Origin of the sequence: Rhodococcus sp. 06-470-2, assembly GCF_002258235.1 — a bacterium.
Classification (GTDB): domain Bacteria; phylum Actinomycetota; class Actinomycetes; order Mycobacteriales; family Mycobacteriaceae; genus Rhodococcoides.
In genome coordinates, this window is sequence record NZ_NOYB01000032.1 from 519044 (window position 1) to 576714 (window position 57671).

Sequence of the window (57671 nt, forward strand, 5' to 3'; positions counted from 1 at the left end):
TCGACCTTGCCGCGAACCGGTGCTGCTCCAGCGCCGCCCTTACGGGTGCGGCGGCCGGAAATCTTCTCGGCATGCTCGATCCAGAATGCCAACTGTTCGTGCAATTCGTTCGCATGCTTGAGATTCAAATCGATGCGGTACTGGTTTCCACCGATGCCGAATTCGATGGATTCACCTTGGCCTTCTTTGATGACCGAACCGTCTACATCGTCGATCATCTGCACAAGTGTCTTGCGTGCCATCTCGTACCTCTTACACGTCTGGGGGATGTGATATTCAAGTTCTACCACCCATTCTCGTTTTCACGCAAAGAACTGCAAGCGTTTCGCGACGTGTCGAATCGACGAATATCGGTGCAGAAATTCGACGGCTTTTCGAGTGAGTAATCGCTGATATCGAATAACCCTGTTGCGCAATCGTTTTCACCTGCACTACCCACCTGCACCGTTCGACGCAGAACAAATCTTCGGGACATCGAACACAGAAACAGAACATGCGGACCGATTTGGCCGGGTGTCCAGCTTTTCGTCCGGCAATACGATCGGAACTTCGACGACCGATTCGAATCAGGCGGTTCGCAGCCCGTCCCTCCGAGCCGGATGTGCGGCACGTCCACTCGAGCCCGATGTTCGGGCGGCTCGGCCACGCCGCACCGTCGGACGAGGAGAACTATTCCGGCAGGCGAAGATCTGGTTTGTCCAACTCTTCGATGTTGACGTCCTTGAAGGTGATCACGCGGACATGCTTGACGAATCGGGCGGGGCGATACATGTCCCACACCCACGAGTCGGACATTCGCAATTCGAAGTAGATTTCACCGTCGGCGTTGTGCGGAATGAGTTCGACGGAGTTCGCCAGATAGAACCGACGCTCGGTTTCGACGACGTAGTTGAACTGACCCACGATGTCCCGGTACTCGCGATACAGCGAGAGCTCCATCTCGGTTTCGTACTTTTCGAGATCTTCGGCACTCATCGGTTTCTTTCATCCTCCAGTCGGGCGTGAACTGCAATCATCGCGTACCGGCGTCGCCGCAGTCCATTCGCCCCAGGGCGTCGACGGCGTCACGAGAGAGCCCTGCGGCCGCCGCTGCGACATTCGCGTAGGACATTCGATGTTCGCAGCTCGGGCCGAGGGCGATCATCGCGGCGGAATGTGCGCGCGTGCTGTACCCCTTGTGCACGGCGAATCCGTAGCCGGGAATCGACTCGTCCATCTTCACCATCGATCGATCCCGAGAGACTTTCGCCAGCACGCTCGCCGCGGCGATGCACGCCGCGGTGGCGTCGCCGCCGATCACCGGTAACGACGGTACCGGAAGACCGGGTACTCGAAAGCCGTCGGTGAGTACGTAGCCCGGGGTCATGCCGAGCCCGGCAACCGCGCGTCGCATTCCCTCGATGTTCGCCACGTGGACTCCGATGCGGTCGATCTCGGCCGCATCGATCGACACCACGCTCCATGCCAGTGCCAGCCTCTGGATCTTGGGAAAAAGTTCCTCGCGTCGTCGCTCGGTCAGCTTCTTCGAATCGTCTAGGTCCGCGAGAGCGGCATGAGCCCGCGCACCGAGAACACACGCCGCAACGGTCAGTGGACCGGCGCATGCTCCTCGTCCCGCTTCGTCCACTCCAGCGACCGGTCCGAGACCGTTGCGCTCGAGCGCCGATTCCATCGTCCGTAGGCCTGCCGCTCGTCGGATGACCGGACGCGGCGGCCACGACGACCGAGTCAGAGTTGCGCGCGCACGCGGCGCACGCCTGGGGGTCGAAGTCATCGACCCTGGATGTCGGGAGAATCAAGGATGCCGGTTCGTGACGGCGGCAGCGCGATGAACACGGCCTTACCGATCACGTTGTCGAGGGGAACGGTGCCGGTGAGCTCGTCGGTGACGTGATACCGCGAATCCCGCGAGTTGCTCCGGTTGTCACCCATGACCCAGATGTTGCCCTCCGGCACGGTGACGGGGTCGAAGCACCGTCCGGACTTCAACTCGGTGTCGCACGTCATCGTCCCCGGGGTGAACGGGAAATCCATCTGGATGTACGGCTCGTCCAACGGCTGTCCGTCGACGAGGACTCGGCCCTGGTCGTCGCAGCATTCGACGGTCTGACCGCCGGTGGCGATGACGCGCTTGACCAGATCGTTCTCGTCGGGAGCGACGACGCCGATCAGCGAGCCGACTTCCTGTGCTCCCCGAATCACCGCGTTGTCGGACCGTTGTGACACGAATTCGTCGTTCCACGAATCCGGGCCGCGGAAGACGACGATGTCGCCGGGCTTCGGGTCGCCGAACCGGTATCCGATCTTCTCCACCACGATGCGGTCACCGGTGCAGCCGGTGCAGCCATGCAGCGTCGGCTCCATCGATTCGGACGGGATCAGATAGACCCGGGCAACGAATGTCTGGAGCAGGAAACTCAGTACCAGCGCTACCAGAATGAGGATGGGAAGCTCACGCCAGAACGATCGGGGCTTGCGTTCCCGACGCTTCTTCCGTGAAGACTCGTCGTCGGGCTCGTCGGTTGGATCCTGTGGGGACTGCGTCACGTGATCAGGTTAGCCGGAACCGTCGCCCGCACGGCCGGACGGTGTGCGCATGGGCGGTTCGCGGCTGTCGATCCGCTCGCCGGCCGGGAGAAACGTGGGACGGCAGCGGGTGGAAAGCACCATGCCGCGTCGCCCTGACGGGCAACGCGGCATGGTGTGAACTGATGTGTCCGGGCGGAACCGGTCAGCGCTTTTCCTTGATCTTGGCGGCCTTGCCACGCAGATCGCGGAGGTAGTAGAGCTTGGCGCGACGGACGTCACCACGGGTGAGGACCTCGAACTGCGCGATGTTGGGGCTGTGCACCGGGAAGGTGCGCTCGACGCCGACGCCGAACGAGACCTTGCGGACCGTGAACGTTTCGCGAACGCCACCGCCCTGACGTCGGATGACGACGCCCTTGAAGATCTGAATGCGCTCCTTCGAGCCTTCGATGACCTTGACGTGCACGTTCAGCGTGTCGCCGGGGCGGAAATCGGGGATGTCGCTACGCAGCGACTGATTGTCGAGAAAGTCCAGAGTGTTCATCGGTTGTGCCATCCTTGCGTTCTGCGCATGAGTAGAGGAACCGAGCGGCTCGCTGATGCAACGGCTCGACTGGTTCGTACTCCGAGTGAGGTCCGTGCCTGCTAGAGGCAACCCGACCATTGTGCCAGACCATCAGGCGTTCGACGAAATCGGCGCTTCTCGGCTCGACGCCGTCTCGCTCGCCATCGGCGCAGGTAGGACCGTCCGCGCCAATTCGTCCTCGGTGGCCTCGCGTGCGTGCACGATGCTCGGCTTCCCGGCGATCGCGTCCTGGAGATAGATCTTGGCCCGGATGATCGGCCGTCGCCACCGCTTCTCTCGGCGCAGAGCGCGTTCCATCTTCTTCGGCCTGGTGGTGTAGCGCCACCTCGCCCACGGTGCGCTCGGCCTGCTCAACCGCACTGCGGCCAGAACGAGGATCGGCAGGACGAACAGCCCGAGCAGTCCGGTCCAGATCTTGCCCTTGAGCAGAACGATGACACCGAGCGCGAGATTGGCCAGGGCCAACACCGCCAGGGTGCCGCGCACCCACGGGTCGGGATCGGCCCGGAAGTCGGCCGGGCTGAGCAACTCCAGGGGGTGGTAGCCGAGCAGCAGCAGGCCGGTGAACGCCACTGCCGCGAACACGGCGTCCACCGACGTGCGGCCCTGTTCGGACCAGTAGACATCACGGAGATAGAAGATCAACGCGAACTCGTCGAGGACGAGAGCGGCGCCGATGCCGAAGATCGCCGCCAACGCCGCGCCGACCGGCTCGGAACCGTCGACGTACACCGCGATCAAGCCGATCCCCGCCAGCAGCATCAGCACGATTCCGAACACGACGTGGTGGATGTGCTGACCCCCGGGCGTGATGTTTCCCGGCCACCATTTCACGTCTGCGCGAATCATCCTGACGCTGAGGCGGATCAGGAGGAACCCCGCCAACAGCCCCAGCAGGAAACACAGCAGCGGCAGGCGGCCGTGATCGATGACCCCGTGTTGCAACCACCTCACGTGTGCCTCACGTCCTTCCTGCCGAACGACCGGTGATCGCGTTTCACCCTATTCGCGTCCGGGACCACCCAGGGCAGCATCGACCGAGGAACCGTTCGCTATTTTCCGAATCCCGCCTTCCGCAACGCGTCGGCCATGGAACCGGCAGCCGGTGTCGCCGTACCAGCGCCCCCGGCCGTACGACGATCCCGTTGCGGGCGTGCGTCTCGTCCGCGGCCGGCCTGATGTGCGCCCGCGCCCCGTCCCTGGCCTCGCGGACGGTCACCCTGCTGTCCGCGTCCGGCGTCCTTGCCGCCGGACGCGCCGGGTTCGTCGTCCAGCCGCAGGCTCAGACCGATGCGCTGACGGGGGATGTCGACCTCCATCACCTTGACGCGAACGACGTCACCGGACTTGACGACCTCACGCGGGTCCTTGACGAAGTTGTGCGACATCGCCGAGACGTGCACGAGCCCGTCCTGATGCACACCGACGTCGACGAACGCCCCGAACGCCGCCACGTTGGTCACGACTCCCTCGAGCGTCATGCCGGGCACCAGGTCGGCGACCTTCTCGATACCGGCGGCGAAGGTCGCGGTCTTGAACTCCGGACGTGGATCGCGGCCCGGCTTCTCGAGTTCGGAGATGATGTCGGTGACGGTGGGCAGACCGAATCGGTCGTCGGCGAATTCGGCGGGGTCGAGCCCGCGCAGCAGTGCTGTGTTGCCGATGACCTCGCGCACCCCGACGCCGGCCTTGCCGACGATGCGCCGCACGACGGGATATGCCTCCGGGTGAACACTCGACCGGTCCAGTGGATCCTCTCCCCCGGAGATGCGGAGGAATCCGGCGCACTGCTCGAAAGCTTTGGGCCCCAAGCGCGGAACGTCTTTGAGTGTGCTGCGGCTGGAGAACGGACCGTTCTGGTCACGGTGTGCCACGATGCTCTCGGCAAGAGAGCCGGCGATACCGGAGACCCGCGAGAGCAACGGTACCGACGCGGTGTTGACGTCGACGCCGACGGCGTTCACCGCGTCCTCGACGACGGCACCGAGAGAACGGGCCAGCAGAGTTTCGGAGATGTCGTGCTGGTACTGCCCGACGCCGATGGACTTCGGATCGATCTTGACCAGCTCGGCCAGCGGATCCTGCAACCTGCGGGCGATCGAGACGGCACCGCGGATCGACACATCCAGTTCGGGCAGCTCGCTCGAGGCGTACGCGGAGGCGGAGTACACCGACGCTCCGGCCTCGGACACCACCACCTTGGTCAGGTTGGCGGCAGGGAACTTGGCGATCAATTCTGCTGCCAGCGAGTCGGTTTCACGCGATGCGGTGCCGTTGCCGATGGCGATCAGTTCGACCTTGTGCTTGGCGGCGAGTCCAGCGAGGGTGGCCACCGCCTGATCCCACTTGCCCTGCGGTTTGTGCGGGTAGATGGTGTCGTGGTCGACGACCTTTCCGGTGGCGTCGACGATCGCGACCTTGGTGCCGGTACGGAAGCCCGGGTCCAGGCCCATCGTGGTGCGGTTGCCCGCGGGCGCGGCGAGCAGCAGGTCCTTGAGGTTGCTCGCGAACACGTCGACGGCGTCCTTCTCGGCCGATTGGCGCAGTCGCATGCGGGTATCGAGGGAGACGGTCACCAGCATCTTGGTACGCCACGCCCATCGGACGGTATCGAGCAGCCACTTGTCGGCGGGCCGTCCCCGATTCGCGATCCCGAACTTGGTAGCGATCCGACCCTCGTAGACGCTCGGGACGCCGGGGGTCGGTTCGTCTCGCTCGGGCTCGAAGCCGAGCGAGAGTACTTCTTCCTTCTCGCCTCTGAGCGTGGCGAGGATGCGGTGCGAGGGCAGGCTGGTGAACGGTTCCGAGAACTCGAAGTAATCGGAGAACTTGGCACCCTCTTCCTCTTTGCCCTTGCGAACGGACGCGACGAGCTTGCCGGACGTCCACATCAGTTCGCGCAGTTCACCCACCAGATCCGCGTCCTCGGCGAAACGCTCGACGAGAATCGCCCGCGCGCCGTCGAGTTGCTCCTGATCGAACTGGGCCGGGTCGGTGGTGGGGTCGGAGAACAGGGCGTCGGCGACGGGCTCGTGCCCGGCCTCCCGTGCGATCTGAGCCTTGGTTCGGCGCTTGGGCTTGAACGGCAGATAGATGTCCTCGACGCGAGCCTTGGTGTCGGCCAGCATCAACGACTGCTCGAGCGCTTCGTCGAGCTTGCCCTGCGAGCGGATGGACTCGATGACGGCGTCTCTGCGCTCGTCGAGCTCGCGCAGGTACCGCAGCCGCTCGTCGAGCTGACGCAGCTGCGTGTCGTCGAGGGTGCCGGTGACTTCCTTGCGGTAGCGCGCGATGAACGGGACCGTCGACCCGCCGTCGAGCAATTCCACGGCGGCACGAACCTGTTCTTCACGAACGTCGAGTTCTTCGGCTATGCGCTTGTTCACAGATTTCAGAGCAGTGGTCACGGCGATGGACCCTACCGCTACTGTGGGACGAGTCGGTCGGCGGTTCAACGTGTGGGAGAGTTTCGCGGATGGTCAGGTTGTCTCGATTCCTGGCTGCAGCCTGCGCCTCCCTGCTGCTGGTCGGCTGTTCGGTTCCTCCCGACGATCAGGTCGGTGACTCCGCGTCGAAGGAGACCGCCGAGACGTCGGCATCGCCCTTTCCCGATATGGACAAGGTCGACGGCGTCGCCCTCGAAGCTCGTATCCCGATGGCGATCGCGTCGGCCCGGGCCCGTGGCGCCGATGTGGATTTCGCGCTGTTGGATCGTCAGACGGGCTCCTACTACAGCAGCAACGCCGATGTTCAGGTCGAAACCGCGTCGGTGTCCAAGCTCTTCATCGCCGACGAGGTGTTGTTCCGAGCGCAGTCGGAGAACCGCCCGGTCTCCGCCGACGATCTGGCCACCATGACCAGCATGCTCGAGCTGTCCGACGACAACGCCGCGTACACGCTCTGGTACCGCTACGGCTCGTCCGACATCGTGCGCACGGTCGCAGCTCGCTACGGCCTGACGAGCACCACAGCTCCCGGCGACGACCAGTGGTACAACACCGAGACCACGCCCAGTGACCTGGTCGGTTACTACGCGGGGTTGCTGGGCGGCAGCGGCGGTTTGACGACTGCATCGACGGACGTGGTGATCGGAATGCTGCGGCGTTCGGCACCGATTGCCGCCGACGGCTACAAACAGCATTTCGGGATCGTCGACGGTCTTCCCGGAGAGAGCGTGCACGCTGTGAAACAGGGTTGGATGTGCTGCGTGTCCGATCGGTGGGTCCACCTGTCGACAGGCACGATCGGTGTCGACAACCGCTACGTTCTGGCTCTGTCCTCACGCGAGGACATCTTCTACGCGGACGACATGGAAAGCTATCCGGACACCGCCGTCGTCGACGTCAGCGACGACGCAAGCGCACTGCACGCAAGGGAAACTCTCACCGGATTCGTCTCGATGCTCTTTCCGGACGGCACCGTCAGCTGAATTCGTCAGTCCTGCAGCAGGTCCGGACGACGCTCGGCGGTCCTGTCCAATGATTGCTCTCGACGCCACGCTGCGATCTTCGCGTGATCACCCGAGAGCAGCACCGACGGAACGTCGAGATCGCGCCACCGAGCGGGACGCGTGTAGCTCGGCCCTTCGAGCAGACCGTCGGAGAACGAATCCTGCTGATGCGACTGTTGATTGCCCAGAACCCCCGGCATCAGTCGCACCACGGCCTCGGCCATGACGAGGACGGCCGCCTCGCCGCCGATGAGCACGTAATCGCCGATGCTGACTTCCTCGACACGCACGCGACGCGCGGCGTCGTCGAACACGCGTTGGTCGATGCCTTCGTATCGGCCGCAGGCGAATACGAGATGTTGCTCGGAGGACCATCGCTCGGCTGTCCGCTGGGTGAACGGCACGCCGGCCGGGGTCGGGACGACGAGGAGAGCATCGTCTGTGAGCACGTCGTCGAGTGCGTCGCCCCACACTGTCGGCTTCATGACCATTCCGGGCCCGCCGCCGTAGGGCGAATCGTCGACGGCCTTGTGCACATCGTGAGTCCACGACCGCAGATCGTGAACCTCGACCGAGACGAGGCCGCGGTCGATTGCTTTGCCCAGCAACGCAGTTCGGAGCGGCGTGAGGTATTCGGGAAAGATGGTGACGACGTCGAGGCGCACGATCTACTCCGGATCCAGCAGACCCTCGGGCGGATCGATCTCGATCGTCTTGTCGGCCAACGACACCGTCGTCACGATGGCCGCTACGAACGGCACGAGAATTTCGGCGCGGGTGGCTTCGCCGAAGCCCGGACTCGGCGTGATGGAGAGCAGCTCCCCCGCTGCGGAGTGAAGGACCTCGCGGACCGTTCCGACGACGGTGCCGTCGGTCAGGATCACTGTGAGGCCTTCGAGTTCGTGGTCGTAGTACTCGTCCGGATCGTCGGACGGCGGAAGGTCGGTGGATTCGACGACGAACAATATGCCGCGCAGTTGGTCAGCGGCAGTCTTGTCGTCGATACCGTTCAGACGCAGCAGAAGCCGTCCGGAGTGTTCCCGGACGGCTTCCACTGTGTACGAGGCCGGTTCCGCGTTCGATCGGGGCCTGCGGCCCGAGAGAACGGTTCCTTCGGCGAAGCGGTCGTCGGGGTTGTCGGTGCGAACCTCGACGACGACTTCGCCTTTGATGCCGTGCGACTTCGCGACACGGCCGATGACCAGCTCCATGATGGGTACGTGACCTACTGGTCCGTGTCGACCACGTCGACACGGATGCCGCGACCACCGATTCCCGAGACGAGCGTGCGCAGCGCCGTAGCGGTACGACCGCCACGGCCGATGACCTTGCCCAGATCGTCGGGGTGCACGTGGACTTCCACGGTGCGGCCACGACGGCCGGTGATCATCTCGACGCGAACGTCATCGGGATTGGCGACGATGCCGCGAACGAGATGTTCGACGGCATCGGCGACAACGGCACTCACTTCTCAGCAGCCTCGGCGGCCGGCGCGTCTGCCGTCTCGGTTGCTGCAGCGTCGGTGGTCTCCGCGGCGGCGTCGTCGGCCTTCGGAGCCTTCTTCTTCTTGGCGGTGGTGGCCTCGCCCTGCGGCTCGGAGTCGGCCTGCGCCAGCGCTGCGTTGAACAGGTCGAGCTTGGAGGGCTTGGGCTCGGCGACGCGGAGGGTTCCCTCGGCACCGGGGAGGCCCTTGAACTTCTGCCAGTCACCGGTGATCTTGAGCAGTGCCTCGACAGGCTCGGTCGGCTGTGCGCCGACGCCCAACCAGTACTGAGCCCGCTCGGAGTCGATTTCGATGACGCTGGGGTCCTGCTTGGGCTCGTACGTGCCGATGGTCTCGATCGCACGGCCGTTACGACGGGTGCGAGCATCGGAGATGACGACGCGGTAGTGCGGGGTGCGGATCTTGCCGATACGCATGAGCTTGATCTTGACAGCCATGTTCTGGTGGAGCCTTTCGAAAGTTGGTCACGGCGCAATTCAGCGGTTCGCACGGCATGCGAGCCCGGTTTTGCGTTGAGGGTTGTTGTGACCGCCGCGCGGTACGTAACCGGAAGACGGGCGAACAGCTGTTCATTGTGCCAGACGGGCGGCTCGATCGGTGAATCGGGCCTGTGGACCCCTCACCTCACGCGAACAGGACCAGCAGGGCGGGGAGGGTGTTGTTCACCGAGTGCGCCGTGGTCGACGCGACGATCGAACCGGAACGCATCCGTGCGATGCCGATCGCGAATCCACCCCACAGCAGCACCACGAAGCGCCACCACTCGCGGTGCCAGATCGCGAACACCACCGCGGTGATCGCCAGGACGACCCATCGATTGCCCAACCAGGCCATGGGCATCGGGCGGGTGCGTTTCTCGAGTGCTCCCCACAGCATGCCGCGGAACATCGTTTCCTCGCAGATCGGTGCACCGAGCCAGATCCACACGGCCAGAGCGATTTTCCAGCCGACGGTCGTGTCGGTGACGTCGCCGAGCGGCATCGGATCGTCCAACTCGATACCGGACAACAGAATCAGCGCCAGCAGGAGGCCACCGACCACCGCGACGCCACCCCACGCCAACCCGGATCGGAGGTGACCGAGGAATTCGGGGGTCGACCTGGGGAGGCCGAAGTCGACGACGGGTCCGTTTCCTCGGGTCATCGAGACGGCCACCGCCACGCCCGCAGCGAGAAGGCTCGGAATCATGATGCCCACCACGAAGACGGCCGAGGCGTCCGACGTCACGACGAGCCCGAGTATCAGAAATCCCGCCAGGTTGAGCCCCAGCACGAGCGCCGCGGCCGGCAGTCCCCACCGTTGACCGCTTCTGCGTTCGAGCGCGGCCTGCTCGGCTCGCCAGTAGGTTTCGGACAACCCCGAACCCTGCTGCTCGATTCGATTCATCGGTGCCATTGCGGCCCAGCTGGGTCGGTTCGGATCGGGCTGTCCTGCATCGCTTCTCGGATCGGTCACCCTCGGCCCACCGGCCCGTTCGTCGTGCGGCCGCGCCGATCGGTCACGCGTCCGCGCAGGATCACCAGCTCCGGATCGGCCAGCACGTCCGGTCCCCCTCGCGGATCGTCGGAGTAGACGACCAGATCCGCGGGCGCGCCGTGCTCGAGTCCCTGCCGACCCAGCCACGACCGGGCGTCCCAGCAGGCAGCACCGAGCGCGTCGGTCGGAGAGAGACCCACGGCGGCCAGCGCGGCTACCTCGTCGGCGATGCGTCCGTGCGCGATCGATCCACCGGCATCGGTACCTGCATAGATGGGAATGCCTGCGTCATGGGCTCGTCCGACGGTGGCGGCGACGCGTTGGTGGAGCGCCCGCATGTGCCGGGCGTAGACCGGATACCGGGTGGCGGAATCGGCGATGCCGGGGAACGTCTCGATGTTGATCAGCGTCGGTACCAGAGCGGTGCCGTGGTCGACCATCATCTCGACGGTCTCGTCGGTCAGACCGGTGCCGTGCTCGATGCAGTCGATTCCCGCCGCGATCAGACCGGGCAGAGCATCCTCGCCGAACACGTGGGCTGTCACCCGCGCTCCCTCGGCGTGGGCGGCAGCGATGGCGTCGACGAGGATCGAGTCGTTCCACAGTGGCCGGAGATCTCCCACCGAGCGGTCGATCCAGTCGCCGACGAGCTTGACCCAGCCGTCGCCGAACCGGGCCTGCTGAGCCACCGCCTCGGGCAGTTGCGATTCGTCCTCGATGTCGATCGCCAGACCCGGGATGTATCGCTTGGGTGATGCGATGTGGCGGCCCGCTCGGATGATGCGAGGTAGGTCCTCGTACTCGTCCAGGGCGCGTGTGTCGACCGGGGACCCGGCGTCGCGCAGCAGCAGCGCGCCGACGCCTCGCTCGGTCTCGGCCTGTCGGATCGACCCGATCAGGTCGGCGTGTCCCCCGCCGTATTCGATCCCGACATGGCAGTGGGCGTCGACCAGGCCGGGCAGGACCCACCCGCCGTCGTGGACGAAATCCGCATCCGCAATGGGCTCGGTGGACAGAACACCGCCCTCGATCCAGAGGTCGATCTCCGTCCCGTCCGGCAGTCCGCGGCCCCGCACCCGCATGGCCGACACGTGCGCGCGCTTACTTCTTGGGCAGTTTCAGTTGCGAGAGGTCGATGCCTTCCAGCCCTGGCGGCAACTGGTCGAGGCCCTTGGGCATGGACGACAGATCGGGCATTCCCGCCGGCATTCCACCCGGCATGCCGGGGAATCCACCGCGGATCTTCGGCTGCGTCGGACCGCGAGCGCCCTTCTTCCCTTTCTTACCCTTCTTGTTGTTCCGTACCTGCTTGCGCGCGCCCGGCATGCCCATCCGACCGGCCATGGCCGACATCATCTTGCGAGCCTCGAAGAACCGGTCGACCAGCTGGTTGACGTCGGAGACCTTGACGCCCGAACCGTTCGCGATACGCAACCGTCGTGACGCGTTGATGATCTTCGGGTCGGTACGTTCCTGCGGCGTCATGCCGCGGATGATGGCCTGAACCCGGTCGAGTTGCTTCTCGTCGACGTTGGCGAGTTCTTTCATCTGGCCGGCACCGGGCAGCATGCCCAGCAGGTTTCCGATCGGCCCCATCTTGCGGACGGCCATCATCTGCTCGAGGAAGTCGTCGAGCGTGAGTTGCCCCGAGCCGATCTTGTTGGCCGTCGCCTCGGCCTGCTCGGCATCGAAGTGCTGCTCGGCCTGCTCGATGAGGCTCAGCACGTCGCCCATGCCGAGGATGCGGCTCGCCATGCGATCGGGGTGGAAGACGTCGAAATCCTCGAGCTTCTCACCGGTCGACGCGAACATGATCGGCTGGCCGGTGACCTCGCGGACGCTCAGCGCAGCACCGCCCCGGGCATCGCCGTCGAGCTTGGTGAGTACGACACCGGTGAAGCCGACGCCGTCACGGAACGCCTCGGCGGTGCTGACGGCGTCCTGACCGACCATCGCATCGAGAACGAACAGTGTCTCGTCCGGCTCGACCGCGTCGCGAATTCCCGCGGCCTGATTCATCAGCTCGCTGTCGATGCCGAGGCGACCTGCGGTGTCGACGATGACCACGTCGTACTGCTTGCTGCGAGCCTCGGCGATGCCGGCCCTGGCAACCTCGACGGGATCCGCTGCCGAGACTCCGAGTGCATTGTCGCCGCCGCCGATGGACGTGCCGGGGTGCGGCGCGAAGACGGCGGCACCGGCGCGCTCGCCCACGATCTGCAGCTGGCTCACGGCACCGGGACGCTGAAGGTCACACGCGACGAGCAGTGGGGTGTGGCCCTGGCCCTTGAGCCATTTCGCGAGCTTGCCCGCCAGCGTCGTCTTACCCGAACCCTGCAGACCGGCGAGCATGATCACCGTGGGCGGGTTCTTGGCGAAGACGAGCCTGCGAGTCTCGCCGCCGAGGATGCCGACCAGTTCCTCGTTGACGATCTTGACGACCTGCTGGGCCGGGTTGAGCGCGCCCGAGACCTCGGCACCCTTGGCCCGGACCTTGATGCGGTTGATGAATTCACGTACGACGGGCAGTGCCACGTCCGCTTCGAGCAGGGCCAGACGGATCTCACGGGCCGTGGCGTCGATATCCGCGCCGGACAGTCGACCTTTGCCACGCAGGTCCTTGAGAGTCCCGGTCAACCTGTCGGAAAGGGATTCGAACACCGATTGCACTCCTGAGCTAGCCGATCACCGAAAACGAGCCGAATCCGGCACGGTCACCAGACTAGCGGCAGCACGCCTCGTCGTCGCTGGGGCGTTCGACTGTCGTGTCGAACGTGTCGATGCCGACCGGTCAGGCGTTGCGCGCGGAATCGTTCCACGTCACTGCCACACCCCGGGTGGCGAGCCACTGCGCGGGGTCGACCTTGACGCCGGAGGGATCGTGCACCTCGAAGTGCAGGTGTGGGCCTGTCGACTGGCCACGGTTGCCGACGGTGGCGATCTGCTCACCGGCCGACACACGCTGGCCGGGATGAACGGAGAAGTCGTTGACGTGTCCGTAGACCGTCTCGGTACCGTCGTCGTGCCGCACCTTGACCCAGAGACCGAAGCCGGATGCCGGTCCTGCGTCGGACACGGTGCCGTCGGCGGCGGCGTAGATGGGCGTTCCGATGGGTGCTGCGATGTCGAGGCCACTGTGCTGGGTGCCCCATCGCGAGCCGAAGTTGGAGGTCAACACCCCAGCCACGGGCTGCACTGTGCCCTTCTTCAGCGAGCGCAGGCTCTCGAGGGGTGACTGAACACCGGCTCCCAGCTGCCCCAGGCCGACATCGTCGAGCCATTGCTGGGCGGCAGCGCCGGGATCGGCTCCGAATGCGGCCAGTGGGTCGGAGGTCGGTGCGGGTGCTGGTTCCGCCGCGGGCGCGGTTTCGGCAGGCGCGGCCTCGGGCGGTGCGGGCTGCGACGGCGGAAGCGGGGGCGCGAGCTGTGGGGGTACGAACTGCGGGATCTCGAGCTGGGGTAGCTCGAACTGGGGTAGCTCGAATCCAGCGGGCAGTAGTCCCTCCGGTACGGCGAACGGGAGTCCGGCTGCGGGTGGCTCCGGAATCGGCGCGGCCGCGGCGGTGCCTGCACCCATCGACGTCGCGCCGACGACGATCGCGCCGGTCGCGGCGACGATGGTGGCCGCCCGTCGACCGACGACGGGGCTGTCCGGTACGGCGCGATGCCTGCCGCCCGTGGGACGCGCTGCGAAGTCGGTCGGTGTGTGGACGGTCGACCGTCGGTGGGATCCCACAGTTCGTGCCTCTCGAATGACCAGGAGTGGAGCCTGCAGGAACGACGTGGTTCCAGCAGTGCGGAGCCTGCAGGAACGACATGGTTCCAGCAGGAACGATGTGGTTCGAGCAGTGTGGAGTGTGCAGGAACGGCTGAGAGTGTCGTTTCTGCGTGGGGACGAATGTAACAAATCGGCATCGGCGGCAGTCCCGTCGGCCGGAAGTTCGTGAGAAGTCACCAGCGCGAGTCGGTCTGCTGTCGCATTCCGACCCGCGGTCAGGTGCCTTCCGGCTTTTCCGGAGGCTTGGGCGGTTCGGGGGCGGGTACGACCGCGAGGATCGCTCGCTCGAGGTCCTCGCGCACCGCCCTGCTGTCTGCTCCCGCCAGGTCGATGCAGAACGAGTCGACCACCGAGCTGCCCAGGGTCGACACGCGTGCCCACCGGATGTCGGATCCCTGCTGTTCGATCGCGCTGGCCAACCGGCAGAGCAGACCGAGCCGGTCCTCAGCTCGTAGCTCGAGTACCACCTGACCTGGTTCGTTGTCGTCGAACCAGAGCACCCGAGGCGGAGCTTGAGCGTAGAGAACCGGGACGGCCGAATCCTCTGCGTCGTCCTCGACGGTGTCGGCTCTTGCGTCGCGTTCCTTGGCGTCGAGCACGGCCACGAGGTCGAGTTCGCCGGCCTGAGCGCGGATGATCTCCTGCCGCAGCAGACCGGCCTGCGGCGGGGAGCCGAAGAGCGGCGCGACGTCGAACGAGTTGATCGCCGATCCCTCGTGACTTCCGAGAGAGGCCGAGAGCACGCGCAGCGAGTGCAGTGCGAGGACTCCCGCGGCATCGGACAGCAGCCCGGGCGTGTCGGGGGCGATGACCGTGATGACGAAGGTGTGCAGCCCGTCGGTCGGCGCGATGTCGACGTGGACGCCTCCCCGCGCGGCGAGTTCGATGTGCGCCGGGTCGAGTGGATCCGGTGAGGGCAGACTCTCCCCCGCCATCACCAATCTGCAGCGACGCACGAGCTCACGGATGAGCGAGGCCTTCCAATCACCCCACACCCCGGGGCCGGTGGCGAGCGAATCCGCTTCTGCCAGTGCGTGAAGCAGCTCGAGCAGAATCGTGTCGGCACCGAGCGCGTCGACGACGGTTTGCACGGTTGCGGGGTCGTCGAGGTCGCGTCTGGTGGCGGTCTCCGGCAGCAGTAGGTGGTATCGCACCATCGCCGTCAGCAGTGCCACGTCGGAAGGCCACAGGCCGAGCCTGTTGCCGATCTGGATGGCCAGATCTGCGCCGACGACACTGTGATCGCCGCCGCGTCCCTTGCCGATGTCGTGGATCAGTGCGCCGAGCACCAACAGGTCAGGACGCGCAACGCGGGTGGTCAATGCGCTTGCGTAGGCTGCGGTTTCGACCAGATGTCGATCGACCGTCCACGTGTGCACCGCATCTCGCGGCGGTAGGTCGCGTACCGCGCCCCACTCCGGAATGAGCCTGCCCCACAGTCCGGTTCGATCCAACGCCTCGATCGCCGCGATCGCCTTGCGACCCGATCCGAGCAACACGAGCAGATCGTTGAGTGCTTCCTTGGGCCAGGGTTCCCGAAGTTCGGGGGCGCTGTCGGACAGCCGGTTCAGGGTCGAGGCGGACATCGGCATTCCGGTCTGGGCCGACGCCGCTGCGACTCGCATGATCAGGCCGGGATCCTTGTTCGGTCGAGCGTCGCGGGCGAGAACGACCTCGCCGCCGTGTTCGACGACTCCCTCGTCCAGCGGGCGTCTGACCGGGACTCGACGCAGTCTCGAAAGACCCCGTCGCGGTAACGAATTGCCTGCGGTTCGCAACCCGACGTCCACCGAATAGCTGATGGTGCGAGCCGAATCGCTCAGCACGCGTGCGAGATCGAAGCGATCCCCGATGCGCAGCGCGGCACCTATCTCGTCGGCGTCCTGCGCGCGCAGTTGATCCCGTGCTCGACCGGCGACGCGGTGCAGTTCGGTGCGCACGTCCAAGAGGCGTCCGTGCGCGAACGCCAAACCGCCACCCGGTGATTCGGGTCCGAGCCCGGGCATACCGTCGGTCAACTGTGCGATGGAGAGGGCGTCGAGCAACTGGACGTCACGCAGCCCCCCGCGGCCGCTCTTGAGATCGGGTTCGGCGCGGTGTGCGATCTCACCGCTGCGCGACCACCGTCCGCGGGTCTGCTCGATCAGCTCGTCGAAACGCCCTCGAATACCGTTGCGCCACTGGCGACGTACGCCGCCGATGAGAAGATTGCTCAATTCGACGTCGCCGGCGATGTGACGCGCCTCGAGCATTCCGAGGGATGCCGTCATGTCTGCTGCAGCGACCTGCAGAGCCTGCGGCACCGTGCGCACACTGTGATCGAGCTTGATGTGCGCGTCCCACAGTGGGTACCACAGCTTGTCGGCGACATCGGAGACGATGCGTGGTTCGAGATCGTCGTGCAGCAGGATCAGGTCCAGATCCGAATAGGGCAGCAGTTCACGACGAGCAAGACCGCCGACAGCGACGATCGCGAAGCCGGAGTCCGGTTTGATCCCGAGCTCGGCACCTTTTGTGGTCAGCCAGAACTCGTGGAGATCGACCAGAGCCTGCCGGAGCGAGGGTGCATCGAGTCGACGATTGCGTGTTCCGCCGTCGAGTAGTTGTTTTCTGGCCCGAGCGAGATCTGCTGCAGCATCGCTCGTGCCCTTCGATGCGGAGCCCGTGGAGACCGAAGGCCCCGATCCTGACGCTTTCGCGCCAGAACCGGGGCCCACGGCCCGAGACCCTTTGGGGTCAGAGTGCATCTGCGCCACGTTCTCCGGTGCGGACTCGGATGACCGAGTCGACCGGGGAAACCCAGACCTTGCCGTCACCGATCTTGCCGGTGCGTGCAGCCTCGACGATGACCTCGACGACCTTCTCCACTGCGGCGTCGTCGACGACTACCTCTACGCGGACCTTCGGGACGAAGTCCACCGAGTACTCGGCACCTCGGTACACCTCGGTGTGGCCCTTCTGGCGGCCGTAACCCTGAACTTCACTGACTGTCATTCCGAGTACGCCGGCCTGCTCCAGCCCCGTCTTGACGTCCTCCAGGGTGAACGGTTTGACGATTGCCGTGATCAGCTTCATTTTTGCTTCCCTTCACAAGACCTCGAGTGCCCGTTGTCGTACGGTGCAGCGTTCACGTCTATCTCTACCTTGTCAGGCGAAATCATATGCAGTCTCGGCGTGCTCGGCCTCGTCGATGCCGTTCGCCTCCTCCTCGTCCGTCACGCGCCAGCCGAGAGGCTTGAGCGCGAACGCGATGACTGCGGTGACGATGGCGGTGAAGATCAGCGCGAACAGTGCGATGACGATCTGCACGACGAGCTGCTTGTAGTCGCCGCCGTAGAACAGGCCGGTCTCGGATCCGAGGAAGCCGATTCCGATGGTTCCCCACAGGCCTGCGACGAGGTGGACGCCCACGACGTCGAGCGAGTCGTCGTAACCGAACTTGAACTTCAGGCCGACGGCCAGTGCGGAAAGCACACCGGCGATGACACCGAGGATCATGGCTCCGACCGGCGTGAGTGCGCCTGCGGCCGGGGTGATCGCGACCAGACCTGCAACGATGCCCGAGGCGGCGCCGAGGCTGGTGGCGTGTCCGTCGCGGATGCGCTCGGTGATGAGCCAGCCCACGATGGCGGCTGCCGTGGCTGCGGTGGTGTTGACCCAGGCCACACCGGCGATTCCGTCGGCCGCGAAGGCGGAACCGGCGTTGAATCCGAACCAGCCGAACCACAGCAGAGCTGCGCCGAGCATCACGAACGGAAGGTTGTGCGGGCGGTAGGCGACCTTGCCGAAGCCGGCGCGCTTGCCGATGATGATCGCCAGAATCAGACCGGCGATACCGGCGTTGATGTGCACGACGGTGCCACCGGCGAAGTCGATCGGAGCGACGTTGGCGACGAGTCCGCCTTCACCGTCGTCGGTGGTGCCGAAGATCATTGCCGCAAGACCGTTCTCGGATCCGGAGAGCAGTCCGCCACCCCAGACCATGTGTGCGAGCGGGAAGTACGCGAGGGTGACCCAGATACCGGCGAAGGCGAGCCAGGTGCCGTACTTGACGCGGCCTGCGATCGAGCCGCTGATCAGTGCGACCGTGATGATGGCGAAGGTGACCTGGAATGCCACGTCGATGACGTTGGCGTAGCCCCAAGCTCCGACGATGTAGTTGCCGTCCGCGTCGGTGATCGAATCCTTGAGTCCGAAGAACTCGAACGGGTTGGCGAAGACTCCGCCGATGTCCTGGGTGCCGTAGGACATCGACCAGCCCCACAGGAAGTAGATGATCGAGACGACGGCCATTGCTCCGAACGACATCATCATCATGTTCAACACGGACTTCTGCTGCGACATACCGCCGTAGAAGAACGCCAAGCCCGGCGTCATCAGCAGTACCAGCGATGCTGCCATCAGCATCCACGCGGCGTTGCCGGAGTTGGCCAACATATCCTCGGGACTCACGTACACCCTCCATTCTCCTGCACACCGGTTGGCGCGCCGTTAAGCAAGAAGAGTGGTTTCACGAGGTTTCATCCGTGACACTCGGGTGTTTCGGGCATGTGAACGCATGACCGGATTCTGTTGCAAAAAGGTTTCGTGCTGGCGTTTGTGCTTTTTCCCCGTTTCGCAGGCCACCCTGCGGGGTCGATCAGCCGAGCAGCGCGTCCACGAACGCACCGGGCTCGAACGGTGCCAGATCGTCGGCACCTTCCCCGAGACCGACGAGCTTGACGGGCACTCCGAGCTCACGCTGCACCTGAAAAACGATGCCACCCTTCGCGGTTCCGTCGAGCTTGGTCAGCACGACACCTGTGATGTTCACGATCTCGGCGAAGACACGGGCCTGCGTCAGTCCGTTCTGGCCCACGGTTGCGTCGAGAACGAGCAGAACGTCGTCGACGTGGGCCCTCTTCTCGATGACACGCTTGACCTTGCTCAGTTCGTCCATCAGACCCGATTTGGTGTGCAACCGTCCCGCGGTGTCGATGAGAACCACATCGACGCCGTTCTCGATTCCTTTGCTCACCGCGTCGAAGGCGACCGCAGCCGGATCCGCTGCCTCCTTGCCGCGAACCACCTCGGCACCCACTCGCTCGGCCCAGGTCTGCAGCTGATCGGCCGCAGCAGCGCGGAACGTATCGGCGGCACCGAGCAGCACCCGCCGCCCGTCCGCGACCAGCACCCGAGCCAGTTTGCCCGTGGTGGTGGTCTTGCCGGTGCCGTTGACTCCGACCACCAGCAACACCGCGGGGGCACCGTCGTGTGGCAGAGCACGAATGGACCGGTCGAACTCGGGGTGCAACTGCGCCACGAGAATTTCGCGCAGCAGGGCCCTAGCATCGGCTTCGGTGCGAATACTGCGGGCCGCCATCTGCTCACGCAGCGTCCGCATGATCTCCGCGGTGGTCGCCGAACCGATATCGGCGATCAGCAGGGTGTCCTCGACCTCTTCCCACGAATCCTCGTCCAGGTCGCCGCCGCCGAGCAGTCCCAGCAGGCTCTTGCCCACCGCGGACTGAGATCGTGCGAGCCGCCCACGGAGACGATCGAGCCGGCCCTCGGTCGGGTCGATGGTGTCCAACCGGCGAGGCGCAGGAGCAACGGTGTCTTCCACCGGAGGCTCGGGCGCAACGGGCTCGGCGACGGTGACATCGGTCGCCGGGGCCTCGGGTTCGAGCACTTCCGGCTCGATCCAGACGGTCTCCGATTCGACCGGTTCGGCGGTGGGAACCACCGGCGGCGGCTCCATCGGCTTCGGCTCGGCCGGCTTGGGGGCCTTCGGGATCACGGGTTCGGCTGTCGCCGTTCCCTGACTGAACGAGAAACCGCTGCCCGCGGTGTAGCCACCGGATCTGTCCTTGGTGGCCGCGTCCTCGATTCGCGCCGCCTCGTCCGACTTGAGGGACACTCTCCGACGACGGGAGAGCGCCAGCCCGACGACGAGGACGACGAGCAGGACGGCAGCGATCGCCGCGACGATGATCCACGCTTGGTTACTCACGTGGAACATCCTCTCAGGCCATCGTGGCCGCTCGTCACCGGTGGTGCACCGACCGCGAAAAAGCGCTTCCCGCCCGGGAGTTCGAGTCGATAGCATTCACGGTCATGGAGTGGACCACGGTGCGTGACGCCGCCGAGCTGACCGAGATGTTCGGAACGCCGAGCTTCCGAGCCGCGAACAAGGACCGACGCACGCTGCACCCCCTCGACGTGCAGTGGCTCGCTGCCTCACCGTTCTGCCTCCTCGGAACCTCCGACGCGAGCGGGAGATGCGACGTCTCACCCAAGGGCGATCCGGCCGGCAGTCTGGTGCACGTCCTCGACGACACCACGATCGCCCTCGCCGAGCGGCCGGGCAACCGCCGGATGGACGGCTATCGCAACATTCTCGAGAACCCGTTCGTCGGCCTGAACTTCTTCGTCCCCGGCCGCGGCGACACCCTTCGCATCAACGGTCGCGCGTCCCTGGTCACCGACGCGCCGTTCTTCGACGAGCTTCGGGTCGAGGGTCATCGCCCGATCTTGTGCCTGTTCGTCGACATCGAGGAAGTGTTCCACCACTGTGCGAAGGCGTTCATGCGGTCCAAGTTGTGGCAGCCCGAGACGTGGGACGCCGACGCCATCCCCGATGTCGCCACTCTGACGAAGGCGTTGATTCCGCAGGCTCCCGAGACGGTGGAGGAACTACGCGAGTACTACGGACCGTCCTACGCGGAGCAGCTGTATCCGAAGCAGTAGCTGCGGCGGACGAACCTCAGGAGACGGTGTCGGGTTCGGCGACGACGGATGCCGCCTCCGGCTCGTGGGCGTCCGGTTCCACCGCGTCCGGCTCCACTGCGCCCGGCTCCACTGCGTCGGGCTCCACTGCGTCCGGCTCCACTGCGTCCGACTCGGCCGCGGGCACCGCGACGCGTTCTCGGTTCAACCGCTGCGAGATGACCGTGGTGATGCCGTCGCCGCGCATGCTGACGCCGTACAGCGCGTCGGCCACCTCCATCGTCGGTTTCTGGTGCGTGATCACGATCAGCTGCGATTTCTCGCGAAGCTGCTCGAACAGTCCGATCAGACGACGCAGGTTGGTGTCGTCCAGTGCAGCCTCGACCTCGTCCATGACGTAGAACGGTGACGGTCGGGCGCGGAAGATGGCTACCAGCATGGCCACCGCGGTCAGCGATTTCTCGCCACCGGAGAGCAACGAGAGTCGCTTGACCTTCTTGCCGGGCGGCCGGGCCTCGACCTCGATGCCGGTGGTGAGCATGTCCGACGGGTCGGTCAGGATCAGTCGTCCTTCACCGCCGGGGAAGAGCTTGGCGAACACCCCGGTGAATTCTCGTTCGACGTCGAGCCAAGCCTCGGTGAAGACCTGCAGGATCCGTTCGTCGACGTCGGCGACGACGCCGAGAAGGTCCTTGCGGGCGGACTTGACGTCCTCGAGTTGGGTGGACAGGAAGTTGTAGCGCTCCTCGAGGGCCGCGAACTCCTCGAGGGCGAGCGGGTTCACCTTGCCGAGTGTGGCGAGGTCGCGCTCGGCGCGTTTGGCGCGCTGCTCCTGGGTGGCTCGGTCGAACGGCATCGGGGCAGGTGCCACCACCTGCTCACCCCGCTCCTTGGCCGCCTCGTACTCGGCCATCTCCAGTTCGGTGGGAGGCAGGGCCACATCGGGCCCGTACTCGGCCACCAGATCGTCGAGGCCGATGCCGTGCTGCTCGAGAATCGTCGTCTCGAGTTGTTCGATCCGCAGCGCTGCCTGCGCACGGGCGACCTCGTCCCGGTGCACGGCGTCGGTGATCGACGCCAGCTGACCCTGCAAGGCTCGGACCTGCTCTTTGACCTTGTCGAGCTCGATTGTGCGCGTTGCACGCTCGGCGGACAGCTCGTCGCGCCTACGGGCAGCGGCCGCAACGACCGTGGCTAACCGCGCGGCGACTTCTTCGCCCGCTTCCCCGACTGCCGCCGCCACTGCGGCCGCATGCCGACGCGCTGCGCTCTCGCGCTCGGCTCGCGCCCTGGCCTCACGCTCGGCTCGCGCCGCCCGTCGAAGCGAATCCGCCCGGCCCCGTACGGACTGTGCGCGCTCTTCGGCGGTCCGCACGTTCAACCGAGCTTCGACCTCGACGGCACGCACTTCGGTCAATGCCGCTGCCGCCATCTCCCGTTCCATGGTGGTCGCAGCGTCACCGCTCTCGCCGTCGCCCGCGAAACCGGATTGCTCGTCTTCTGCCGTCCGCAGGTTCTCTTCCAGCTCGGCCAGCCGCGCGATCGCTTCTTCTCGACTGGCCTCGGCAGAGCTACGCTGCGTCGTCAATCGCGCCGACTCCGCGTGAGCCGAACGCGCCAGTTGACCCAATCGGCCCAACTGTTCGTACACCGCGGCCATCGCGGCGTCGGATTCGTTGAGTGCTGCGAGCGCTTGCTCGGCCGATTCGCGCCGATCCCGTTGTTCTTCCAACGCGCCTGCCAACGCCGCGTCGAGCTCCTCCGCGCGGCGGACCGCCGCGGCCAACTCCACCGTCGACGTGTCGATGGCCGACTGAACCTCGAGGGTGCTCGGACGACGGTCCGAGCCACCGGTGACCCAACCGGCTTCGACGACGTCGCCGTCCTTGGTCACCGCACGCAGCTCACCGGAATCGGAGACCAGACGGTGGGCCGCGTCGAGCGAGTCGACGGCGACCACACCGTCGAGCAGGGCCGCCATGGCCCCGGCCAGCCGGTCCGGATACTCGATCAGGTCCAGCACCCATCGAGCGCCGTTCGGGAGGTCCGGACGTGGAACCGATTGCGCTGCAACGACATTGCCGTGCACGATGGACGCGCGACCACCGTCGGCCGCACGCAGCGCCAGCACGGCATCACGCGCGGCATCGAACGATTCGGCGTGTGCGGCATCGGCGGCCGGACCCATGGCCACTGCCACCGCGATCTCGTATCCCGGCTCGACCGTGAGATGGCCCGCGAGCAGACCCGACAGACCGTCCTGCTGATTCTCCACCAGCCACCCGGCACCGTCCTTGCGTTCGAGGCCCATCGTGAGCGCTTCGATCCTGGCCTCGAACGACGCCACCTTCTTGCCCGCGATGCGTTCTTCTGCCTGCAGCTCCGTCACTCGGGCGTCGGCATGTCGCAGCGCGGCGATGGCTCGCTCGTAGTGCGTGTCGAGGCTCAGTTCGCTCGCGTCGAGGGTGCCGATCTGATCCTGCACACTCTCGAATTCGCGCTGAGCCGATTCGCCGCGCTCGCGGGCCTCGTCGATGGCCACCGACAAACGCGCCACCTCCGAGTCGATCGACTCGACCTTGGTTCGGAAAGTATCGACTCGGCCGGACAGACGCGCGAATCCCTCGCGGCGGTCGGCCACCGCGCGCACGGCAGCGAGGTGGGCACGCTCGGCGGCCGCAGCGGCGGCTTCACGCTCGGCCAGCTGCTCACGTGCCGCCTCGAGGGTTTCGCGTGCCATCTCGACGGCCTCGACGAGTTCCATCTCTTCTTCGGCGACTCGATCGGCCTGCGCTTCGAGCTCGTCCGGGTCCTGTCCCCGACCGGTGGATTGCACGGCGTCGAGATGCCGAGCACGTTCGTGGGCGATTCGAACCGTCGCGTTGACGCGTTCGGCGAGGGCCGACAGACGGAACCACGTCTGCCCGGCGGCCTCGGCGCTGGGGGTCAGCCGGGCGACGGCCTGTTCGTGTTCGCCGAGTGCCACCGAGCCGGCTTCGAGGGCGTCCTGCACCATCGCGTACTGCTCACGCGCCGCTTCCTCGTCCTGGGTCTGGTTCGCGAATTCCTCGCGCCTGGCCACCAGGTCGTCGGCCACCAGTCGCAACCGGGCGTCGCGCAGGTCGGCCTGGACGGTCTGCGCGCGACGCGCGACCTCGGCCTGCCTCCCGAGAGGCTTGAGTTGGCGGCGCAATTCCGTCGTGAGGTCGGTCAACCGCGCCAGGTTGGCCTGCATCGCGTCGAGCTTGCGAACGGCCTTTTCCTTGCGCTTGCGGTGCTTGAGCACCCCGGCTGCTTCCTCGATGAAGGCTCGACGGTCCTCGGGCCGCGATTCCAGGATCGCGGCGAGCCGGCCCTGCCCGACGATCACGTGCATCTCGCGACCGATACCGGAGTCGCTCAGCAGTTCCTGAACGTCCATCAATCGGCACGAACTGCCGTTGATCTCGTACTCACCCGCGCCGTCACGGAACATACGGCGGGTGATCGAGACCTCGGAGTAGTCGATCGGGAGTGCGCCGTCGGAATTGTCGATCGTCAGAGTGACCTCTGCGCGGCCGAGCGGGGCTCGACCCGACGTGCCCGCGAAGATGACGTCTTCCATCTTCCCGCCGCGCAACGCCTTGGCGCCCTGTTCACCCATCACCCAGGTCAGGGCATCGACGACATTGGATTTGCCGGAGCCGTTGGGGCCGACGACACAGGTGATTCCGGGCTCGAAACGAAGAGTCGTCGCCGAAGCAAAGGACTTGAAGCCCTTCAGCGTCAGACTCTTGAGATACATAGCGTCCGTACTTTACCGGCACGCTGCCCGAAAGTGCGCCGAGCCTCCCGCAACGGACGATCAGCGTTCGACGAATCCCGTCAGATCTCCGCGGGCGGTGTCCCAACTCTCCACAACGAGCGTGACCCTGCCCGGAGTCCGATCACCTCGGAGCAGGGCCAGGAGCGCCTCGAGATGCTCACGTGGGCCCTCCGCTATCACCAGGACTCGTCCGTCCGCGTGATTGGTCGCGTGACCGACGAGTCCGAGTTCGAGTGCGCGCGAGCGAGTCCACCACCGAAACCCGACGCCCTGAACGAGCCCGTGCACCCACGCCGTCAACCGTTCGTCCTTCATGCCTGCCATCCGGGCTCGAGCTTCCTGACAGTTCCATCGAAACTGGTGGCGTACAACGCTTTCTCGTCGAATCCGACGCCGCCGAAGGCGACCGACGAGGTCAGCGGAACGCCGGTCGCTATCACACAGGAGGCGCCGGATTCCGGATCGATACGGACCACCCTGCCGGCGAGATTCTGTGCGAGATAGACCGTTCCGTCGTCGCCGACGGTCAGGTCGTCCGACATCGCCAGTGGTCCGACACCGTCGATGCGAATGCGCGCGGACGGTCCGGACGGATTCTGCTCGTCGATGCGAATGCGCGCGGACGGTCCGGACGGATTCTGCTCGTCGAGCACGGTGAGCGTGGTCTCGAGATCGAACGTGTTGGCCACGTACATCTTTCCGTTACCGATTCCGATGCCGTTGGCCGATCCCAGATCGGTACGCACCGTCGACACCGAACCGTCGACCGCAACGCGCGTCAGGCCGGAGTGGCCACCCAGGTTGCGGGTGGTGAACAGATCACCGGTCGCCGATCGCGCCAGCCCGTTGGGCATCGTCAGGCCCGACGCGTACGTCGACCGAACCCCCGTGCCGAGATCGATCGTGTCGACGGTGCCGGTTCGGCTATCGAGAAGACCTGCGGCAGCGCTGTTTCCGGTCGTGAAGTACCGCGTGTCGGCGTCGCGGACCAGTCCGCCAGGCGACTGGACGTCGGCGACGAGTGTGCCCCGTGCGCCGTTGGGGGCCACGGTACGCAGCGCGCCGGGTCCGATGAGAGAGGTCTCGGACACGATCATCGAGCCGCGGCCGTCGAACTCGAGGTTCTCGAGCACCCCGAATCCCGACGCCACCGTGCTCACCGACCACGGAGTGCAACTGCTCGACGCCTCGGCGGTGGGAGCCAGGGCGGTCGCCGTGCCGAGGATCAGACCCGCGACTATTACGGCCGCCCCGGCTCTCATCAGGCGTCCACGTCGATGTCCAAGGTGATCTTCGTACCCGCCTTCAGGGTGCGCCCGACGGTGCACACCTTGTCGATGGCGCGCTCGACGACGGTGAGCAGACGCTCCTGCGCCTCGGGGTCCATCGCGCCGAGGTCGACTCGGAGAATCTCGTTCAGTTCCGGGTACAGCTCGTTTTCGCGATCGGCGGCCCCGGAGACCTCGACGGTGGCGGCGTAGTCGTCGCCCAGTCGCCGCGAGAGCGGTAGGTCCGAGCTCATGCCGGTGCATGCGGCGAGTGCGATCTTGAGCAGCTCGCCGGGGGTGAAGACGCCCTCCACCGATTCCGACCCGATGAGCACTTCGGCTCCTCGGGAGCTGCGGCCGGTGTAGCGACGGGTGCCTGTGCGCTCGACCCAGAGGTTGGTCGGCGTGCTCTGTTCTGCCATGACGGAAATACTAGGCGGGCTCTTCAGGAGTCGAACCCGCGGAATGACCTGGGCGCTGTCAGCTGCGCAGGTGTCGGGGTCGCGGCTGACAGGTGGGGCAGCTGAACGAGCTGCGGTTCATGAACTTCTCGCGTCTGATCGGGGTTCCGCACCGCGAGCACGGCAGACCCTCCTGACCGTAGGCGTCGAGGGAACGATCGAAGTAGCCGGACTGTCCGTTGACGTTGACGTACAACGCGTCGAAAGAGGTTCCACCTTGCGCGAGGGCCTCGCCCATGACGGCGTGCACTGCGGTCAGAAGGCGCCGCAGCGCCGGCCGCGTCAGCGCCTCCGCGATTCGATTGCCGTGGATATTCGCGCGCCACAGCGCCTCGTCGGCATAGATGTTGCCCACGCCCGAGAGCACCGTCTGATCGAGCAGTGCCCGCTTGATCTCGGTGTGCTTGCCGCGCAACACGTCGACCACCGATTCGGCGTCGAACAGTGGATCGATCGGATCACGGGCGATGTGTGCGACCGGTTCGGGTAACTCCGTGCCGTCCACGGTGACGATCGGGGCGAGCGCCCAGCCGCCGAAGGTGCGTTGATCGACGAAGCGCAGATCGGCGCCGTCGTCGAGTCGTGCCCGGATCCGGAGGTGCTTCTCGTCCGGGGCGGATGGCGGCTGCACCAGCATCTGTCCGCTCATGCCCAGGTGCACGACGGTGGCGAAGTCGCCGGGTTCCATCACCAGCCACAGGTATTTACCGCGCCGCCGAGCCGAGGAGACGCGCTGACCGCGCAGCTGGCCGATCAGATCGAGGCCACCGAGATCGTGACGCCGCACGGCGCGAGGGTGCAGCACTTCCACCGATTGCATCGTCCTGCCCACGACGTGAGATTCCAGACCGAGCCGGACGACCTCGACCTCGGGGAGTTCCGGCATCAGGATTCGTCGGTTGCCGGCTCGCCGGGAATCGCGGTGTCGTTGTTCGACAACGTGTTCCACGCCAGACTGGCGGCCTTCTGCTCGGCTTCCTTCTTCGACCGACCGATACCGACGCCGCGCGGGAATCCGCCGACCAACACGGTCGCGGTGAATTCCTTGTCGTGGTCGGGTCCGGTCGACGAGATCTCGTACGCCGGGACGCCGAGTGCACGTTCGGCGGTCAGTTCCTGCAGGCTCGTCTTCCAGTCCAGCCCGGCACCGAGCTTGGGAGCCCGATCGAGGAGGCCTGCGAACAGCGTCAGGACAACGGTGCGAGCGACGTCGATGCCGTGCTGGAGGTGGATTGCACCCAGCAACGACTCCATGCCGTCGGCAAGGATGCTCGGCTTGTCGCGCCCACCGGTCTGTTCCTCGCCCTTACCCAGCAGCAGATGGCGACCCAGTCCGCCATCACCGAGACCGCGCGCGACTTCCGCCAAGGCGTGCATGTTGACCACGCTCGCCCTGATCTTGGCCAGCTGACCTTCGGATTTGGTGGGATGCACCGCGTAGAGGTGCTCGGTCACCGCAAGACCGAGGACGGAATCTCCCAGGAACTCGAGCCGCTCGTTGGTGGGCAGACCACCGTGTTCGTACGCGAACGATCGGTGCGTCAGCGCCAACGTCAGCAGAGGTTCCGACAGGGAAACACCGATAGCGGCGAGGAGCGACTCTCGGTCGTCCCCGCCGCCGGCGGCAGTGGAGCTATTCTTCTGTGAACCGCTGTTGTGCCGGTCCACTACTTCGTTTGTCACGTAAGCGGAAATCAGACCGCTGCGACGACCTGGCGGCCCTTGTAGGTGCCGCACGAGGGGCACGCGATGTGGGGCAGAGTCTTCTCGCCGCAACCGCGGTTGGGGCACGTCACGAGGGTGGGCGCAGTGGTTTTCCACTGTGCACGACGCGACCTCGTGTTGGAACGCGACATTTTGCGCTTCGGGACAGCCACTTACTTCTCCTCGGCTTCGTTGTTCACAAGTTCTGTGCTCGGTTCTGGATCCACGCCAAATTTGGCTGCAAGACCAGCCCAGCGAGGATCAATTGTATCGTGACTGTGGCCGGATTCAGCAATCGCCAGGCGAACGCCGCATTCTGGGCACAATCCCTCGCACTCGTCGCTGCACACGGGGTGGAGTGGAAGCTCCAGACCGACCGCGTCGACAATGACGGGTTCGAGATCTATCAGGTCGTCGACGATGCGGTGAATCTCGTCCGCATCGGTTGTCTCCTCGGTGATGCTGTTCGGGTACGCGAACAACTCCGTCAAGTAGACGTCGACGTTGCCACCGACCGGGTCGAGGCAACGAGTGCACTCCCCGGCCGTGGCCGCTCGTACGGAGCCGGTGACGAGAACGCCCTCCGAGACCGCCTGCAACTGCAGATCGAGCGAGACCGGAACACCGGCTTCGATGGCTATGGCATCGAGGCCGATTCGGGAAGGAGCCGGAACCGTCCGCTCGATGGCCTTCGTCGACCCGGGTCGACGACCGAGGTTGAGAATGTCCAGAACGAATCCGTCGTCCAATTCCGGACGGGTCGTTCTCTTGGGCGGGGGCACGTCTGTTCTTCCTTACTGTCGGTATGCCTACTGTCGGTAAGCAACCCCACAACGATACGCATACGTGCATACGAGGGCAAATCGCTGCCGATCAGTGGCGGCTGCGACGCCCCTGCTCCTGGCTCCCGTACGCGGATTCTCCGTACGGCTCACTGCCGTACTCGGGCACGCCCGAGCCGGTTCGCAGCTGCTGACGCCCACGTCCGACCGAACGAATGGTGCCGCTGAGGAACTCCTCGAACTCTGCAAGCTTGGTGTCGACGTAGACGTCGCACTCGCTGCGCATCCGGTCCGATTCGGCGTGAGCGCTGTCGATCACCCGAGCCGACTCGGCGTGCGCCGCCTGAACGACCTCGGTCTCCGACACGAGACGGTTCTGTTCGGCAGTACCGTCTGCGACGGACCGCTCGTACGACGCCGTCCCGGACTCGATCATCCGATCGGCCTCGGTGCGGGCGCGAACGGTCAGAGCCTCGTACTCGCGCTGGCCTTCGAGCACCGTTCGCTCGGCCTCCGCCTCGGCATCGGCCACGAGCTGGTCGGCATGCGCCGACGCCTCGGACACCATGCGATCTGCCTGCGCCTTGGCGTCGGCGAGAATGCGATCGGCCGAATCCCGAGCGTTCTCGACCGTGTTCTGGGCCTCGGCGTTGGCGGTGCCGACCGTCTTCTCCGCGGTGGCCCTGGCATCGCCGACGAGCTTGTCACGATGGTCCAGTACGTCCTGGGCGTCGTCCAGCTCGCCGGGGATCGCGTCCCGAACGTCGTCGAGCAGTTCCAGGACATCGCCGCGAGGGACGACGCACCCGGCAGTCATCGGAACGCCGCGCGCCTCCTCGACAATGGCGACGAGCTCGTCGAGCGCCTCGAATACGCGGTACACCGGTTACCCCAATCGTCGAATCTGCCACTGCGCGGTCTTCACTCGCAGTGCTGCGCTGTTCAGTCTGCCCGCCGAGGCGGACGTCTGCGCTATACCGGCTCGGTGTGTCGCTCTTCGAACTACTCTGCGGCCCGCTCGGCGATACGGGCGGTCAGGCGGTCCTGAACGAAGGGCGGCAGCATCCCGGTGACGTCTCCCCCGAAGGTCGCGACTTCCTTGATCAGCGAACTGGACAGAAAGCTGTGCGCTGGATTCGCCGGGAGGAACAGCGTGTCCACTCCGGTGAGGGTTCGATTCATCTGCGCCATCTGCAACTCGTAGTCGAAATCGACCGAACTGCGCAAACCTTTGACGATCGCCGAAAAGCCTTCTTGCCGAGCGTAATCGACCAACAATCCGTACCACGAGCCGATCCTGACGTTCGGCAGATGCTCCGTGGCGACCTCGAGCATCTCGATCCGCTCGTCGATGCTGAACATTCCCTTCTTGCTCTTGTTCACCATCACCGTGACCACCACCTCGTCGAAGGCTGCGGCCGCCCGCTCGAAGATGTCGAGGTGACCGTTGGTCACCGGGTCGAAGGATCCAGGGCAGAGTGCGCCAGTCATGCCCGCGAACCTATCAGCCGATCCCGTGCACGCTCGCTACGCACGTGCAGCGATCTCGATTCGACTCTCGCCGTACTTCTTCGACTTCTCCGGGACCAGTCCGGTCGGCCATCGGGTCTCCGGCGAACGCGACGACCGCTCCAGGACGACGACCGCATCGGGTGTGAGCCATCCCCCGACGACGAGCCTGTCCAACAGCCCGGCGACGGCAGTGTCGGTGACGGCATACGGCGGGTCGGCCAACACCAGGTCGTACTCGGCATCCGCTGCCCCGGCCAGCACGGAGGCCACCGGGGCGCAGCGGACCGAAGCGCCGGGCAATCCCACCGACTCGATGTTCTTTCGCACCACCGCCGCCGCTCGGGCATCGGACTCGACCAGCACCGCCGACGACGCTCCACGCGAGAGTGCCTCCAGCCCCAGTGCTCCCGATCCCGCGAACAGATCCAGTACCGCGGCACCGCCGAGTTCCATCCGACTCTCCAGCGAGCTGAACAGCGCTTCGCGAACTCGCTCGGAGGTGGGGCGGGTGCCCTGGCCGGGAACCGACAATCGTCGACCACCCGCGACACCCGCCACGATCCGCGTCATTCGCTGCCGGCCTCTTCGCCCGTCGACCCCCCACCGATGACGACGAGCAGATCGCCGCCTTCCACCTGCTGCACACCGGAGATCGCCAACCGGGTCACGGTGCCGCCGCGGGGAGCGGTGATCGCGGCCTCCATCTTCATCGCCTCGATCGTGGCGACGGTGTCTCCGGCCGAGATCTTCTGTCCCTCCTCGACCGACAGCGTCACCACACCGGCGAACGGTGCCGGAATATGACCGGAGTTGGATCGATCCGCCTTCTCGACCGTGGGGGCCTCGCTCGAGATGGACCGGTCACGCACCGAGACCGGACGCAACTGTCCGTTCAGGATGCACATGACGGTGCGCATTCCGCGCTCGTCGGGGTCGGAGATCGCCTCGAGCCCGATCAGCAGTTCGACGCCCTTCTCCAGGGCCACCCGATGCTCCTCGCCCTGCCGCAGGCCGTAGAAGAACTGATTGGCCGACAGCCGCGTCGTATCGCCGTACTTCTCGCGGTGAGCGGCGAGTTCGGCTGTGGGACCGGGGAACAACAGACGGTTGAGAGTCTCGCGGCGCTGAGCCGAGGTGCCGTCGAGGTTCTTCTCGTCCTCATCGGTGAGCGGTGTCACCGGCTTGCCCTCGCCACGACCCTCCAGCGCCTTCGTCCGCAACGGTTCCGGCCATCCGCCCGCAGGCGTACCCAGATCGCCGCGCAGGAATCCGATCACCGAATCGGGGATGTCGTAGCGACCGGGATTCTCGGCGAATTCCTCGGCGGACGCGCCTGCACCGACCAGAGCAAGTGCCAGGTCGCCGACGACCTTCGAGCTCGGTGTCACCTTGGTCAGACGGCCCAACATGCGGTCGGCTGCAGCGTAATTGGCCTCGACGGTCTCGAACCGATCACCGAGCCCGAGCGAAATGGCCTGCTGCCGTAGGTTCGAGAGCTGTCCGCCGGGGATCTCGTGGGTGTACACGCGACCCGTCGGTGCCGGCAGACCGGACTCGAACGGCGCGTACACCTTTCGCACGGCTTCCCAGTACGGCTCGAGGTCACAGACGGCCTGCAGATTCAGGCCGGTGTCGCGCTCGGTGTGCGCGGCAGCCGCCACGATCGCCGACAACGCAGGCTGGCTGGTGGTGCCTGCCATCGCGGCGCTGGCACCGTCGACGGCGTCGGCCCCGGCCTCCCATGCGGCGAGGTAGGTCGCGAGCTGACCACCGGGTGTGTCGTGGGTGTGTACGTGAACGGGCAGATCGAAGTTCGAGCGCAGTGCCGTCACCAGAGTCTTGGCTGCGGGTGCGCGAAGCAGTCCTGCCATGTCCTTGATGGCGAGCACGTGCGCGCCTGCGTCGACGATCTGCTCGGCCAACTTCAGGTAGTAGTCGAGGGTGTAGAGGTTCTCGTTGGGGTTCGACAGATCACCCGTGTAGCTCAGTGCCACCTCGGCGAGCGCCGTGCCGGTCTCGCGCACGGCATCGATGGCCGGACGCATCTGATCGACATTGTTGAGCGCGTCGAAGATGCGGAAGATGTCGATGCCGGTGTCGGTGGCCTCGGCGACGAAGCTGCGGGTCACCTTCTCCGGGTACGGGGTGTAGCCGACGGTGTTCCTGCCGCGCAGCAACATCTGAATTGCGATGTTCGGCACGGCCTCTCGCAGGCTGGCCAATCTCTCCCACGGATCCTCGTGCAGGAATCGCAGTGCCACGTCGTAGGTGGCACCGCCCCACGCCTCGATGGAGAGCAGCTGCGGCGTGGTGCGCGCGACGTACGGAGCGACTCCGAGCAGTCCGCTCGTCCTCACGCGCGTGGCCAGCAACGACTGATGCGCGTCGCGGAACGTGGTGTCGGTGACGCCGAGGGCTTTTCGATTGCGCAGATCGCGAGCGAACCCCTCGGGTCCGAGCGCAAGCAGCCGTTGCCTCGAACCGTCCGGGATCGGGGCTGCGAAGTCCACCGGCGGCAGCTTGTCGTGCGGGTACACCGACGACGGACGCTCGCCGTGCGGCTTGTTCACCGTCACGTCGGCCAGGTACGCGAGAATCTTGGTGCCGCGGTCGCCCGAGGAGCGCGAGGTGAGCAGTTCGGGGCGCTCCTCGATGAACGAGGTGGTGACCCGGCCCGCGGTGAAGTCGGGATCGACCAGAACCGCTTGCAGGAACGGGATATTCGTGGCGACACCGCGAATCCTGAACTCCGCCAGGGCTCGTCGGGCACGCGCCACGGCGGTGTCGAAGTCACGGCCTCGGCAGGTGAGCTTGACGAGCATGGAGTCGAAGTAGGCACCGACCTCGGCACCCAGAGTGGTACCACCGTCGAGGCGCACTCCGGCACCGCCCGGCGTCCGGTACGCGGTGATGCGTCCGACATCCGGGCGGAATCCGTTCGCCGGATCCTCGGTGGTGATGCGGCACTGCAGGGCCGCACCACGCAGCACGATGTTCTCCTGCTGCAGACCGAGATCGGCAAGTGTCTCTCCCGAGGCGATCCGCAGCTGGGACTGCACCAGATCCACATCGGTCACCTCTTCGGTGACGGTGTGCTCCACCTGAATTCGAGGGTTCATCTCGATGAAGACGTGATTGCCGCGGGTGTCGAGCAGGAACTCGACGGTACCGGCACACGAATAGCCGATTTGCTTCGCGAACGCGACGGCGTCGGCGCAGATCTTCTCCCGCAATCCCTCGGGCAGATTCGGAGCCGGAGCGAGCTCGATGACCTTCTGATGCCGACGCTGCACGCTGCAGTCGCGCTCGAACAGGTGCACCACGTTGCCCTGGCCGTCGGCCAGGATCTGAACCTCGATGTGCCGGGGATCGATCACGGCTTGCTCGAGGAACACGGTCGGATCACCGAAGGCCGATTCCGCCTCGCGCGCAGCAGCTTCGATGGCTTCGCGCAGCTGCTCGGGCTCGGCCACTCGGCGCATACCGCGGCCGCCACCGCCCGCGACGGCCTTGACGAACAGCGGGAACGTCATCGACTCGGACTCGGCGACGAGCGCGTCCACATCGGACGACGGTTCCGACGACGCCAGCACCGGAAGTCCAGCCGCCTTGGCTGCCGCGATCGCGCGGGCCTTGTTGCCGGTCAGTTCGAGAACATCGGCGGACGGGCCGACGAAGGTGATGCCTGCTTCGGCGCACGCTGCGGCCAGATCCGGGTTCTCGGAAAGGAATCCGTATCCGGGGTACACCGCGTCCGCGCCGCTGCGCTTGGCAGCGGCGACGATCTCGTCGACCGAGAGATACGCGCGAACGGGATGGCCCTTCTCCCCGATCTGGTACGCCTCGTCGGCCTTCGTCCGATGTACCGAGTTCCTGTCCTCGAACGGGAACACCGCAACGGTCGAGGCCCCGAGTTCGTAGGAGGCGCGGAAGGCACGGATGGCAATTTCACCGCGGTTGGCAACCAAAACTTTGGAGAACATTGGCTCAACTTACCCGGCAGCGTCGGCCACCGAGGCGTACTGATCTCATCATGCGGGACGATGTGCTCGATTTTCTCCACTGAAACGGTGCAGTAGGTAACGATCGCCCCCTCGACCGCTCCTGCCCACCCGTCAGGACTTCTGCAGGTAATCGACTCGATCCGATCGCCAAGCCGATCGCATCATCGACGCGATGCCGGGATCGTTCGCCAGCGACGGGTCCTGCGCGAACAGGGACCGGGCGCAGTCCTGCGCGTCCGCGATGATGTCCTCGTCGTCGATGAACGAGAGCAGCCGCAACCCGCTGACCGTGCCCGACTGTGCAGCTCCGAGAACGTCGCCCTCGCGACGAGTGGCCAGATCCAGCTTGGCCAGCTCGAAACCGTCGTTGGTCGCTGCCACCGCCTCGAGCCGGGCGAACGAGCCGCCCGCGGGGCTGAGATAGCTGACCATGATGCACAGGCCCTGATGCCCACCTCGGCCGATTCGGCCTCGCAACTGGTGCAGTTGGCTCACGCCGAATCGGTCCGCATCCATGATGACCATGACCGTCGCGTTGGGAACGTCCACTCCCACTTCGACCACCGTGGTGCAGACCAGGACGTCGATCTCGCCGGAGTTGAACTCGGACATGGTGATGTCCTTGTCGTCTCCCGACAGTCGTCCGTGCAACAGACCCACGCGCAGATCGTGCATCGGTCCGGTGGAGAGGGTCTCGTACAGATCCACCGCAGCCGTGGTCTCGGGGCCGTCCTCCGCGCTCGCACTCTTCTTCTTCGCAGCGCTCTTCTTCCCCGTCTCCGCGTCCTCGTCGTCGCCGATGCGGGAGCACACCACGTAGGCCTGGCGACCGGCTGCCACTTCTTCGTGAATACGCTGCCACGCTCGATCCACCCAGCCCGGTTTGCTCCTGGCAGGCACCACGTTGCTGACGATGGGCGATCGGCCGCGGGGCAGTTCGGCGAGCACCGACGTCTCGAGGTCGCCCAACGTCGACATCGCGATGGTCCGCGGGATGGGGGTTGCGGTCATCACGAGCAAGTGCGGACTGGTGTTGTCGCGAGCTTTCGCGCGCAACGCATCTCGTTGCTCGACGCCGAACCTGTGCTGTTCGTCGACGACGACCATCGCGAGATCGAGGAATTCGACGCGGTCCTCGATCAGCGCGTGGGTGCCGATCACGATGCCTGCATCACCGGTGACGGCGTCGAGCAGCGCGGATCGCTTGGCCGCAGTGGACATCGAACCGGTCAACAAGGCGACCTTGGTCGCCAGCTCGTGCGATCCGAGTTCGCCGCCGGCCGCGAGGCTCCCGAGCATCGACCGAATCGAGCGCGCGTGTTGGGAGGCGAGAACCTCCGTCGGTGCCAGCAACGCACACTGATGCCCAGCATCGATCACCTGCAGCATCGCCCGCAGTGCAACGATCGTCTTGCCCGAGCCGACCTCACCCTGCAACAGTCGCGACATCGGATGCGGTGCCGACAGATCGTGGGCGATCTCGGCTGCCACCTGGTGCTGGCCGGCCGTCAACTCGAACGGCAGACGCCGATCGAACTCCGCGGCGAGACCGTCGGTGATCGGTGGGCATCGCGGAGCCACGCGGGTGGATGCGTCGCGTCGGCGGTCGGCGAGGACGAGCTGAACGGCGAGCGCCTCGTCGAACTTCAGCCGCTCGCGCGCAGAGTCCTTGTCCTGTGCGGTATCCGGGAAATGGACCGACCGCAGCGCGGTGTCGATGTCGACGAGACCGCGCTGCGCACGAACCGACTCGGGCAACGGATCGACCACGTCGTCGAGTTGGTCGAGCACCTGTCGGACACAGCGCATGAAGGTCCAGCTCTCGACGTCCTTCGCGGCCGGGTAGATGGGCACGAACGCGCGATCGAACACCGACATGTCCACGGCACCGGAGGAATCGACCGAGCCGCGAGCGAGTCCGGCCAGGGTGCCACCGCCGACGATTCGACCTGCAGGCACGACGGCACCGTCGTTACCGTCTCCGCCGAGAATCACGTAGCTGGGGTGCGTGAGATTCCACCGCTTGCCGAAGTACTTGACCTTGCCCGAGAACATTCCTCGACGACCGGGCAGCAGAACGTGCTTGAGCTTGTGCGGACTGAAGAAGGTGGCGTCGATCCGCTGCCCGTCGGCGGCGAGTGTCACGGCGAGGAACTGACCGTTGCGGTTCTTCATCGAACGCAGCGTCGCGGACTCGACCGTTGCGACGATGGTGATGTGCTCGCCCTCGGGCGGCTCCTTCTCCCCCAGCTCCGAACCGTGCGTCATGTAGCGGTGCGGATAGTGCCGCAGCAGGTCCTCGACAGTGTGAATTCCGAAGACGTCGGCCAGCGGCGTCGCCGCCGCGGCTCCCAGGATGTGATCGAGCCGATCCACCAGCGTTGCCATTGTCCGAGATTCCCTATTCCACTCCGAATTGCACGAGATCCCCCGGCTGTCCACCTGTATAGACCACCACGTCGACTCCGGGATGTGCGCCCGCCACGTACTCGGCCAACCGATCACCGAAGTCATCCGACGCCTGGGCCCCGACGAGCACCGTCACCAGCTCCCCTCCCGTGGCCAGAAGCTGATCCAGCAACCGACACCCCGCATCGAGCGGACGAGCGGCGACGATCACCACCTCCTGCCCCGCCAGCCCGATGCAGTCGCCCGGCTCGCAGGTGCCGACCCACGTCAGAGATCGCTCCTGTGCGATACGCAGAGAACCCCACCTCGTGCCCGCCGCCGCCTCGGACATCGTGAACGCGTCGTCGACTGCGGCGCGGGCGGCATCGTGCACCGCGAGCGCGGCCAGTCCCTGCACCATCGCCGAACACGGCAACATCACCACGTCCTTGCCGTCCGCTCGGGCAGCGGCGCCGACCGCTACGAGTTCCTGCGCGGACAACGCGCCGTTCGGCAACACCAACACCTCACGATGCTTCATCCCGACGATCGCGCGATGCAGCACCGAGGAGTCGATCGCCTCGTCGCACCGCACCACCGTCGCACCTTCCTGAACGTAGAGGTCTGCGGCACCGTCACCGGCCACCAGCGCCAAAATATCGCGACCGACCGACAGCACCGCTGCGTCGCGGCTTTCGGGGATCGCGACTGCGGCGAACTCGGCCGGACCGAAACACGAGATACGCACTCCGCGAACATCTCCGGCGGCGATGCCGCGGTCGACGGCACCACCGGGGTCGGTGGTGTGTACGTGCGCGGACCAGGCCCCGGAACCGTCACCGGCGACGACGACCGAGTCTCCGATGTCGGCCAGTGCTCGGCGAAGTTCCGCCGCCCCCGCGTCGTCCGGCCCGTGCACGACGTAGACCACCTCGTACCCGAGGGAGCGAGACGATCCGTACTCCGACACCGCGACGGGTGCACGGCCGCAGTCCGACGAGAGGTTCGGCGCATCGTCGCCCGTCCGGCGTTCGTGCTCGTGTGGGCGACGGTATCGCCTGCGCGGCGGCGTGCGGCCGATCACCACCTCCACGAACGCGTCGACGATCACCGAGAGACCGAGAGCTCCTGCGTCCACGACACCGGCCTCGCGGAGTTCGGCGAGTTGGTCCGTCGTGCTGTCGACGGCTCGAGCAGTGGCCTCGGCGATGTCGACCACCAGCGTGGAGAGGCTGACATTGGCATCGTGCGCCGAGGCTTCGCGATCGGCTGCGGCCAGAACGGTGAGCATCGTGCCCTCGACGGGAACGCTGACCGCGCCCGCGACCAGGACTCTGGCGCGACGCAGCATCGCCTGCATCGACACCGTGTCCAGCGGGCCGTCCGCTGCGGCCTCGGCGACGGCGCGCAACAGCTGGGACACGATCACTCCCGAGTTCCCCCGCGCCCCCGCGACCGCCCCCACTGCCAGCGCTCGCCCGATGGAGCGGGCGTCCGCGGCGGGCCCGGCTGCGCGCATCGATTCCACCGCGGCGCGGAAGGTGAACATGAGATTGGTGCCGGTGTCCGAGTCGGGGATGGGGAACACGTTGAGTGCATTGATCTCGTCGCACCGTGCGGTGAGGGAATCGACGCAGTGGTAGGCCCACCGGCGCAGGGCCGCGGCATCGATCGATTCGAGAACGTCGACCACCTCGGCCAGCCTCCCCCCGCGTCACGTCCCTCACCTCGTCCGAACTCCCTCGCGGACAGTGCCCGAAGCTTAGTCGGGCATGATCGGTGGCGCGCCGTACGTGAGCCCCGCGGAGCGTCTGCCGTGGCGGTTTGGTGATTGCGTGCGACGCCGCTATTCTTGCAGGGTTGCCTCGAGGCGATCTTCACGCATTGCAATCCTTGCATCTGCTCGTAGTTCGTTTCGATGTCTTCGACCACATGTATCGATCAACATCTATCAAGGAGTTCGCGACTATGGCTGCCGTCTGCGACGTATGCGCCAAGGGGCCCGGCTTCGGTAAGTCGGTCTCGCACTCGCACCGACGGACCAACCGTCGTTGGAACCCGAATATCCAGACCGTTCACGCTCAGGTTGCGCCTGGTAACTCCAAGCGCATGAACGTGTGCACCTCCTGCTTGAAGGCAGGCAAGGTGGTCCGGGGCTGATTTCGGCCTCGCTCTTCGTTTTCCTCCACGGCGTTCCTCGCGTGCGAGAACTGTGCCCCGCCCCCGTATTCGGAGGCGGGGCACAGTCGTCGGTGCACTCGAACACTTGGACGTCCATTAGAATTCCGATCGTGAGTGATTCGGATGACTACGGTCCCAGCAAGGTCAGCATCGAGGACGGCGTGCTGCGCATCGTCGTCGCCACCGAGGCGGGCGGTGCCTCCCTCGACCTCGAAGGCATCGACGCAGGCACGGCGGCACTGCGATCCGTCAACGCCGGTACCACCGCGATCGGAAGTGTGCTCCTCATCGGCCGCGGGCCCAACTTCTGCGCAGGCGGAAACGTACGCGATTTCGCCGGAGCCGACGACCGCGGCGCATTCGTCGGTTCGGTTGCCGACACGTTCCATGCATTCGTCCGCGAACTGGCCGCCGTCACCGTCCCGGTCGTCGCCGGGGTCCACGGCTGGGCGGCCGGGGCAGGCATGAGTCTGGTCTGTCTCACCGATATCGCCATCGGCGGACCGTCGACCAAACTGCGCCCTGCGTACCCTTCCATCGGATTCACCCCGGACGGAGGAATGTCCTGGACACTCCCCCGAATCGTCGGTTCGGGCCGCGCGATGGACATACTTCTGGGTGACTCGATCATCAACGGAGAGGATGCCGTTCGGCTCGGAATCCTCAGCCGGCTGGTGGGCGACGACATCGTCGACAGTGAGGCCGAGCGCCTCGCTCGAACCCTCGCCAACGGCCCGACATCGGCGTACCAGGGCATCAAGAGACTACTCGGAAGCTCCGAATCAGCAACTCTGACAGAACAATTGGACGCCGAAGCCGCCTCGATATCGGTCGCTGCGGCGTCACCGGCCGGACGTGAAGGCGTCGACGCGTTCGTCGAGAAGCGTCGTCCAGACTTCTCCTGAACCGGTCACGGCAACGTCCAGTCGATCGGTTCGTCTCCGCCTTCGACCAACAGTTCGTTGACGCGGCTGAAGGGCTTGGATCCGAAGAAACCGCGTGAGGCGGACAGCGGTGACGGATGAGCGGATTCGATGAAGGGCACCGATCCGAGCATCGGCTTCAGGGTTGCCGCGTCACGTCCCCAGAGAACTGCCACCAGTCCGGGCGCGTCGGGGTTCTCCGCTCGGGCGACCAATGCCCGAATCGCCTGCTCGGTCACCGCTTCCCAGCCCTTCTTGCGGTGTGACGCCGCCTGCGACGGTTCGACGGTGAGCACCCTGTTGAGCAACATCACTCCCTGCTCCGACCAGGGTGTGAGATCGCCGGTGCTCGGCGTGGGCAGACCGAGATCGTCGGAATACTCCTTGAAGATGTTGCTCAGACTCCGCGGTACGGGTCGCACGTCGGGCGCGACAGAAAAGCTCAGGCCCACTGCGTGTCCCGGCGTGGGATACGGATCCTGACCGACGATGAGCACGCGAACCCGATCGAAGGGGTAGCGAAAAGCGCGCAGCACGTTCTCACCCGCGGGCAGGTAGTGCCGTCCGGCGGCGAGTTCGGCTCGCAGGAAGTCGCCCATCGCAGAGACATTCGTCTCGACCGGAGCGAGGGCAGCAGCCCAGCCCGACTCGACGCTCTCGGACAGCGGCCGGGGCGTCACCGGTCGATCCGGCGCAGCGCGTCGCGGTAGTACGCGGCATTGGCGGAGTACATCTGCACGTTGATGTCGACATGCCCCTCGGGAACCTGGTAGCCCTCGCGGATCTTGGCGGGCACGCCGAGCGCCATGGAACGTTCGGGAACGACGAACTCGAACGGCACCACCGCGCCTGCACCGACGATCGAGCCCGCACCGATCTTCGATCCGTTCAGGACCACCGAGCCCGACGCGATGAGGCAGTTGTCCCCGATGGTCGCACCCTCGACGTGCGCATTGTGGCCCAGTACGCACCCGGAACCGATGACCGTTGCGTCGATCGGAGTGCAGTGAACCACGGTCCCGTCCTGCACGTTGGTGCCCTCGCCGATCGAGATGGTGCCGTAGTCGGCCCGCAGAACCGCAGTGGGCCACACCGACGATCCGGCAGCCAAGGTCACCGCTCCGATGACGACGGCGTCGGGATGAACGTAGGCGTCGGGGTGGATGTCGGGTTCGCGATCACCGAGCGCATAGATAGCCATCTCTGCAACTTAGCCGACTCGACCGACCCGACCCGCGTTCACTCGCCCTCGAAACTCGACCATCCCGAGCTACCCGCGTGGACGCGTCCGCCGACCGTCACTCGACCCGCAGGCGCACCGTCTCCGTGCTCGACGCGGCCGATCACCGTCCATCCCCCGGGAACGGCGGCGGCATCGGGGAAGGTGCCGACGAGCGCGTGATCCTCGCCTCCGGTCAGTACCCACTCCAGCGGATCGTGCCCCATCAGCGTTGCTGCCGAACGCAGTTCGACGGGGATCTCCAGCAGGTCGGGATCGAGGTCGACGAGAACGCCCGATGCGTCGGCGATGTGGCCGAGATCGGCCAGCAGCCCGTCGGAGACGTCGGTGAGCGAGGTCGCACCCGCCTCTGCGGCGTCGATCCCGGCGCGGTACGGCGGGACGGGCACTCGGTGTGCGTCCAACACGGCGTCGTGGCCCGTTCCGTCCCGGTCGCCGAGCAGCAGGGCCAGGCCGGCCGCGGACCAGCCGAGCCGCCCCGCATAGGCGATCACATCACCGGCACGCGCCCCCGATCGCAGAACCGGGGCCCGGCCCTGGAGATCGCCGAGCGCGGTGATCGAGATCACCAGCTCCGGCGATTGCACCACATCGCCACCGACGACGGCCGATCCCGCAGCAACCGCCTCGCGCCACATGCCCTCGTTGAGACCGTCGGTCACACTCACCGGAGTGTCGGCCGGGCACCCGAGAGAGACCAGAAAACCCGAGCACTGCGCGCCCATCGCGGCGATATCCGCGCCGTTCTGCGCGATCGCCTTGCGGCCGATCTGTATCGGACTCGACCAGTCGAGCCGAAAGTGCCTGCCGTGCACCAACATATCGGTCGATGCCGCGATCCGACCGTCGGGCGCGGCGACCACGGCTGCGTCGTCGCCGGGCCCGACGATGGTCGACGACGGCTGCTCGCGGCCTGTGATGGCGCGAGCGATCACGTCGAACTCGCCGACCTGCGCGACGGTGCGCTCGCTGCCGGTGGCCGAGTCGATGACGGTGTCGTCGATGATGTTCCTCCCTGAGAACGCGGTGCGTGCGCGACGGTCTCGCGCGGAGCGAGTGCCGCGCCTGCGGTACCTTTTAGCGGCGGTCGGGACAGTACCGATGCAGCAGGTTACGTGCGAAGAGAACGTAGTCGAACCAACCTACAGTCGAGAAGTCCGGCAGGGGAAAGGGACCACCGATGGTGCAAGCATTCGTTCTCGTTCAGACCGAGGTCGGTCGTGCGACGGCCGTCGCACAACAGATCGAGGCCGTCGACGGTGTCGTGTCGGCCGAGGCAGTGGTCGGGCCCTACGACGTGATCGCGCGCGCCGACGGTGCCTCCGACGCCCAGATCGCCGAGATCGTCTCCCGCATCCAGAAAGTCGATGCCATCACTCGCACCCTCACCTGCCCCGTGGCCCCTCGGTCGACGACGTCCGTCGGATAGCTCGTGAATTCACCCGACACCGGCAACGACGCCGGCACCGAAGACGGCCCCGCCGAGACCGAGGGCACTCGCGAGCAGCGCCACCCCGCAGTCATCGCCACCGCGATCGCGCTACCGGTCGCGCTCGTCGTCGGAGTTCTGGTTGCCGCCATCGCGGTGAATCGCTCAGCCGTCCTCGATCCGGTCGCGCTCGGCCCGGTCGACTCCCCCGATGCCGCGAGTGCGCAGTGCACGTCGCTGCTCGACGCCCTGCCCGAAGACCTCGGCGACTACACGAGAGCCGAACTGGCCGACCCGGCCCCGGTCGGAGTCCGCGCGTGGGTCTCGGCCGAGGAGAACGCCGAGCCGGTCGTGTTGCGCTGCGGTCTGCCCCGGCCGATCGGGTTCGATGTGGCCGCGCCGCTTCAGGTGATCAACGGCGTTCAGTGGTTCGAGGTGTCCGGCGCAGACGACGGGATCGACGCCAGCACGTGGTTCGTCGTCGATCGCGGTGTGTACGTCGCCCTGACGATTCCGGGCGACTCGGGCCCCACCCCGTTGCAGGACGCGTCCTCCGCCGTGTCGGGCGCGCTGCCCCAGCAACCTCTCGACCCGGCTCCGTTGCAGTAGCGCCGGGCCGCAACAGCTCTAACGCAAACCGGTACCGCGGGCGAGAGCGGTGTCGATCAGGGTGGCGATCAGCGTCGGGTAGTCGACGCCCGATTCGGCCCACATCTTGGGGTACATCGAGATCGAGGTGAATCCGGGCATGGTGTTGATCTCGTTGATGACCGGGCCGTTCTCGGTGACGAAGAAATCCACCCGCGCCAGACCCTGGCAGTCCAACGCGCGGAAGGCGGCGACGGCGAGCTCACGAATGCGGTCGCTCGTGGCGTCGTCGAGGGCAGCCGGGATGTCGAACTCACTGACATCGTCGAGATACTTGGTGTCGAAATCGTAGAAGGCATGATCGTCGATGTCCGCGTCGGGAATTCGGATCTCGGCGATGGCGCTCGCGCGCACGGTGCCGTCGGGAAATTCGAGCACTCCGCACTCGACCTCGCGGCCGTGGATCATGCCTTCGACGATGACCTTGGGGTCGTGTTCGCGTGCGACGGCGATCGCGGTGGGGAGTTGGTCCCACGCGGTGATGCGCGAGATTCCGATGGACGATCCGCCTCGGGCCGGCTTGACGAATGCGGGCAGGCCGATTCGGTCACGCTCGCCTGCCGTCAGGTCGTCGACCCCGCGTCGGAGTACCACCTGGCGACCTATCGGCAATCCTTCGGCACCGAGCAGCTTCTTGGTGAATTCCTTGTCCATCCCCGCAGCGCTGGCCAGCACGCCCGGCCCGACATACGGAACGCCTGCCAACTCGAGCAGACCCTGCAGGGTGCCGTCCTCGCCGTACGGTCCGTGCAGAACCGGGAACACGACGTCGACGGATGCGAGCACCGTCCCGCCTTCCCCCTCGCCGAGGGCGAGCAGAGCGCCGGCGTGACCCGGGTCCGTACTGAGAGCGAGCGCTGCCCCGGTCTTGTCCACGGTGGGCAGGACGCGGTCGTGAATCGTCAGCGCGTCGATGTCGGAAGAGCCGAGTACCCACGCACCGTCCGGGGTGATTCCCACCGGAACCACCTCGTACCTGGCCGGATCGAGGTTCTGCAGCACGCTACCTGCCGATACACAGGACACAGCGTGCTCGCTGCTGCGGCCCCCGAAGACGACGGCAACTTTGATGCGGGGAGTACTCACGATGAGAAACCGTACCGCCGCGGCTCGTCGAACGCGGATTCGCCCTGTTCGTCGCGAGACCGCGATCACTGCCTCACTCGGGCTTGATGCGACGTCCCAGCAGGTGCCCGACCGCATCCGGTACGGACATGCCGCCGTGACAGACGCGATGCACGGCGTCGGTCAGCGGCATCTCGACGTCGTAACTCTCGGCGAGCGCCCGGACCGAGGTACACGACTTGACGCCTTCGGCAACCTGCCCGTGCGCTGCTTCCTGCGCACTCTCGAGGGAGCCACCCGAACCCAGTCGTTCTCCGAACGTGCGATTACGCGAGAGGGGGGACGAGCAGGTGGCGACCAGGTCGCCCACGCCGGCCAGGCCCGACAGCGTCGACGGCTTGGCACCGAGTGCTACTCCGAGGCGGATGATCTCGGCCAGGCCCCTGGTCATGATCGACGCGAGGGTGTTCTCGCCGTATCCGACGCCTGCGGCCATCCCGCACGCGAGGGCGATGACGTTCTTGCAGGCACCCCCGATCTCGGCACCGATGACATCGCTGTTGGTGTAGGGCCTGAAATATCCTGTGGCACAAGATTTCTGAATCTCGAGGGCACGCTGGGAGTCCGAGCACGCGATGACCGTCGCGGCGGGCTGGCCCTCGGCGATCGGGCGCGCGAGGTTGGGACCGGACAGGCACGCGACCCGGCTGGGATCCGCACCGGTGACCTGAGAGATCACCTGGCTCATCCGCATGAGCGTTCCGGTCTCGATCCCCTTCGCCAGGGAGAGCAGCGTCGCGTGCGGCGGAATCGAGTCGGTCCACGCCCCCAGATTGGCCCGCAGACTCTGTGAGGGCACGGCCAGCACCACGATGTCGGCTCCGTCGAGTGCACGGACGGGATCACTCGTCGCGCGAATCGAGGACGGCAGCTCGATTCCCGCAAGGTAGTCCTTGTTCTCGTGGTCGTCGGTGATGGATGCGGCGAGTTCCTCACGGCGGGCCCACATGGTGACGTCCGTTCCGGCATCGGCCAACACCTTGGCGAATGCGGTGCCCCACGAACCCGACCCCAATACCGCTGCTCTGCTCATTCCGCCAACCCCTCGCCTACTTCGCCGATGCCCTGTCCACGCGCGCATCACCCTAACTCGCAGACCTGCTCGGGCGGTCGGAGTCGGCACAGATCCATGACGCTGGCAGGATCGAGCACCATGGGTGCATCACGAGACGACGACGGCGACCGCGTCGTCAGGGTTCTCATCGCGGTGAAGGATCTGGCCACGGCGAAGTCGCGCCTGGCGGCGGAGTTCTCGGCACCCGACCGGACACGATTGGTGCTCGCGATGCTCAGCGACACCGTGGCGGCCGCAGACTCGGTGTCGGCGGTCGATTCGGTCACTGTGGTCACCCCGGATCCTCTCGTCGCGGACACCGCCCGCAGAATCGGTGCACGGGTGTTCGACGAACCGGTCCGCGATCCGGCACTGCAACCTGACGAACGCCTCAATCACGCGTTCGCGGCCGCGGCGCACGTACTGCGTCACGGTCACGTCGGCGCGGACGTCGATGGGGACGAAACCGTCAGCGCAGGCCACGTCGACATCATCGCGTTGCAGGCAGACCTTCCGGCGATGCGTTCGACAGAACTCGCCCAGGCCTACGACCGCGCCCGGCGGGGAGGCAGATCACTCGTGGTCGATCATCACGGCACGGGAACCGCTGCTCTGATCCTCAAGGATTCCCCCGACGAGTTGGCACCACTGTTCGGACCGGACTCCGCACGCCGCCATACCGCCTCGGGCGCACGGGAACTCGACGGCGAGTGGCCTGGCCTTCGACTGGACGTGGACACCGCCGACGACGTCCGCAGAGCGCATCGTCTGGGAGTCGGACCGGCGACGGCGGCCGTTCTCCACTCGCTCGGGTGGAACGACGAGGCATCCGCGACGACTGCGTGACGGTAGGGACCGCCACGGCAGCCGGGTGAACACCGACCCGAGTTCGGCCATCGGAGTTTCACCGACGCCGGGTATGGGGGATGATCGTGCGGTGAGCAAAGACGACGTGCAGCCAGCGAACCAGGATCCGCCGATCGAGACAGGAAAGGCCGCAGGCTCGGAGCCGGCGTGGAGCGCGCCGATCGCGTCGACGATGCCGAGCATCCCGTCCGCACTACCGGCCGCCACACCGGAATCGGTGGACGCTGCGACCGTTCTTCCCGAAAATCGCTATCTCAACCGAGAATTGAGCTGGCTCGATTTCAACTCGCGTGTCCTCGCTCTCGCCGAGGACTCCTCGCTGCCCTTGCTGGAGCGGGCGAAGTTTCTCGCCATCTACGCGTCCAATCTCGACGAGTTCTACATGGTCCGGGTCGCCGGTCTCAAACGTCGCGACGAAACCGGTCTGTCGGTTCGATCGGCCGACGGAATGACTCCTCGCGAACAGCTGGCGGTGATCGGGCAGCGCACCCAGGAACTTGCGCTCAAACACGCGCGAGTGCTGCTGGATTCGATTCTGCCCGAGCTCACCGCCGAGGGCATCGCGATCATCCGGTGGTCCGATCTGGACAGCGACGAACGTGCGCGACTGTCGGACTACTTCACCGAACAGGTGTTCCCGGTTCTCACACCGCTGGCCGTCGACCCGGCGCACCCGTTCCCCTACATCAGCGGCCTGAGCCTCAATCTCGCTGTGACAGTGAAGGACTACTCCACGACCGGGGAGCACTTCGCCCGCGTCAAGGTCCCCGACAACGTCGATCGCTTCGTGCGCGTCAAGCGCGGCGAGGGCACTCACCGCATCGACGCCTTCCTGTCGATGGAGGAGTTGATCTCCGCTCACCTCCATGTGCTCTTCCCCGGCATGGAGGTCGTCGAGTCCCACGCGTTCCGGATCACGCGCAACGCCGATTTCGAGGTCGAGGAAGACCGCGACGAGGACCTGCTGCAGGCTCTGGAGCGAGAACTCGCTCGGCGGCGCTTCGGCTCGCCGGTCCGTCTCGAGATCGCCGACGACATGACCGAGCACATGCTCGAACTGCTGCTGCGTGAGCTCGACGTCGATCCCGGCGATGTCATCCAGGTTCCCGGACTGCTGGATCTGTCCTGCCTGTGGCAGGTCTACAGCGTCGACCGCCCCAACCTCAAGGACGCACCCTTCGTTCCTGCCACCCACCCCGCGTTCGGTGAACGCGAGACCCCCAAGAGCGTGTTCTCGACTCTGCGCGACGGCGACGTCCTGGTGCACCATCCGTACGATTCCTTCTCCACCAGCGTCCAACGCTTCATCGAGCAAGCAGCGGCCGATCCTCAGGTGCTCGCCATCAAGCAGACTCTCTATCGCACCTCGGGAGATTCGCCGATCGTCAACGCACTCGTCGACGCGGCCGGAGCGGGCAAGCAGGTCGTTGCACTGGTCGAGATCAAGGCGCGTTTCGACGAACAAGCCAACATCGAGTGGGCACGCAAGCTCGAAAAGGCGGGCGTGCACGTGGTCTACGGCCTCGTCGGCCTCAAGACGCACTGCAAGACCTGCCTGGTGGTGCGCCGAGAGGGGTCGGTCATTCGCCGGTACTGCCACATCGGTACCGGCAACTACAACCCCAAGACAGCGCGTATCTACGAGGACGTGGGCCTGCTGACGTCATCGCCCGAAATCGGGGCCGACCTCACCGATCTGTTCAACTCGCTGACCGGATACTCGCGAAAGTCCAAGTACCGCAACCTTCTGGTCGCTCCGTACGGGGTGCGGCGCGGCATCGTCGAGCGCATCGAAGCGGAGGTCGAACACCTCAAGAGTGGCCGTGCGGCCGGAATTCGCCTCAAGGCCAACGCCTTGGTCGACGAGCAGGTCATCGACGCGCTCTACCGAGCATCGATTGCCGGAGTGCCGGTGAAGGTGGTGGTGCGCGGAATTTGTGCGCTCAAGCCAGGAGTTCCCGGGCTGTCGGAGAACATCGAAGTTCGTTCCATCCTCGGTCGATTCCTCGAACACTCACGGGTTCTGCATTTCCAGGGTGCGGACGAGTTCTGGATCGGCAGCGCAGACATGATGCACCGCAACCTCGATCGCCGAGTGGAGGTGATGGCTCAGGTCAAGGATCCCCGACTGGCGAACCAGCTCAGCGACATCTTCGATTCCGCCCTCGACCCCACCACTCGATGCTGGGAGTTGGGACCGGACGGCGGCTGGGTCGCCTCACCTGCTCGGGGCGAGAAGGTTCGTGAACATCAGGTCGACCTGATGCGCAGTCGGAGGAATCAGGCGTCCTGATGGGCACTTCCGACGGTTCTCCCCGCGCCAACATCTTTGCGGCCGGCTCGATCCTGTGGCGTCGTTCACCGAGCGGCGACTCCGGCGTCGAGGTCGCCTTGGTGCACAGGCCCAAGTACGACGACTGGTCGTTCCCCAAGGGCAAGCTCGATCCCGGCGAGACAGCTGTCGACGCAGCGGTCCGAGAGGTGAAGGAGGAGACCGGATTCGACTCACGACTGGGGCGGTCGCTGTCCTACGTCACCTACCCGATTCCGGGGCACCGTCGGGTCAAGAAGGTGCTGTACTGGGCGGCCGAGGTCACCGGGGGCGAGTTCGTCCCCAATGTCGAGGTGGACGAACTGCGCTGGGTGGCACCCGAGGACGTCGGCCGCGAACTCTCGTACCCCATGGACCACAAGATCCTTCGCCGGTTCGTGGCCAAGCCTGCCGACACCTCGACGGTGCTGCTGGTTCGTCACGGCAGTGCCGGGTCGCGCTCGCGGTTCAAGGGCAACGATGTCGACCGTCCGCTCGACAGGACCGGACGGCGGCAGGCCCAATCCTTGGTCTCGCTGCTTCGTGCCTTCGGCGGTGATTCCGTGTACGCAGCCGACCGCGCTCGATGCGTCCAGACAGTCGCTCCGTTCGCCGAATCGTTGGGGGTGGACATCACTCCCGAGCATCTGCTGTCCGAGGAAGGCTACGCCGACGACCCTCGCAAGGGGCGACATCGCGCTCGCGACATAGCCGAACTGCCCGGCACCCCTGTTGTCTGCAGCCAGGGAAAGGTGATTCCCGACCTGATGCGATGGTGGGCGGAGAAAGACGGAATCACGTTGCCTGCCAACCGAAATCGTAAGGGTAGTGTTTGGGTGCTCTCGCGCCGTGACGGTCGGCTCATCGCTGCCGACCACATCGCCAGTCCGTTGCCCACCCTCACCGCCGACGGCTGAGCGGCGCAACACCAACGACGGAAGGCCCCCGACTCGATGTTCGAGTCGGGGGCCTTCCGCGGTGTTCACACTGTCATACGTGAAGCAGGCAGGCTCTACTTCTTCGGTGCGCGCTTCGCGGGTGCCTTCTTGGCCGGTGCCTTCTTGGCCGGAGCCTTCTTGGCAACGGTCTTCTTGGCCGCTGTCTTGGCCGGAGCCTTCTTGGCGGGAGCAGCAGTCGTTGCGGCCTTGCGCGCAGTCGTCTTGGCCGGAGCCTTCTTCGCAACGGTCTTGCGTGCGGTGGTCTTCGCGGGAGCTGCCTTCTTGGCGGCGGTCTTCGCGGGAGCCGCTGCCTTACGAGCAGTGGTCTTGGCCGGCGCTGCCTTCTTGGCGGCAGCGGTGGTTGCCTTGCGGGCGGTCGTCTTCACGGCAGCCTTCTTCGCAGCCGTCTTCTTCGCAGCCGCAGTCTTCTTGGCCGGAGCCGCAGCGGCACCGCGCTTGACGGCAGGACCGGTGGCGGGCAGCTTCTGCCCACCGGCGATGACGGCCTTGAACTGCGCACCCGGACGGAATGCCGGAACGTTGGTCGGCTTCACGCGAACGGTCTCGCCGGTGCGGGGGTTACGGGCGACGCGGGCTGCGCGACGACGCTGCTCGAACACGCCGAAGCCCGTGATCGTGACACTCTCGCCGCGGTGCACTGCGCGCACGATGGTGTCGACGATGTTCTCGACAGCCTCTGTGGCGCTCCGCCTATCAGACCCCAACTTCTCGGTCAGGGCGTCAATCAGCTCTGCCTTGTTCATGGATTTCCTCCGCTATATGGTGGCCCATCGTCGGACCGACTACTACAACGGTAAACCCCAAGTCGTCAAGAGTCTATGCGCCACGCCAATTTTCATTCTGGTGTCGCGGAATGATTCACGGCCGCAAAGCGTGTCGGACCGCCGCCGATCAGCTTTCGGCGGGTGTCTCGATCCGCGCCGGAAGGGTCAGGGGTTTGTATGAAGGCCTTGACTTTTCGTACTCCGTAATGGCCTCTACCTGGCGTAATGTCAATCCGATGTCGTCCAGGCCCTCCAGCAGACGCCACCGCGTGTAGTCGTCAATCGCAAAGGGCACCACCAACGTTCCAGCCGTTACGGTCTTGTCGACGAGGTCGACAATTATTTCCAGACCGGGCTGTTCTTCTAAGGCTTTCCACAGCAATTCGACGTCGGATTGATCCACTTCGGCAGCCAGCAGCCCGGCCTTACCCGAGTTTCCGCGGAAGATATCGGCGAAACGGGAGGCGATCACGACCCGAAATCCGAAGTCCGAGAGTGCCCAGACGGCATGCTCGCGTGACGATCCCGTACCGAAGTCGGGCCCGGCAACGAGCACCGAGCCTCGGTCGTAGGGCTCGAGGTTCAACACGAAGTTCGGGTCCGAGCGCCAGGCGGCGAACAACCCGTCCTCGAATCCGGTGCGCGTGACGCGCTTGAGGTAGACCGCGGGGATTATCTGGTCGGTGTCGACGTTGGACCGCCGGAGCGGAACTCCGATACCGGTGTGTCGAGTGAAAGCTTCCATCGAATGTGCTCCTCTGAGTTCGATCGATCCGAGCGAAGACGCGTTTACGCGAGATCCGCCGGAGACGACAGGGTTCCACGGATTGCCGTTGCCGCTGCTACCAACGGTGACACGAGATGGGTGCGCCCACCCTTGCCCTGCCTACCCTCGAAATTGCGGTTGGACGTCGACGCCGATCTCTCGCCCGACGCCAATTGGTCCGGGTTCATTCCCAGGCACATCGAGCAACCGGCCTGACGCCACTCCGCTCCTGCGGCCGTGAATATCTCACCCAGTCCTTCCTCCTCGGCCTGCGCTCGCACCCGCATGGAACCCGGTACCACCAGCATTCGCACTCCGTCGGCAACCCGGTGTCCTTCGAGAACGGACGCGACGGCCCGCAGATCCTCGATTCGGCCGTTGGTGCACGAGCCGACGAACACGGTGTCGACGGCGATATCGCGGATGGGCGTTCCCGCTTCCAGACCCATGTACTGCAAGGCCTTCTGGGCTGCCACCCGCTCGCTCTCGTCGACCATCGCCTGCGGATCGGGCACCGTATCGCCAAGTGGCGCACCCTGACCCGGATTCGTTCCCCACGTGACGAACGGCGTCAACGTGTCGGCGTCGATGTGGACCTCGTTGTCGAACACCGCATCCGGATCGGTCGCCAATTCGTTCCACGCGGCCACCGCCGCATCCCAGTCGGCTCCGCGAGGAGCGTGCGGGCGTCCCTTCAGGTACTCGTAGGTGACCTCGTCGGGTGCGATCATGCCTGCCCGCGCTCCGGCTTCGATCGACATGTTGCAGATGGTCATTCGCGCTTCCATCGACAGCTTGCGAATGGCCTCACCGCGGTATTCGAGGACGTAGCCCTGACCGCCGCCGGTGCCGATCTGTGCGATGACGGCGAGGATGAGATCCTTGCTCGTCACACCGGGGGCGAGTTCTCCGTCGACGGTGATGGCCATCGTCTTGAAAGGACGCAGCGACAAGGTCTGCGTGGCCATGACGTGCTCGACCTCACTGGTGCCGATGCCCATTGCGATCGAGCCGAAGGCACCGTGCGTCGAGGTGTGACTGTCTCCGCACACCACGGTCATGCCGGGCTGGGTGAGACCCAGCTGTGGGCCGATGATGTGCACGATGCCCTGATCGAGATCGCCCATCGGGTAGAGCCGAACACCGAATTCCTCGCAGTTGCGTCGAAGGGTGTCGACCTGCGTGCGCGAGACCAGATCGGCGATGGGCGCGAAGATGTCGGCCGTCGGGACGTTGTGGTCCTCGGTCGCGATCGTCAGATCGGGACGACGGAGCCCGCGGCCGGCCAACCGAAGTCCGTCGAACGCCTGCGGGCTCGTCACCTCGTGCACCAAATGGAGGTCGATGTAGATCAGATCCGGCTCACGCGCCCCGCCTTCGCCGCCGCCTCGGACCACCACATGCTGGTCCCATACCTTCTCCGCCAAAGTCTTCGGTGTTTCGGACATCGCTGTCGCGGACCTCGTCTTTCCCTGTCGTCGTCGCGCCGGTGAACGGGCTGGTTCACCTCGCGTGATCGTCTCGACATCATGCCCCCGGCGCGCACCGAAGATGTCGTAGTTGTGCAATCTCAGCATGCGGGAGGCTAATATCGTTCTATGAGACAGCATAGCCCCAATGGCCTCGTCGACAAATCGAGCGGTATCGGTGTCCTCGACAAGGCGATGGCGGTGCTGCACGCGGTGGCCGAGAAGCCCTGCAATCTGGGCGATCTGTGCGCTCGAACGAGCCTGCCCAGGGCCACGGCCCACCGGCTCGCGGTCGGCCTGGAGACCCACCGGCTTCTGGTACGAGATGCCGACGGCCTGTGGCGGACCGGGCCGGGACTGGGCGAGCTCGCGGCGAGCGCATCGGATGCCCTCCTCGATGCTGCTGCCTCGGTACTCCCCCGCCTACGCGAGATCACCGGCGAGAGTGTGCAGATCTATCGGCGCGAAGGAACGGTGCGGGTGTGCGTGGCGTCCATGGAGCCGCCGACCGGACTTCGAGACACCGTGCTCGTCGGAGCACGCCTGCCGATGACGGCCGGGTCGGGTGCCAAAGTGCTTCTCGCATGGGCAGATTCACAGACTCAACGAACAGTTCTGCCCGATGCGGAATTCGGTGAGCGCACCCTCCTCGAGGTTCGACGGCGCGGTTGGGCGCAGAGTGCGGGCGAGCGCGAACCGGGCGTCGCGAGCGTTGCCGCGCCGGTGCGCGACAGCAACGACGCTGTGGTGGCGGCGATCTCGGTGTCGGGACCGATCGATCGAATCGGGCGCAAGCCCGGAGCGCGCTGGGCAGCCGATCTCCTGGCGGCCGCGGACGCACTGCACAAGCGACTCTGAGGCAGGGCGCAGACCTCACGGCCCGAGGAAAACCAGCTGATCGCGCTGCGAGAGTGGGGTACCTTCGTCTCGAGCGGCCTACCCGGCCGGTCGTCGACTGCGAGGAGTCACCCATGCCCGAATCCGGCAGTGAAGAACTGAAGAAGAAATTCCGCGAAGTCCTGGAACAGAAGAACAGCAAGTCCCACAATTCCGTCGAACACAAGGACGGTGGGCCGAAGGTCAACAACGCTCACGGTCCGGCCGACCATCAGAAGATGTTCCGCCGCAAGAGCGTCTGAGACGCCCACACCGAAACGACAACACCCTCCCGATCCACGGATCGAGAGGGTGTTGTCTGTTGTAGCCCCGACGGGATTCGAACCCGCGCTACCGCCTTGAGAGGGCGGCGTCCTAGGCCGCTAGACGACGGGGCCAGGAACTTCACCTGCATTGTTATTCGAGCTTGTAACGCTGAGCCAGCTTAACTGCCTCGGCCTCGGCGACAAAATCGCCTTCACCTGCTCGCTGGGGTACCAGGACTCGAACCTAGAATGGCGGTACCAGAAACCGCTGTGTTGCCAATTACACCATACCCCAATGGACTTGAATCGAACTGCGCATCACGATCGATGTGCACTGCGTTTCGAGCCGGGATAGAGACTATCAAAGGTGACTACCCATTCTGCAAATCGGCTGCTCAGAGCCACCGAAACCGCGCGGCGCAGACTTCGGGGCCGGCCCGAGTCGCTGCTTCGTCGGGCCCCAGGAGCCCCCTCAACGCCTCGTCCGACCAGTGGAGCAGACTTGTTCTCCGTGACCGATCGCAGACCCAGCCGAGTCCGATGAGGGTTCTGCTCGTTCCTCAGGGCGAGCAGGCGGTACTGACGTACCTCGCCGACGACGGCTCGATGCAGAGTGAACCCACGGTGGCCGAGGATCCGGTCGCGGCCGTTGCCGGGCTGGAGCGAGACGAACGGCCGAGGTGGGTGTGGGAGGACACCAGCCGGATCTACCCTCGGTTGCTCGAACGAGGAGTACGCGTACGCCGCTGTCACGATCTGGCCCTGGTCGGTGCGATTCTGGCGATGCGCGCCGGCTCGGCGACTGCCCCTTCGGCTCCCGCCGACCTGCGGCCGGGGCTGTTCGACGCGAACCCCAACTCCGATCCCGCGGCCGTGCTCACCGAGTATCGGCGTCAGCTTCGCGACATCGGTGACGATCGCGCACTGCACCTGCTGGCGGCGGCCGAGTCGGCCGGGGGCCTGGCCGCCGCGGAGATGACCTTCGACGGGTTGCCGTTCTCCGCGTCGGCACATCGCCGTCATCTGGACACGATGCTCGGTGCGCGGCCGCTGGACGGTTCTCCACCCCCGGCTCTCGTCGAGCTCGAGAACCAGATCTCGTCGGCGTTCGGGCGGCGCGTCAACCCTGCCTCTCCCGTGGAGCTGGTGGCCGCGTTCGCGCGCGTCGGTATCGAACTGACATCGACTCGCGCACACGTCATCCGCGACATCGACCACCCGGCAGTTCCGCTGCTGCTGCGCCACCGCGATCTGTCGAAGCTGCACGCTGCGAACGGGTGGGCATGGCTCGACGCGTGGGTTCGCGACGATCGTTTCCGTCCGGTCTATGTTCCCGGCGCTGTGGTCTCGGGCCGGTGGGCCAGTCGCGGCGGAGGCGGCCTGCAGATTCCGAAACCCCTGCGCGCCAGTGTGATCGCCGATCCCGGTTACACCTTCGTGGCCGCCGACGCCGGTCAGCTCGAACCGCGCATTCTCGCTGCGATGTCCGGCGATCCCGGTATGGTCGCCGCGGCAGGCACCGCAGATCTGTATGCACCGGTGGCGGCAGCATCGTTCGGCGGCGATCGCAGCCACGCCAAGGTTGCCGTTCTCGGGGTCCTGTACGGGGCGACCTCCGGCGAGGCGCGTTCGCTGCTGACGCGACTACGGGCCTCGTTCCCCGGTGCCGTCGCACTGGTGGAGGAGGCCGCCCGCGCGGGAGAACGGGGCGAGGTCGTTCGTTCGTGGCTCGGACGGGCCTGCCCACCGCCCTCGCCGCAGTGGTGGTCGGAAGGTGACGCGCACGCGCGGGGCCGGTTCACGCGCAATTTCGTCGTGCAGGCCACCGCCGCCGAGTGGGCGCTGTGCTTGTTGGCCGATCTGCGTGGCCGGTTGGCCGGGAGTGGAGCCCGCAGGAGTGACCCGAATGCCGGGAGCGGAGCCCGCAGGAGTGACCAGAATGCCGGGAGCGGAGCCCGCAGAAGCGACCCGAATGCCGGGACCAGCAGCGAGTTGGTGTTCTTTCAACACGACGAGGTGGTGGTGCATTGTCCCGTCGCCGATTCGGAGCGTGCCGCCGAAGCGATTGCAGCATCGGCGTTGTCGGCAACTCGGCTGATGTTCGGCGACACGGCCGTCCGGTTTCCGATGGAGACGAGAATCGACCGCTTCTACGGCGCTTCGGCTGCCGGCTCGGAGCCGGATTCGGACTGAGCTCCCGGTGGGTCGGCGAACGTCACGTCGATGTCCTCGAACGGCTTGCTGCGTTGTGCTTCTGCCTGTCCGGTGTAGGTGAGTTTGTCACCTTCGGTCAGTTCGACATCGTCGGTGAACGGGGCCAGAAGGGACCGCGGGAACAGCCTGTCGACACGAACCACGTTGATCTCGATGCAGATCACGATCGATACCGAGGTCACGTACAGAAAGGCCAACAGCCCGAGCACGACTGCAAAGACACCGTTCGTCACCGTCGAACTCGCGGCGACGTATTTCACGTACACACCGCCGAACGTCTGCAGTAGCTGCCACGTCAGACCGGCCACTAGGGCTCCCGGGAGTACCTGTCCGATCGACACCGCTCGCACTGTGGCGAGCCGAAACGCAACGACGAACACCCCGACGTACAGCAGCGTTCCGATCACGAAGACGACGAGACCTGATTCCGGGCCGAAATATCCTGCGGCACTGAGCACATTGAGTGCGGTGATAGCCAGTACCGCCAAACCGACGGTGCTCAGCAAACCCAGTCCCCGCACTCGGGCTCGAATCGGATCGGGCCGGAGATTCTTCGGTACGGCCCATGCGGTGTTCATCGCGTTCTGCAGCGCAACGGACACACCGAGCCCGCCGTACAGCGACCCGAGGATACCCACCGTCAGGCCGACCGTTCCGCCACCTATCCGTTCGGGACGCCCCAATTCTTCACCGACCGCCGGGATCTGACCGAGTGCCGAGTTCAGGATCTGTTGTTGCAGCTCCGGGTTGCCCATCAACAGGATGCCCAGAATCACGGAGAAGAGCAGCAGCGCAGGAAAGAGCGAGACGAAGGCGTAGTACGTGATCAGGGCGGCGAGGTAGCCGCCCTGATCGTCGACGAACTTGTACACCACCGCAATGGGATAGCCGAGGACCGGCCGCCTGCGCTGGAGTCGATCCAGTCGATCGGAGACACTCATTCGAGGCCGCCCCCGCGGCCCGCGGTGCGCCTGCGGCCGTGCGCCGTCACGCCACCCGGGCGCGTGCTGCAGCCAAGCGTGCCAGGGTCTTCTCGCGCCCGAGCAGTTCCATGGACTCGTACAGAGGCGGACTGATATGCGACCCGGTCACTCCCACCCGAATCGGGGCGAAAGCCTTGCGCGGCTTGAGCTCGAGCTTCTCGATCAGCGCGTCCTTGAGAGTCGCCTCCAGATCGGCCGTGGTCCAGGTCTGCAACGCCGTCAGCGCGTCGACCGTGGCGTCGAGAACGGGTGCGGCATCGGCACCGAGGTTCTTCGCCGCGGCTGCAGGGTCGATCTCGAAGTCCGCCTCATCGACGAACAGGAACTTCAGCAGTCCCCAGGCATCCGAGAGGACGACGATGCGGGTCTGCACCAGATCGGCCGCGACGGCGAACACCTTCTCGTCGACCGGCTCGGTGAGATGGCCCTGCGCGACGAGGTATTCGCGCAACCGCGCCGCGAAATCGTCAGCTGCCAGCATCCTGATGTGCTCGGCGTTGATCGCGTCGGCCTTCTTCTGATCGAAGCGTGCCGGGTTGGAATTGACCGACGAGATCTCGAATGCCGCCACCATCTCGTCGAGAGAGAAGACGTCGTGATCGTCCGAGATGCCCCAGCCGAGAAGAGCGAGGTAGTTCAGC

At 65.7% G+C, this 57671-nt stretch carries 55 protein-coding genes and 2 tRNA genes (2 of these 57 running past the window's edge); 12 read left to right on the forward strand and 45 right to left on the reverse strand.

Annotated features, from left to right (window positions below):
- The 7 genes from CH276_RS18065 to CH276_RS18095 all read right to left on the reverse strand — a co-directional run.
- Nucleotides 1-242, reverse strand: partial view of a histone-like nucleoid-structuring protein Lsr2 gene (locus CH276_RS18065; protein ID WP_045195586.1) — the 5' portion only. It extends 103 nt beyond the left edge of the window; only the first 242 of its 345 coding nucleotides appear in the window; its start codon is at nt 240-242; the stop codon falls past the left edge of the window.
- Between the two features lie 427 nt (nt 243-669).
- Nucleotides 670-975, reverse strand: a complete 306-nt coding sequence (locus tag CH276_RS18070; protein WP_008717288.1) for a DUF2469 domain-containing protein — start codon at nt 973-975, stop codon at nt 670-672.
- Nucleotides 976-1012: 37 nt separating this feature from the next.
- Nucleotides 1013-1774 carry a ribonuclease HII gene (locus tag CH276_RS18075; RefSeq protein ID WP_082073708.1) on the reverse strand — a complete coding sequence of 254 codons (762 nt, stop codon included), beginning with the start codon at nt 1772-1774 and terminating at the stop codon, nt 1013-1015.
- Nucleotides 1771-2547 (reverse strand): signal peptidase I, encoded by a 777-nt coding sequence (lepB, locus tag CH276_RS18080; RefSeq protein WP_032397798.1) that lies wholly within the window; start codon nt 2545-2547, stop codon nt 1771-1773. The genes CH276_RS18075 and lepB overlap by 4 nt, the downstream gene beginning before the upstream one ends.
- Before the next feature lie 184 nt (nt 2548-2731).
- Nucleotides 2732-3073, reverse strand: a complete 342-nt coding sequence (rplS, locus tag CH276_RS18085) for a 50S ribosomal protein L19 (RefSeq protein ID WP_027496692.1) — start codon at nt 3071-3073, stop codon at nt 2732-2734.
- A 132-nt stretch (nt 3074-3205) separates the two neighbouring features.
- Nucleotides 3206-4060, reverse strand: coding sequence for a hypothetical protein (locus CH276_RS18090; RefSeq protein ID WP_094631839.1), 855 nt, complete (start codon nt 4058-4060; stop codon nt 3206-3208).
- A gap of 107 nt (nt 4061-4167) precedes the next feature.
- Nucleotides 4168-6522: a Tex family protein gene (locus CH276_RS18095; protein ID WP_176459305.1), complete on the reverse strand. Its 2355-nt coding sequence runs from the start codon at nt 6520-6522 to the stop codon at nt 4168-4170.
- Between the two features lie 68 nt (nt 6523-6590).
- On the opposite strand from CH276_RS18095, the gene CH276_RS18100 reads away from it, so the two are divergent.
- Nucleotides 6591-7544 carry a serine hydrolase gene (locus CH276_RS18100; RefSeq protein ID WP_094631787.1) on the forward strand — a complete coding sequence of 318 codons (954 nt, stop codon included), beginning with the start codon at nt 6591-6593 and terminating at the stop codon, nt 7542-7544.
- Between the two features lie 5 nt (nt 7545-7549).
- On the opposite strand, the gene trmD is transcribed toward CH276_RS18100, so the two are convergent.
- From trmD to ftsY, 12 genes are all read right to left on the reverse strand, one after another.
- Nucleotides 7550-8230, reverse strand: coding sequence for a tRNA (guanosine(37)-N1)-methyltransferase TrmD (trmD, locus tag CH276_RS18105; RefSeq protein ID WP_032397795.1), 681 nt, complete (start codon nt 8228-8230; stop codon nt 7550-7552).
- A 3-nt stretch (nt 8231-8233) separates the two neighbouring features.
- Nucleotides 8234-8776, reverse strand: coding sequence for a ribosome maturation factor RimM (gene rimM / locus CH276_RS18110; RefSeq protein WP_045195597.1), 543 nt, complete (start codon nt 8774-8776; stop codon nt 8234-8236).
- A gap of 14 nt (nt 8777-8790) precedes the next feature.
- Entirely contained in the window at nt 8791-9033 is a 243-nt protein-coding gene (locus tag CH276_RS18115; RefSeq protein WP_027496687.1) for an RNA-binding protein, read from the reverse strand.
- Nucleotides 9030-9506: a 30S ribosomal protein S16 gene (rpsP, locus tag CH276_RS18120; protein ID WP_032397793.1), complete on the reverse strand. Its 477-nt coding sequence runs from the start codon at nt 9504-9506 to the stop codon at nt 9030-9032. The genes CH276_RS18115 and rpsP overlap by 4 nt, the downstream gene beginning before the upstream one ends.
- Before the next feature lie 187 nt (nt 9507-9693).
- Nucleotides 9694-10524: a type II CAAX endopeptidase family protein gene (locus CH276_RS18125; protein WP_176459306.1), complete on the reverse strand. Its 831-nt coding sequence runs from the start codon at nt 10522-10524 to the stop codon at nt 9694-9696.
- Nucleotides 10521-11627, reverse strand: a complete 1107-nt coding sequence (locus CH276_RS18130) for an amidohydrolase family protein (RefSeq protein ID WP_176459325.1) — start codon at nt 11625-11627, stop codon at nt 10521-10523. Before CH276_RS18130 ends, CH276_RS18125 begins: the two co-directional genes overlap by 4 nt.
- A gap of 19 nt (nt 11628-11646) precedes the next feature.
- Entirely contained in the window at nt 11647-13206 is a 1560-nt protein-coding gene (gene ffh / locus CH276_RS18135) for a signal recognition particle protein (RefSeq protein ID WP_032398352.1), read from the reverse strand.
- A 130-nt stretch (nt 13207-13336) separates the two neighbouring features.
- Nucleotides 13337-14281 (reverse strand): M23 family metallopeptidase, encoded by a 945-nt coding sequence (locus CH276_RS18140; RefSeq protein ID WP_045199891.1) that lies wholly within the window; start codon nt 14279-14281, stop codon nt 13337-13339.
- Between the two features lie 257 nt (nt 14282-14538).
- Complete coding sequence (locus CH276_RS18145) at nt 14539-17070, reverse strand: [protein-PII] uridylyltransferase (protein WP_094631842.1); 2532 nt, start codon at nt 17068-17070, stop codon at nt 14539-14541.
- Nucleotides 17060-17398: a P-II family nitrogen regulator gene (locus CH276_RS18150; RefSeq protein ID WP_019664269.1), complete on the reverse strand. Its 339-nt coding sequence runs from the start codon at nt 17396-17398 to the stop codon at nt 17060-17062. Before CH276_RS18150 ends, CH276_RS18145 begins: the two co-directional genes overlap by 11 nt.
- Nucleotides 17399-17470: 72 nt before the next feature.
- The gene (locus CH276_RS18155) at nt 17471-18760 is read right to left on the reverse strand and encodes an ammonium transporter (protein ID WP_176459326.1); all 1290 of its coding nucleotides are present in this window, start codon (nt 18758-18760) and stop codon (nt 17471-17473) included.
- 202 nt (nt 18761-18962) lie between these two features.
- Entirely contained in the window at nt 18963-20315 is a 1353-nt protein-coding gene (ftsY, locus tag CH276_RS18160) for a signal recognition particle-docking protein FtsY (RefSeq protein ID WP_094631843.1), read from the reverse strand.
- Nucleotides 20316-20419: 104 nt separating this feature from the next.
- Between ftsY and CH276_RS18165 the strand changes: the two genes are divergently transcribed.
- The gene (locus CH276_RS18165; protein ID WP_094631789.1) at nt 20420-21052 is read left to right on the forward strand and encodes an MSMEG_1061 family FMN-dependent PPOX-type flavoprotein; all 633 of its coding nucleotides are present in this window, start codon (nt 20420-20422) and stop codon (nt 21050-21052) included.
- Nucleotides 21053-21068: 16 nt separating this feature from the next.
- Here CH276_RS18165 and smc read toward each other — a convergent pair whose 3' ends face one another.
- The 14 genes from smc to CH276_RS18235 form a co-directional block, all read right to left on the reverse strand.
- Nucleotides 21069-24815, reverse strand: coding sequence for a chromosome segregation protein SMC (smc, locus tag CH276_RS18170; RefSeq protein WP_254924394.1), 3747 nt, complete (start codon nt 24813-24815; stop codon nt 21069-21071).
- Nucleotides 24816-24875: 60 nt separating this feature from the next.
- Entirely contained in the window at nt 24876-25151 is a 276-nt protein-coding gene (locus CH276_RS18175; protein ID WP_094631844.1) for an acylphosphatase, read from the reverse strand.
- Complete coding sequence (locus CH276_RS18180; protein WP_141214744.1) at nt 25148-26098, reverse strand: SMP-30/gluconolactonase/LRE family protein; 951 nt, start codon at nt 26096-26098, stop codon at nt 25148-25150. The genes CH276_RS18175 and CH276_RS18180 overlap by 4 nt, the downstream gene beginning before the upstream one ends.
- On the reverse strand, nt 26098-26526 hold the full coding sequence (locus tag CH276_RS18185) for an OsmC family protein (protein WP_032397787.1): 429 nt from the start codon (nt 26524-26526) through the stop codon (nt 26098-26100). The genes CH276_RS18180 and CH276_RS18185 overlap by 1 nt, the downstream gene beginning before the upstream one ends.
- Nucleotides 26527-26584: 58 nt before the next feature.
- The gene (gene mutM, locus CH276_RS18190) at nt 26585-27451 is read right to left on the reverse strand and encodes a bifunctional DNA-formamidopyrimidine glycosylase/DNA-(apurinic or apyrimidinic site) lyase (RefSeq protein ID WP_094631790.1); all 867 of its coding nucleotides are present in this window, start codon (nt 27449-27451) and stop codon (nt 26585-26587) included.
- Nucleotides 27451-28233 carry a ribonuclease III gene (gene rnc, locus CH276_RS18195; RefSeq protein WP_032397785.1) on the reverse strand — a complete coding sequence of 261 codons (783 nt, stop codon included), beginning with the start codon at nt 28231-28233 and terminating at the stop codon, nt 27451-27453. The genes mutM and rnc overlap by 1 nt, the downstream gene beginning before the upstream one ends.
- Before the next feature lie 26 nt (nt 28234-28259).
- A complete protein-coding gene (rpmF, locus tag CH276_RS18200; RefSeq protein WP_032397784.1) occupies nt 28260-28442 on the reverse strand; it encodes a 50S ribosomal protein L32 in 183 nt (60 codons plus the stop codon).
- The gene (locus CH276_RS18205; protein WP_032397783.1) at nt 28443-29051 is read right to left on the reverse strand and encodes a YceD family protein; all 609 of its coding nucleotides are present in this window, start codon (nt 29049-29051) and stop codon (nt 28443-28445) included.
- Between the two features lie 91 nt (nt 29052-29142).
- On the reverse strand, nt 29143-29934 hold the full coding sequence (locus tag CH276_RS18210) for a DivIVA domain-containing protein (protein ID WP_032397782.1): 792 nt from the start codon (nt 29932-29934) through the stop codon (nt 29143-29145).
- Between the two features lie 119 nt (nt 29935-30053).
- A complete protein-coding gene (coaD, locus tag CH276_RS18215) occupies nt 30054-30542 on the reverse strand; it encodes a pantetheine-phosphate adenylyltransferase (protein WP_032397781.1) in 489 nt (162 codons plus the stop codon).
- Between the two features lie 36 nt (nt 30543-30578).
- The gene (rsmD, locus tag CH276_RS18220; RefSeq protein WP_045195615.1) at nt 30579-31133 is read right to left on the reverse strand and encodes a 16S rRNA (guanine(966)-N(2))-methyltransferase RsmD; all 555 of its coding nucleotides are present in this window, start codon (nt 31131-31133) and stop codon (nt 30579-30581) included.
- The gene (locus tag CH276_RS18225) at nt 31130-34546 is read right to left on the reverse strand and encodes a pyruvate carboxylase (protein ID WP_094631791.1); all 3417 of its coding nucleotides are present in this window, start codon (nt 34544-34546) and stop codon (nt 31130-31132) included. The genes rsmD and CH276_RS18225 overlap by 4 nt, the downstream gene beginning before the upstream one ends.
- Before the next feature lie 132 nt (nt 34547-34678).
- Complete coding sequence (gene recG, locus CH276_RS18230; protein WP_094631792.1) at nt 34679-36955, reverse strand: ATP-dependent DNA helicase RecG; 2277 nt, start codon at nt 36953-36955, stop codon at nt 34679-34681.
- Nucleotides 36956-36968: 13 nt separating this feature from the next.
- Nucleotides 36969-38648 (reverse strand): DAK2 domain-containing protein, encoded by a 1680-nt coding sequence (locus tag CH276_RS18235; protein ID WP_082073710.1) that lies wholly within the window; start codon nt 38646-38648, stop codon nt 36969-36971.
- Between the two features lie 275 nt (nt 38649-38923).
- Here CH276_RS18235 and rpmB point away from each other — a divergent pair, with 275 nt between their 5' ends.
- Nucleotides 38924-39115 carry a 50S ribosomal protein L28 gene (gene rpmB, locus CH276_RS18240; RefSeq protein ID WP_008717389.1) on the forward strand — a complete coding sequence of 64 codons (192 nt, stop codon included), beginning with the start codon at nt 38924-38926 and terminating at the stop codon, nt 39113-39115.
- A gap of 131 nt (nt 39116-39246) precedes the next feature.
- Nucleotides 39247-40041, forward strand: a complete 795-nt coding sequence (locus tag CH276_RS18245) for an enoyl-CoA hydratase/isomerase family protein (protein ID WP_032397776.1) — start codon at nt 39247-39249, stop codon at nt 40039-40041.
- Nucleotides 40042-40046: 5 nt separating this feature from the next.
- Here CH276_RS18245 and CH276_RS18250 read toward each other — a convergent pair whose 3' ends face one another.
- From CH276_RS18250 to CH276_RS18260, 3 genes are read right to left on the reverse strand one after another with little or no spacing between them, the layout of a single operon-like run.
- Complete coding sequence (locus CH276_RS18250; RefSeq protein WP_094631793.1) at nt 40047-40739, reverse strand: uracil-DNA glycosylase; 693 nt, start codon at nt 40737-40739, stop codon at nt 40047-40049.
- A complete protein-coding gene (locus CH276_RS18255; RefSeq protein ID WP_094631794.1) occupies nt 40736-41260 on the reverse strand; it encodes a gamma carbonic anhydrase family protein in 525 nt (174 codons plus the stop codon). The genes CH276_RS18250 and CH276_RS18255 overlap by 4 nt, the downstream gene beginning before the upstream one ends.
- Before the next feature lie 38 nt (nt 41261-41298).
- A complete protein-coding gene (locus tag CH276_RS18260) occupies nt 41299-42288 on the reverse strand; it encodes a thiamine-phosphate kinase (RefSeq protein ID WP_441344244.1) in 990 nt (329 codons plus the stop codon).
- 191 nt (nt 42289-42479) lie between these two features.
- Here CH276_RS18260 and CH276_RS18265 point away from each other — a divergent pair, with 191 nt between their 5' ends.
- Nucleotides 42480-42728 (forward strand): Lrp/AsnC ligand binding domain-containing protein, encoded by a 249-nt coding sequence (locus CH276_RS18265; RefSeq protein ID WP_045195625.1) that lies wholly within the window; start codon nt 42480-42482, stop codon nt 42726-42728.
- Nucleotides 42729-42731: 3 nt separating this feature from the next.
- A complete protein-coding gene (locus CH276_RS18270; protein WP_094689123.1) occupies nt 42732-43337 on the forward strand; it encodes a DUF3515 domain-containing protein in 606 nt (201 codons plus the stop codon).
- 18 nt (nt 43338-43355) lie between these two features.
- Here CH276_RS18270 and CH276_RS18275 read toward each other — a convergent pair whose 3' ends face one another.
- Both CH276_RS18275 and CH276_RS18280 read right to left on the reverse strand, forming a co-directional pair.
- Nucleotides 43356-44462: a D-alanine--D-alanine ligase family protein gene (locus tag CH276_RS18275; RefSeq protein ID WP_045199902.1), complete on the reverse strand. Its 1107-nt coding sequence runs from the start codon at nt 44460-44462 to the stop codon at nt 43356-43358.
- A 73-nt stretch (nt 44463-44535) separates the two neighbouring features.
- Complete coding sequence (locus tag CH276_RS18280; RefSeq protein ID WP_032397770.1) at nt 44536-45534, reverse strand: NAD(P)H-dependent glycerol-3-phosphate dehydrogenase; 999 nt, start codon at nt 45532-45534, stop codon at nt 44536-44538.
- Between the two features lie 102 nt (nt 45535-45636).
- Between CH276_RS18280 and cofC the strand changes: the two genes are divergently transcribed.
- From cofC to CH276_RS18295, 3 genes are all read left to right on the forward strand, one after another.
- Nucleotides 45637-46401 (forward strand): 2-phospho-L-lactate guanylyltransferase, encoded by a 765-nt coding sequence (cofC, locus tag CH276_RS18285; protein ID WP_373557307.1) that lies wholly within the window; start codon nt 45637-45639, stop codon nt 46399-46401.
- A gap of 193 nt (nt 46402-46594) precedes the next feature.
- The gene (locus tag CH276_RS18290; protein WP_230597037.1) at nt 46595-48715 is read left to right on the forward strand and encodes an RNA degradosome polyphosphate kinase; all 2121 of its coding nucleotides are present in this window, start codon (nt 46595-46597) and stop codon (nt 48713-48715) included.
- Nucleotides 48715-49650, forward strand: a complete 936-nt coding sequence (locus CH276_RS18295) for an NUDIX hydrolase (RefSeq protein ID WP_032397769.1) — start codon at nt 48715-48717, stop codon at nt 49648-49650. The genes CH276_RS18290 and CH276_RS18295 overlap by 1 nt, the downstream gene beginning before the upstream one ends.
- 95 nt (nt 49651-49745) lie before the next feature.
- On the opposite strand, the gene CH276_RS18300 is transcribed toward CH276_RS18295, so the two are convergent.
- The 3 genes from CH276_RS18300 to leuC all read right to left on the reverse strand — a co-directional run bounded on the left by CH276_RS18300 (nt 49746) and on the right by leuC (nt 52670).
- Nucleotides 49746-50435, reverse strand: a complete 690-nt coding sequence (locus CH276_RS18300) for an HU family DNA-binding protein (protein WP_094631796.1) — start codon at nt 50433-50435, stop codon at nt 49746-49748.
- Nucleotides 50436-50583: 148 nt separating this feature from the next.
- Complete coding sequence (gene leuD / locus CH276_RS18305) at nt 50584-51201, reverse strand: 3-isopropylmalate dehydratase small subunit (protein ID WP_032397767.1); 618 nt, start codon at nt 51199-51201, stop codon at nt 50584-50586.
- Between the two features lie 44 nt (nt 51202-51245).
- Complete coding sequence (gene leuC, locus CH276_RS18310) at nt 51246-52670, reverse strand: 3-isopropylmalate dehydratase large subunit (protein ID WP_094631847.1); 1425 nt, start codon at nt 52668-52670, stop codon at nt 51246-51248.
- Nucleotides 52671-52820: 150 nt separating this feature from the next.
- Here leuC and CH276_RS18315 point away from each other — a divergent pair, with 150 nt between their 5' ends.
- Both CH276_RS18315 and CH276_RS28535 read left to right on the forward strand, forming a co-directional pair.
- A complete protein-coding gene (locus CH276_RS18315) occupies nt 52821-53549 on the forward strand; it encodes an IclR family transcriptional regulator (RefSeq protein ID WP_094631797.1) in 729 nt (242 codons plus the stop codon).
- Nucleotides 53550-53662: 113 nt separating this feature from the next.
- A complete protein-coding gene (locus tag CH276_RS28535) occupies nt 53663-53830 on the forward strand; it encodes a DUF5302 domain-containing protein (RefSeq protein WP_170946045.1) in 168 nt (55 codons plus the stop codon).
- 62 nt (nt 53831-53892) lie between these two features.
- Here CH276_RS28535 and CH276_RS18320 read toward each other — a convergent pair.
- Nucleotides 53893-53965 (reverse strand) — tRNA-Glu (locus tag CH276_RS18320).
- A 91-nt stretch (nt 53966-54056) separates the two neighbouring features.
- Nucleotides 54057-54128: transfer RNA gene (locus CH276_RS18325), tRNA-Gln, on the reverse strand.
- A gap of 245 nt (nt 54129-54373) precedes the next feature.
- Here CH276_RS18325 and CH276_RS18330 point away from each other — a divergent pair.
- On the forward strand, nt 54374-56026 hold the full coding sequence (locus tag CH276_RS18330) for a bifunctional 3'-5' exonuclease/DNA polymerase (RefSeq protein ID WP_094631798.1): 1653 nt from the start codon (nt 54374-54376) through the stop codon (nt 56024-56026).
- Here the strand turns inward: CH276_RS18330 and CH276_RS18335 are convergent.
- Both CH276_RS18335 and gltX read right to left on the reverse strand, forming a co-directional pair.
- Nucleotides 55984-56988: a YihY/virulence factor BrkB family protein gene (locus CH276_RS18335; RefSeq protein WP_176459309.1), complete on the reverse strand. Its 1005-nt coding sequence runs from the start codon at nt 56986-56988 to the stop codon at nt 55984-55986. The genes CH276_RS18330 and CH276_RS18335 overlap by 43 nt on opposite strands.
- Before the next feature lie 46 nt (nt 56989-57034).
- On the reverse strand, nt 57035-57671 hold the final stretch of the coding sequence (gltX, locus tag CH276_RS18340; RefSeq protein ID WP_094631799.1) for a glutamate--tRNA ligase. 839 nt of this gene lie beyond the right edge of the window; only the last 637 of its 1476 coding nucleotides appear in the window; the start codon falls outside the window, past its right edge; it ends in the stop codon at nt 57035-57037.

Coding starts and splice junctions, on each gene's coding strand:
- CH276_RS18145 (WP_094631842.1), bottom strand. CDS start 17,070: ATGCACTCTGACCCCAAAGGGTCTCGGGCCGTGGGCCCCGGTTCTGGC.
- CH276_RS28535 (WP_170946045.1), top strand. CDS start 53,663: ATGCCCGAATCCGGCAGTGAAGAACTGAAGAAGAAATTCCGCGAAGTC.
- CH276_RS18335 (WP_176459309.1), bottom strand. CDS start 56,988: ATGAGTGTCTCCGATCGACTGGATCGACTCCAGCGCAGGCGGCCGGTC.
- rpmB (WP_008717389.1), top strand. CDS start 38,924: ATGGCTGCCGTCTGCGACGTATGCGCCAAGGGGCCCGGCTTCGGTAAG.
- CH276_RS18255 (WP_094631794.1), bottom strand. CDS start 41,260: ATGGCTATCTATGCGCTCGGTGATCGCGAACCCGACATCCACCCCGAC.
- CH276_RS18165 (WP_094631789.1), top strand. CDS start 20,420: ATGGAGTGGACCACGGTGCGTGACGCCGCCGAGCTGACCGAGATGTTC.
- leuC (WP_094631847.1), bottom strand. CDS start 52,670: ATGTCCGAAACACCGAAGACTTTGGCGGAGAAGGTATGGGACCAGCAT.
- mutM (WP_094631790.1), bottom strand. CDS start 27,451: ATGCCGGAACTCCCCGAGGTCGAGGTCGTCCGGCTCGGTCTGGAATCT.
- CH276_RS18155 (WP_176459326.1), bottom strand. CDS start 18,760: ATGTTGGCCAACTCCGGCAACGCCGCGTGGATGCTGATGGCAGCATCG.
- coaD (WP_032397781.1), bottom strand. CDS start 30,542: ATGACTGGCGCACTCTGCCCTGGATCCTTCGACCCGGTGACCAACGGT.
- CH276_RS18330 (WP_094631798.1), top strand. CDS start 54,374: ATGAGGGTTCTGCTCGTTCCTCAGGGCGAGCAGGCGGTACTGACGTAC.
- rsmD (WP_045195615.1), bottom strand. CDS start 31,133: ATGACGCGGATCGTGGCGGGTGTCGCGGGTGGTCGACGATTGTCGGTT.
- CH276_RS18150 (WP_019664269.1), bottom strand. CDS start 17,398: ATGAAGCTGATCACGGCAATCGTCAAACCGTTCACCCTGGAGGACGTC.
- CH276_RS18290 (WP_230597037.1), top strand. CDS start 46,595: ATGCCGAGCATCCCGTCCGCACTACCGGCCGCCACACCGGAATCGGTG.
- smc (WP_254924394.1), bottom strand. CDS start 24,815: ATGTATCTCAAGAGTCTGACGCTGAAGGGCTTCAAGTCCTTTGCTTCG.
- CH276_RS18130 (WP_176459325.1), bottom strand. CDS start 11,627: ATGCGGGTGCGGGGCCGCGGACTGCCGGACGGGACGGAGATCGACCTC.
- leuD (WP_032397767.1), bottom strand. CDS start 51,201: ATGGAAGCTTTCACTCGACACACCGGTATCGGAGTTCCGCTCCGGCGG.
- recG (WP_094631792.1), bottom strand. CDS start 36,955: ATGGCAACGCTGGTGGATCGGCTCGATCACATCCTGGGAGCCGCGGCG.
- CH276_RS18265 (WP_045195625.1), top strand. CDS start 42,480: ATGGTGCAAGCATTCGTTCTCGTTCAGACCGAGGTCGGTCGTGCGACG.
- CH276_RS18070 (WP_008717288.1), bottom strand. CDS start 975: ATGAGTGCCGAAGATCTCGAAAAGTACGAAACCGAGATGGAGCTCTCG.
- CH276_RS18185 (WP_032397787.1), bottom strand. CDS start 26,526: ATGGCAGAACAGAGCACGCCGACCAACCTCTGGGTCGAGCGCACAGGC.
- rplS (WP_027496692.1), bottom strand. CDS start 3,073: ATGAACACTCTGGACTTTCTCGACAATCAGTCGCTGCGTAGCGACATC.
- CH276_RS18075 (WP_082073708.1), bottom strand. CDS start 1,774: ATGACTTCGACCCCCAGGCGTGCGCCGCGTGCGCGCGCAACTCTGACT.
- CH276_RS18300 (WP_094631796.1), bottom strand. CDS start 50,435: ATGAACAAGGCAGAGCTGATTGACGCCCTGACCGAGAAGTTGGGGTCT.
- rimM (WP_045195597.1), bottom strand. CDS start 8,776: ATGGAGCTGGTCATCGGCCGTGTCGCGAAGTCGCACGGCATCAAAGGC.
- CH276_RS18100 (WP_094631787.1), top strand. CDS start 6,591: ATGGTCAGGTTGTCTCGATTCCTGGCTGCAGCCTGCGCCTCCCTGCTG.
- CH276_RS18225 (WP_094631791.1), bottom strand. CDS start 34,546: ATGTTCTCCAAAGTTTTGGTTGCCAACCGCGGTGAAATTGCCATCCGT.
- CH276_RS18315 (WP_094631797.1), top strand. CDS start 52,821: ATGAGACAGCATAGCCCCAATGGCCTCGTCGACAAATCGAGCGGTATC.
- CH276_RS18295 (WP_032397769.1), top strand. CDS start 48,715: ATGGGCACTTCCGACGGTTCTCCCCGCGCCAACATCTTTGCGGCCGGC.
- CH276_RS18180 (WP_141214744.1), bottom strand. CDS start 26,098: ATGAGAGCCGGGGCGGCCGTAATAGTCGCGGGTCTGATCCTCGGCACG.
- CH276_RS18175 (WP_094631844.1), bottom strand. CDS start 25,151: ATGAAGGACGAACGGTTGACGGCGTGGGTGCACGGGCTCGTTCAGGGC.
- CH276_RS18280 (WP_032397770.1), bottom strand. CDS start 45,534: ATGAGCAGAGCAGCGGTATTGGGGTCGGGTTCGTGGGGCACCGCATTC.
- rpsP (WP_032397793.1), bottom strand. CDS start 9,506: ATGGCTGTCAAGATCAAGCTCATGCGTATCGGCAAGATCCGCACCCCG.